This window comes from Natronocella acetinitrilica (genome assembly GCF_024170285.1).
In the GTDB taxonomy this organism is placed as follows: Bacteria; Pseudomonadota; Gammaproteobacteria; order Nitrococcales; family Aquisalimonadaceae; genus Natronocella; species Natronocella acetinitrilica.
Window position 1 is genome coordinate 1 of sequence record NZ_JALJXV010000009.1, and the last position, 57,671, is coordinate 57,671.

Sequence of the window (57,671 nt, forward strand, 5' to 3'; positions counted from 1 at the left end):
CTGAGGCACACTACTGGCGGCTGAAAGCCACCGAGGCCATCCCGATGGCCTCAACTTAAACCCAACAGCCTCCATCATACCCGGGGCGGTTCAAGATTCAGAAACCGACGCTTCCCCTCAAAGGTGTAGTGCTGGAAGAACGACACGGCACCAGCCTTAGAGACCTGCACACCAAACCCTGACCGGTCCGAGTCCCATTCCCGGTAAGGGCTTCCCTTAGGCTTCAGATTGTCCAGTTGTTTGACCGTCAGCATGGCGTTTCCCCGGCTGCTGTAGTGCACGCTGTAGTGCATAGAATTCTTGGCTAAGGATAAACTACGGGGAGACTGTGTGAAACAGAGGAACCAATAAGGTATTGAAATAAATAACTTTAAAAGTTAGAACGCACTGATTAGAAACTGCTAGAAACACTTTTGACACCTACTCTTAATCAGTAGGTTCGGGGTTCGAGTCCCTGACGGCCCACCATTCCCCCTTCTCTAGTCGTATGCCCAGTGGCGGCGAGAGCGTCGTCACTACTCCGACTTGCGAGCATCTAACTTTTACCGATAATTTATCAGCGTTAAGTCGACGAAACATGGAGGGTGTTCGTCATGCGCCACTACCGTCTCGCCTGTCATCACATAATTTTCCTGCTTCTGCTGATCATTTCGCCGCTCGCCGCCAGTTCCGCCACGGATGATGGTGTGGTCCGTATTCTGGTCATCACCGATCTCTCTGGTGTGTTCAGGGACATTGCCGGGCCGGGCAGCGCTACGGGAGCTCGACTCGCCGCGGAGGACTTTTCGGAGGTTACATCGGCGGGGCCGGTGGAGATCATCGTCAGGGATTCCCGTCTTGATCGGGACCACGCGGCGGCAGTCGCCCAGGAGATCCATGCCGAGACACCGCTCGATCTCATCGTCGGGCATGTGTCCTCCGGCGTGGCGCTCGGCCTGCAGCCGTTCGCCGAGGAGAAGGGCATTCTGATCATCCATGCCGGGCCGGCTTCCGATAGCCTGACCAATGGCGCTTGCAGCGCCCTGAGCGCCCACTGGGGTTTTGACACCTACGCGCTGGCCCACGCCATCGTGCAGGCGCGCTCGGCGCGCTATGGTGATGAAAGCTGGTTCATCATCACGTCCGACTATGCTTTCGGACACGATCTGGAGGCGCGCGCCATGGACGCCATTGACCGTTACGGCGGCGACTTGCTTGGCGTGAGCCGGGTGCCTTTTCCTGCACAGGACTTCTCGACGGCGCTGCGTGAGGCGCTGGACACCGATGCCGATCTGATCGCCCTTGCAATGGCCGGAGAGGATTTTCAGCTGGCGGTCCGGCAAGCCTATGAAGAAGGTGTTCGCGAGGCTGGCCGCGATCTCATCGGGCTCGATGTCTTCATTACTGATGTGCATCGACTGGGCCTCTACGCGACCGCTGGCCTCGGCTATGCCACCAGCTTCTACTGGGACGCGGACGAGGAGAGCCGGGCGTTCGCTGCCCGGTTCCGGGAACAGGAAGGCGTGAAACCGGCTGTTCCGCAAGCGGCCACCTATTCGGCGGTGCGGCATTATCTGAAGGCGGTCAACAATGCCGGTACTGATGCCCCACAGTTGGTTCTGGATCAGATGCGGAATTCTCCGGTGGACGATTTTTTCGGCAAGGGTGGCCACATCCGAGCCGACGGCGGAATGGTGCATGACATGTTGCAGGTTCGCGTGCGCAGCCCGCGCGCGGCAGATGCCAGCTGGGCCTACCTGGATGTAGAGAGCGTTATCGATGGTTCGAGGGCTTTTCGGCCGCTCGCCGAGAGCGACTGTCCACTGCTTCGCTGACGCATTGCCTTATAACGTCAGCGCAGCGCGGATGACCCGCAGCGGGGAATTGGGTAAACTCCCGTGCCACTGCGACCGGTGAGACTCCATGTTGAAGTCACGCTGCCGGTAGTCGGATAATGCGAGAGGTTTCGGGCTGCCCCTCGGGCAGCCCGGTTCGTTTTAATGCGAGTGTGGCGGAATTGGTAGACGCGGCGGCTTTAGGTGCCGTTGGGGAAACCCGTGCAGGTTCAAGTCCTGCCACTCGCACCATAGTCAGCGCGCGTGCCGAAGCCGCGCGGTTCGGCCGCAGGGCGGGCCGTCAGCCATGATTGTTGATCGAGAGGTTGTCAATGCAAGTTTCAGTGGAAACCACCAGCGGGCTTGAGCGCAAGATGCGCGTGCAGGTCCCGGCGGACCGGGTGGACGGTGAGGTCGAGTCTCGTCTGCGCAACCTTGCCCGACAGGTGCGTCTTGACGGCTTTCGACCCGGAAAAGTGCCCTTCAAGGTTGTGCGCCAGCGCTACGGTGGCCAGGTGCGTCAGGAAGTCCTCAACGAAGTGTTGCAGCAGACCTACGGCGAGGCGCTGGAACAGGAAAAACTCAACCCGGCGGGTGCGCCGGCGGTTGATCTCAAGCAGGGCATGGATGGCGGGGACCTGGAATACGAGGCCACGTTCGAAGTCATGCCCGAGGTCGAGGTGCAGGGCACCGACGCCCTCAAGCTTGAGCGTCCCGTGGCGGAGGTGACTGACGAAGACATCTCCCGCGTTCTTGAGGATTTGCGCAAGCAGCAGGCCAAGTACAACACCGTGGAACGGCCTGCTCAGGAGCGGGATCGGGTGCTCGTTGACTTCAAGGGCACGATTGACGGTGAAGACTTCCCTGGCAATGAGGGTGAGGATCAGCCTGTCACTATCGGTTCCAACACCATGCCGAGGGAGTTCGAGCAGGCCCTGGTCGGTGTGTCCGCCGGTGAGGAGAAGGACATCGACTACACCTTCGCCGACGACTTCCCCACGGAGTCCGTGCGGGGCAAGACCGCGATCTTCAAGACCCAGGTCAAGGCGGTGGAAGAGCCTGAACTGCCTGAGCTGGATGACGATCTGGCGGTGGCCGTCGGCATCGCGGAAGGCGGGTTGGAGGCGCTGCGTCAGCTGATCAGGCAGAACCTGGAGAACGAAGCGTCCAAGGCAACCCAGGCACAGCTCAAGGAGCAGGTGACGGAGCAACTCGGCACCGCGAATGCGGAGCTGACCCTGCCCAAGGCTCTTGTTGACGGTGAGATCAAGGCGCTGCAGCAGCAAATGAAGCAGCGCATTCAGCAGCAGACCGGCCAGGAAGACGACGATTTCGATCTACCGGGAGAGCTCTTCGAAGAGCAGGCGCGCCGCCGCGTGCGGCTGGGGCTGCTCATGAATCGCCTGATCAGCAAGAACGAGATCAAGCTGGATCAGGACAAGGCGCGTGCGCGCCTCCAGGAAATGGCGGCGAACTATCCCAATCCCCAGGAGGTCATCCAGTACTACACCCAGAACCGTCAGCTGATGCAGAGCCTCGAGGTCAGTGTGCTCGAAGATCAGGTGATCGACTGGTTGATCGAGCAGGCCGAGACCACCGACAAGTCGCTGTCCCTCGACGAGCTCCTCAAGCCCAGGCAGTCCAAGCAGGCTGATGACGCTGAAGACGAGTCGACGGCCGACACCCAGAAATCGGGAGACTGATTGCATGACGACGAGTCACGACAAATCCTTCGATGGAGTAACGGCGCAGCTCGTACCAATGGTGGTCGAACAGACCTCCCGCGGTGAGCGTGCCTATGACATCTACTCCCGCCTGCTCAAAGAGCGGGTCGTGTTCATGGTTGGCCCAGTGGAAGACCACATGGCCAACCTTCTGGTGGCGCAACTGCTGTTTCTGGAATCGGAGAACCCGGACAAGGACATCAACCTGTATATCAACTCCCCTGGTGGAGCGGTGACGGCCGGGATGGCGATCTACGACACCATGCAGTTCATCAAGCCGGATGTGAGTACGGTTTGTATCGGTCAGGCGGCCAGCATGGGCGCCCTGCTGCTTGCCGGAGGTGCCGCCGGTAAGCGTTACTGCCTGCCGAATTCCCGGGTGATGATTCATCAGCCCCTTGGCGGTTATCAGGGCCAGGCGAGCGATATCGATATTCACGCCAAGGAAATCCTCAGCATTCGTGATCGACTGAATCGCATCCTCGCGCATCACACGGGGCAGGAACTCGAGCGGGTGCAGCAGGACACCGATCGTGACAACTTCCTGTCGCCGGAGGCAGCGGTCGACTACGGCATGGTCGACTCTGTCATCCGCGATCGCGCCAGTCTGCGACCGAGTGAGTAGTTTTCTCGCGTCCAACATGGTCTAACCAGCAAAGGAACGCGCCGGGGAGGCATCTGTCCAATGCTGTGTCGGCATGTAGTGCAAAGCGTGTGCCGATGCGGTTTTGCCTCCTTGCGTGGGTTCCCAAAAGCAGGCAAGGTTATACCTGAACCTCTACAGGTCATTTGAGGATCGGCCATGAGCGACAGAGACAAGAACAGAGGTGACGACGGTGGGAAGCTTCTCTACTGCTCGTTCTGCGGCAAGAGCCAGCATGAAGTCCGGAAGCTCATCGCAGGTCCCTCGGTTTTTGTGTGCGATGAGTGTGTAGAACTTTGCAACGACATCATCCGTGAGGAAATGCAGGAGAAGAGCACCTCCGGTGATTCCAAGCTGCCGAAGCCTCACGAAATCAAAAAGGTCCTTGACGAGTACGTCATTGGTCAGGACCACGCGAAGAAGATTCTGTCGGTTGCGGTCTACAACCACTACAAGCGCCTTGAGGCTTCCCAGAGCAAGGGGAAGGACGATGTGGAACTGGCCAAGAGCAATATCCTGCTCATTGGTCCCACAGGGTCGGGCAAGACCCTCCTCGCCGAGACGCTCGCGCGGCTGCTTGATGTGCCCTTCACCATTGCCGATGCGACGACGCTGACTGAAGCAGGCTATGTCGGTGAAGATGTCGAGAACATCATCCAGAAGTTGCTGCAGAAGTGCGATTACGACGTCGAGAAGGCGCAAACCGGCATCGTCTACATTGACGAGATCGACAAGATCTCCCGCAAGTCGGACAACCCCTCCATCACCCGTGATGTCAGTGGCGAGGGGGTGCAGCAGGCACTCTTGAAGCTCATCGAGGGAACCGTTGCGTCGGTGCCCCCCCAGGGAGGGCGCAAGCACCCGCAGCAGGAGTTCCTGCAGGTCAATACCGGCGGCATCCTGTTCATCGTCGGCGGCGCCTTCGCCGGGCTCGACAAGGTGATTCAGGATCGCTCGCAGAAAGGCGGGATTGGTTTCTCGGCCGAAGTGAAGAGCAAGGAAGAGCAGAAGAGCGTCGGCGAGACCTTGCAGGGAGTCGAGCCCGAAGATCTCATCAAGTACGGCCTGATTCCCGAGTTTGTTGGCCGCCTTCCGGTCGTTGCCACGCTGAGTGAGCTGGATGAAGACGCCCTGGTGGAGATCCTGACCAAGCCCAAGAATGCCGTCACCAAGCAGTACGCGAAGCTGTTCGACATGGAGGGTGTCGAGCTGGAGTTCCGCGAGGACGCCCTGCGGGCGGTGGCTACCAAGGCGATGGAGCGAAAGACAGGCGCTCGTGGTCTGCGGACGATCATCGAAACGGTGCTGCTCGATACCATGTATGAGATCCCCTCGATGGAGCGGGTCAGCAAAGTGGTCATCGACGACGCAGTGATTCGAGGGGAGGCCAAGCCCTATCTGATCTATGACGGCGCAGAGCAGTCCAAGGCGGCTTCCGACTGAGGTGCGTGATCCGGCCCGAGGTCTACTTCGACGGGCGCCTTCAGGCGCCCGTCGCATTTCTGGCCCGCTGCCTGCGCGGCCCTTGCGCATCCTGTTATCATGAAGGCATTCGTTGCGCCGGCTCTGCGTCAAATGATCCTTGTCGCGAGTTGAAACCCGGCTTCGGCAACCACATATCCTTGGCATGCGGCGGCGCGCGTCGCCCTACAGTCACATTTACGTGAGGAACGTCTTCAATGGCTGGTAACGACCAGACGTCCGATGTTGTGCAGGAAACAATAAGCAACGCGCCAGTATTGCCGTTGCGCGATGTTGTGGTGTACCCGCACATGGTTATTCCATTGTTTGTGGGGCGGGAGAAATCCATCAAGGCCTTGGAGGCCGCGATGGAAGCCGACAAGAAAATTCTGCTCGTGGCGCAAAAGAGTGCCGATGTCGATGATCCGTCTGTCGACGACCTCTATGACCACGGCACCATGGCGACCATCCTGCAGATGCTCAAGTTGCCGGATGGCACCGTGAAGGTGCTGGTCGAGGGGCTACAGCGTGCTCGTGTGGTCAGCATTGAGGCGACTGGTGCTTTCTTCACCGCACGTCTGATCGTGCCCGCGCTGCCGACCTACGATGACGATCGCGAGGTGGAAGTGCTGGCGCGCTCGGTGCTGACGCAGTTTGATCAGTACGTGAAGCTGAACAAGAAGGTCCCGCCGGAGATTCTCTCTTCGCTGGCGGGCATCGATGAGCCGAGTCGGCTCGCCGATACCATTGCCGCGCATATGGCCCTGAAGGTCGAGGGCAAGCAGGCGGTACTCGAAATCGAGGATGTTCGTGAGCGCCTGGAGCACCTGCTCGGCCTGATCGAGGGCGAGATCGATATCCTGCAGATCGAAAAGCGCATCCGTGGCCGCGTCAAGCAGCAGATGGAGAAAAGCCAGCGCGAGTACTACCTGAATGAGCAGGCCAAGGCCATTCAGAAAGAACTTGGTGAGTTGGAGGATGTTCCCAACGAGACCGAGGATCTAGAGCAGAAGATCGAACAGGCCGGCATGCCGAAGACGGTCAAGGCCAAGGCGAAGGCCGAACTCAACAAACTTCGGATGATGCAGCCCATGTCCGCCGAGGCCACGGTGGTGCGCAATTACATCGATTGGCTGGTGGGCGTGCCCTGGAAGAAGCGCACGCGGGTAAGACATGACCTGGACAGGGCGCAAGAGGTGCTGGACACGGATCACTACGGGTTGGAGAAGGTCAAGGAACGCATCCTTGAATATCTCGCCGTGCAGAAGCGGGTCAAGAAGCTGAAAGGGCCGATTCTCTGTCTCGTGGGCCCTCCTGGCGTCGGCAAGACCTCGCTGGGCCAGTCCATCGCCCGGGCCACCAACCGCAAGTTCGTGCGAATGTCCCTTGGCGGCGTCCGTGACGAGGCCGAAATCCGGGGTCATCGGAGAACCTATATCGGCTCTCTGCCTGGCAAAATCGTGCAGAACCTGTCCAAGGCCGAGGCGAAGAATCCGCTGTTCCTGCTCGACGAAATCGACAAGATGGCCATGGATTTCCGTGGTGATCCTGCCTCGGCGTTGCTGGAGGTGCTGGACCCGGAGCAGAACAGCACGTTCAACGATCACTACCTCGAGGTTGACGTGGATCTCTCCGAGGTGCTGTTCGTCTGCACCGCGAACACACTCAACATTCCGGCGCCGCTGCTGGATCGCATGGAGGTCATTCGGCTGCCGGGTTACACCGAAGACGAAAAGATCAACATTGCCCAGCGCTACCTGGTGCCCAAGCAGTTCAAGGCGAATGGTTTGAAGGACGGCGAAGTGGACATCGCCGAGACCGCGCTGCGGGACATCGTGCGGCATTACACCCGCGAGGCCGGCGTGCGTAACCTGGAGCGGGAGGTCTCGAAGATCTGCCGCAAGGTCGTGAAGGAGCTGGTGTTGAAGCCGCGCAAGACGAAGTTGGTGGTGAATTCCAAGAATCTGGATCATTACCTGGGTGTCCGCAAGTTCCGTTACGGCATTGCCGAAGAAAAGGATCAGGTGGGTCACGTTACGGGGCTTGCGTGGACGGAGGTCGGCGGTGAGCTGCTGAACATCGAATCAGCCGTTGTGCCGGGCAAGGGTCGATTGACCCAGACCGGGCAGCTCGGCGATGTGATGAAGGAATCCATTCAGGCCGCCCTGACCGTGGTTCGCAGCCGCTCGCGGATGCTCGGTATCGAGGCTGAGTTCCATCAGAGCAATGACGTGCATATCCATGTGCCCGAGGGCGCCATCCCGAAAGATGGTCCCAGCGCCGGTATCGGCATGTGCACGGCGCTGGTCTCCGCCCTCACGGGCATTCCCGCGAAAGCGGCTGTCGCGATGACCGGGGAGATCACGTTGCGCGGTGAGGTGCTGCCCATCGGTGGTCTCAAGGAGAAGCTCCTGGCGGCCCAGCGGGGTGGCATACAGACCGTCATCATTCCCGAGGAAAATCGAAAGGATCTGGTGGAAATCCCGAAGAGTATCCTGGGCAAGATCGACGTTCGCCCCGTGCGTTGGATCGACCAAGTGCTTGAAATCGCTTTGACACAGGCGCCCACGCCGCTACCCGAGACGGAAGAGCCGGTAGAGGCTGAAGGCAAGAAGACCAAGCGTGGTCGCAAGCAGGGAGCAGTGCGGGCGCATTGACACCCGCGAGTGCACCTTGCTATAACGTCGACGGCGTGTAAAAACGCTCCGGGCGAGCCCAGAAATGGGCTCGCCCTAATCTTGCAAAAGCCGCGACAGCAGTGGGTTCCCGGTCATTTGTTCCATCGGCAGGAACAGGCGCGACAAGCCTTTCCGTGATTCCGGAAAGCCTGTAGAGTAAGGCGCACGGTGCCTACGGAAGCCGAGTTGTCCAGTTAGAACAACATCAAGGGGATTACAGGATGAACAAATCGGAACTCATCGAAGCGGTTGCCCAATCTGCCGATCTGTCCAAAGCGTCGGCCACGCGTGCTGTAGATGCGGTTGTAGAGGCCGTGACCAACGCGTTGAAAGAGAATGATTCCGTGAGCCTCGTCGGCTTCGGTACCTTTAGCGTGCGCGAGCGTGCTGCGCGCTCCGGCCGCAACCCGCGGACCGGTGAAACGATCAAGATCGGGGCTTCGAAAGTGCCGAGTTTCAAGGCTGGCAAAGCCCTGAAGGATGCCGTAAACTAGCGCCTCTTTTTTTGGGGTGGTTAGCTCAGCTGGTAGAGCGTCGCCCTTACAAGGCGAATGTCGGGGGTTCGATCCCCTCACCACCCACCAGAGGTTGAAAGATTCGGAGCGGTAGTTCAGTTGGTTAGAATACCGGCCTGTCACGCCGGGGGTCGCGGGTTCGAGTCCCGTCCGCTCCGCCAACTCTTCCAAAAGGCGCCCTGTTGGCGCCTTTTGTTTTTTGGGCCGCGGGAACCCGCTAGAATGGGTCCGATTTCCGGACTGGCGCGATCAGCAGTCAGTTCCACGAGACCGCAAACCGAGGCCCGCAAGGGCATCGCCTGGAGGACATAGCCTCACCATGTTGCTTGCAATCAGGGAAAAGGCCCGCGGCTGGATTGCGTGGGTCGTGATCGTTCTTATCGGCGCTGCTTTCGCCCTGTTCGGCTTGTCCAGCTACATGGGCCCGTCAGGCGATGGTCGTGTGTCCGCCTCGGTGAACGGTACGGACATACCGCGCCAGCAACTGGATCGTGAGTTCAGCAATCTGCGAGTTGAAATCGAGCGCAGCCGCGGTTCAACACTCACCCAGGAGGAGGAACTCCTGGTGCGCCGTGAAGCGCTGGATCGCATGATCAATCGAACGGTGATTCTGCAGTACGTGGAAGACCGCGGCATGCGCATCACTGATCAGGATCTGGCCGGTGTGCTGCGCTCCTTCGAGCAGTTTCAGCGTAATGGCCGCTTTGATCGCCAGCTCTACGAAGCCTTCGCGCGCCGCCAGGGAACGACACCGGGGGGGCTCGAGCAGCAGTTGCGGCGAGACGTGCTGTTGCAGACCCTGGTTGATGGCATTGGCGAAACAGCGCTTGTGACAGAGCGGGATATCGACGAGATCATCAGCCTGGAGCGGCAGCAACGGTATTTGCGCTATCTGCTGCTGGACGCCGAGGCCTTTGTTGACGATGTGTCGGTATCAGATGACGAGATTCAGGCCTACTACGATGACAACGAGGACGCATTTTTCACCGAAGAACGCGTTCGCCTTGAATATGTGTTGCTTGATCGTGATGCAGTTAGGGATCAGGTCGAGCTGAGCGAGGATGAAATCCGTTCGCGGTTTGAGCAGGTCCGCGATCGTTACACCAGCGAGGAAACCCGGGTAGCGGGCCACATCCTGGTGGCTGTGAGGGACGACGCCGATGATGACGCCGTCGAGGCGGCCCGGGCGCGTATCGATGAGGCCAGGGAGCGGCTTGAAGATGGTGAGAGCTTCGCTGAGGTCGCCGAAGACGTCTCTGACGACGGGAGTAGCGCTCGCCGTGGTGGTTCACTTGGCGAGATCGAGCGGGGCATCTATGGTGATGCCTTCGACGATGCACTGTTTGACCTTGAAGAGGGCGCGATTTCCGAACCGGTGCGCACGGAGTTCGGTTTTCATCTGATTCAGCTTGAGGAAATCCGCGGCGGTGGTGACGTGGAACTTGACGACGTTCGTGCCGAAATCGAGGCTGATCTGATCGAGGAGCGGATCGGCAGCGTGCTTTTTGACGAGCAGACACGACTCGATAACCTTGCCTACGATCTGCCGGATTCCCTTGAGCAGGTCGCCGAGGAGATGGGGCTAGAGCTGCGGCGGACGGACTGGTTCACGCGCAGTGGGGCCGAGGATGGCATCGCTGCGGAAGACGCGGTATTGGCCGAAGTATTTACCCGTCGACTGCTTGAAGAGCGTGAGAACAGTGATGCGCTGAATCTCGGTGATGATCGTTACGTGGTGGTCCGCGTCGCCGATTATGAAGAGCCCGAGCAGCGCTCCCTTGATGACGTTCGTGAGGACATCGAGCAGCGTCTGCGCACAGCCAAGGCGGCGGACGAGGCGAGATCAGTCGCTGATAGCCTCCTTGAACGACTGCGTGACGGTGAGTCTCTGAGTGATCTCGCGGAAGAGTATCCCATGGCGGAGTTGAACGAACCGGGTTTCGTCGGTCGTATCGGCGTGCAATCGCCCCTGTTGCTGCAGGAGGTGTTTCGACTGCCGCGACCGGAAGAGGGTAGTCAAAGCGTGGGGGTTGCCGGCATTGGTCGCGATCGCTATGCGTTGATGGAGGTGTCTGAAGTGGTCGACGGGGATCCGGAAGAGATCGACGCCGATACCCGCGCCCAGCTCCGTTCGCAATTACGCAACCAGGCCGCCGCTCAAGCCATTGATGCCTTTGTGCGGGATCTCAGGGCCCGAGCAGATGTCGAGATCCGTGAGGAGCGTCTGCAGTAGCCATTCCCCTCACGGTGGCAGTAATGAAAAGGGGCGGCCTTCACGGGCCGCCCCTTTTTCGTTATGCAGTCGCTGTTACTCTTCGATGGTATCAAGCCCGGGCAGGCCGACAATGTGAAAGCCGCTGTCCACGTGGACCACTTCGCCGGTTATGCCCCGAGCAAGGTCGGAACAGAGAAAGGCCGCCACGTTACCGACTTCGTCCGTTGTGACGTTACGGCGCAAGGGCGCCGAACGGGCATTGTAATCGAGCATCTTACGGAAGTTGCCGATACCGGCGGCTGCGAGAGTCTTGATCGGTCCAGCGGACAGACCGTTCACGCGGATGCCGCTCGGGCCCAGATCGTAGGCCATGTAGCGGACGCTTGCTTCCAGAGACGCCTTTGCCGGCCCCATGACGTTGTAGCTCGGCAGGGCCCGCTCGGCACCGAGATAGGTCATGGTGATCATGGATGAATCCTCACCCATCATGCTCCGCAGTGCCCGGGCCAACGCCACAAAACTGTAAGCGCTGATGTCCTGGGACAGGCGGAAGCCCTCGCGGGTGGTGTTATCCACATAGGAGCCCTTCAACTCGTCCTGCGGCCCGAAGGCGATAGAGTGCACGACAATGTCCACCCCGTCCCAATGCCTGGAAAGGGCAGGGGCCAGTGCATCAAAATCTGCGTCCTGTCCCACGTCCAGCGGCAGGACGATTTCGCTGCCAAGTTCTCCGGCGAGCTTCTCCACCCGGGGCTTGAGCTTGTCCCCGACGTAGGTGAAGGCGAGTTCCGCGCCTTCACGATGCATCGCCTGTGCTACACCCCAGGCGATGGAGCGGTTGCTGGCAACCCCGGTAATCAGTGCCTTCTTGTTTGCGAGAAAACCCATGTCTGCTACTCCCCAACTGGTCGGCCTTGCCGATCTGTCCGGTGTCCTGAAACCCTCGCGGCCTGAATCCGTCTAATCCGACGTTGCCCGACTGGCGTCGGAGCACAGGCCGCAGCGGGCCAGGCCATCGCCGCGGACTATAACGCATTGCAGTTTCCCTTGCCCACGTTGTGGTCGGGTGTGGCGGCGATGTTAGACTCGGGCGGTCTGCCCGGTCCGTCCCCCTGGCTCGTCGATCCATGGAACCTGAGGAGTTTTACCGCGCATGAGACATCGAATCGCTCGCTGGATGGTATCCGGGTTGCTTTGTGGAACCATGGGAGTCGCCCTTGCCGACGGGCATGGCCTGTCACTCTATGACTCGCCCAAGTACCCGGCCGACTTCGAGCACTTCGATTACGTCAACCCCGATGCACCGAAAGGCGGCCAGATCCGTCTCGCCGGCTTCGGTACCTTTGACAGTCTCAACCAGTTCATTCTGCGTGGGAATCCTGCGTCCGGTCTTGGGCGCGTGTATGACACGCTGACGGTGAACTCCGATGACGAGCCGTTCAGCATCTACGGTCTGGTAGCCGAGCGTATCGAACTGGCGGATGACCGGTCCTGGGTCCGCTTCCATCTGCGCGAGGAGGCGCGTTTCCACGACGGCGAACCGCTCACCGCCGATGACGTCGTCTTCAGCTTCGATCTGCTTCGAACGGAGGGGCACCCCAACTTCCGGCTCTACTACGCCGACGTGGAGAGCGTCGAGCGCGAAGGCGACCATCAGGTCCGCTTCAATCTGGGTAGCCCCGACAATCGTGAGCTTGCCTTGATTGTCGGACAGTTGCCGATCCTGCCGAAGCACTACTGGGAGGGGCGCGAGTTCAATCGCACGACCCTGGAGCCGCCGTTGGGCAGTGGGCCTTACCGCGTGACCCGTGTGGACCAGGGGCGCCAGATCACCTACGAGCGGGTCGATGACTACTGGGCCCGTGATCTACCGGTAAACCGGGGGCGGTTCAACTTCGACCGAATCAGGATTGACTACTACCGGGACATGGATGTGGCCGTGGAAGCGGTTAAGGCCGGTGCCTACGATCTGCGCTACGAGAACATCGCTCGCAACTGGGCCACGGCCTACGACGTTCCGGCAGTGCGCGATGGGCGCATGCGCATGGTGGAAATCCCCCATGAGCGGCCTACGGGTATGCAGGCGTTCATTATCAACAATCGCCAGGAGCGTTTCTCCGACCCGCGGGTGCGCAAGGCCCTGGGATATGCCTTCGACTTCGAAAGCACCAATGAAGCGATCTTCTACGGCGCCTACACCCGCACCGAGAGCTACTTCTCCAATTCCGACCTGGCCTCCACGGGCGTGCCGGAAGGCCAGGAACTGGAGATTCTTGAGCAGTTTCGCGATGAATTGCCGGAGAGCGTTTTCGATCAGGCATTCCAGGCACCGCGCACCGACGGCGGTGGCTCCATCCGCGATAACCTGCGGCGCGCCCTGGCGCTGTTCCGGGAGGCGGGCTGGGAGGTCCGTGATGGGCGTCTGGTGAATGCCGAATCCGGTGAGCGCATGAGCTTCACCTTCCTCATGCGTGATCAGTCGTTCAACCGCGTCATCGAGCGCTATCGCCCCAACCTGGAGCGGCTTGGTATTGAAGCCCGGGTGCGTATCGTCGACGACTCCCAGTACCAGAATCGGATGAACGAGTTTGATTTTGACGTCACGGTGCTGGTGTTGCCCCAGTCGCGGTCACCGGGTAACGAACAGCGCAGCTACTGGAGCTGTGAGGCCGCGGAGACGCCGGGCAGCCGCAACTACGCGGGAATCTGTGACCCGGTGATCGACGAGTTGGTGGACCAGCTAATCCGGGCACGGGACTGGGACACGCTGCAGGCCACGGCCCGCGCCCTGGATCGTGTGTTGTTGCACGGCCATCACGTGATCCCGCATTGGCACACTCGCTCCGATCGGGTGGTCTATTGGGACCGGTACGCCTATCCGGATACTCCTTCCGGTGACGGCTTCGACGTTGATCTATGGTGGCAGGTGCCCGACGCCGAAGCAGAACCCACCGACGACGATGCCTGATCTGCCGGCGCCGCAATGACGAATTATGTAATTCGCCGTCTGTTTCTCATGATCCCCACGTTGCTGGGGATCATGCTCATCAATTTTGCCATTGTGCAGGTTGCCCCGGGCGGGCCTGTCGAACGAGCCATTGCGCAGATTCAGGGGCAGGCCGGCGACGCCACCGAGCGTTTCGCCGGGACGGTGAGCAGCGAGGTGGCCGGGCGTCACATGGACAGCTCCCGGGGGGAGTATCGCGGTGCTCAAGGGTTACCCCCGGAGCTGATCGAAGAGCTGGAGCGCATGTACGGCTTCGACCGCCCCGCCCACGAGCGCTTCGTCATGATGCTCTGGAACTACATGCGGTTTGATTTCGGAGATAGCTTCTACCAGGACCGCTCCGTAATGCGGCTTATCGCCGACAAGATGCCGGTGTCCGTCTCGTTGGGGCTTTGGACCACATTACTGGTCTATACCATTTCCATACCTCTTGGCATCCGCAAGGCGGTGAAGGACGGCACCCGGTTCGACTTCTGGACCTCCGCCGTGGTGTTCGTCGGTTACGCCATACCGAGTTTCCTCTTTGCCATCCTGCTGATCGTGTTGTTCGCCGGAGGCAGCTTTTTCGACTGGTTCCCCTTGCGAGGACTGACCTCGGAGGACTGGGAGGAACTCTCCTGGCCCATGCGGATTATCGATTATTTCTGGCACCTGGCGTTGCCGGTGGCCGCCATGGTGATTGGTGGCTTCGCCGGGTTGACCATGCTCACCAAGAACTCGTTTCTGGAGGAGATCAACAAGCAATACGTCACCACGGCGCGATCCAAGGGGGTGACGGACCAGCGCGTACTCTATGGTCACGTATTCCGTAACGCCATGCTGGTGGTCATCGCCGGCTTCCCCGCCGCTTTCATGAGCATCCTGTTCACCGGGGCCTTGCTGATCGAAGTGATCTTCTCACTGGATGGTCTTGGCCTGCTGGGGTTCGAGGCAATCATCAACCGGGATTATCCGGTGGTGTTTGGCACGCTGTTCATCTTTACCCTGCTGGGCCTGGTACTGAACCTGATTGGCGACATCATGTACGTGATCATTGATCCGCGTATCGACTTCGAGAAGCGGGAGGGCTGATGATGGCGCTCAGTCCGATCAATGAGAGACGCTGGCAGCAGTTCCGCGCCAACCGCCGGGGCTGGTGGTCATTATGGATCTTCCTGGTGCTGTTCGTACTGACCCTGGGGGCGGAACTCATCGCCAATGACCGGCCCATCGTGGTTCACTTTGACGGCGGCTGGTACTTTCCCATCGTCAACGATTATCCGGAAACCACCTTTGGCGGCGATTTCCCCACCGCCACGGATTATCGTGACAACTTCGTGCGGGAGTTGATCGAGGCCGACGGCTGGATGCTCTGGCCCATCATTCCGTACTCCTATCGAACCATCAACCAGGACTTGAACCAGCCCGCGCCTTCCCCGCCATCAGCGGAGAACTGGCTTGGCACCGACGACCACGGCCGTGATGTCATGGCCAGGCTCATCTACGGTTTTCGCATCTCCGTGCTGTTCGGCCTGGCCCTGACCATCGCCAGCTCGATCATCGGGGTCATTGCCGGGGCGGTGCAGGGGTATTTCGGCGGCTGGCTGGATCTCATCTTCCAGCGCTTTATCGAGATCTGGAATGGCCTGCCGGTGCTCTACCTGCTGATTATCATGGCGAGCTTCGTCGAGCCCAGCTTCTGGTGGCTGTTATTGATCATGCTGCTGTTTGCCTGGACCCAGCTTGTCGCCGTGGTGCGCGCGGAATTCCTCAAGGTGCGCAACTTCGATTACGTACGCGCGGCCCGGGCCCTGGGCGTGCCGGACCGGACCATCATATTCCGTCATGTCCTACCCAACGCCATGGTGGCGACGCTGACCTTCCTGCCGTTCATTCTGAGCGGTTCCATCACCACACTGACGGCCCTGGACTTTCTCGGCTTCGGTCTGCCGCCCGGCTCGCCCTCCCTGGGGGAACTGCTGGCCCAGGCCAAGGCCAACCTGCATGCGCCCTGGCTGGGTATTACTGCCTTTGCGGTGCTGGCGGTCATGCTCACCTTGCTGATCTTCATTGGTGAAGCGGTGCGTGATGCCTTCGATCCGCGCAAGACCCTGGGGGGTGCAGGCGTATGACGCAGCCGTTATTGGACGTGCGTGATCTGCACGTCCACTTTCGTACCGGCAGTGGTGTGCTGGAGGCCGTGAAAGGCGTGTCCTGGTCGGTTCAGGCCGGTGAGACGCTGGCCCTGGTGGGGGAGAGCGGATCCGGCAAGTCGGTATCCGCCATGTCCGTGCTGCAGTTATTGCCCTATCCCCGGGCCTGGCATCCCGCCGGCAGCATCCGGTTCCGCGGCGAGGAACTCCTGGGTGCCCCGGAGCCGGTCATGCGCAAGTACCGTGGTGGGCGGATCGGCATGATCTTCCAGGAGCCCATGACCTCGCTGAACCCGCTGCATACGGTGGAGAAGCAGATAGGCGAGACCCTGCGCATCCATCGCGGCATGACGCCGGACAAGGCGCGCACGCGCATCCTCGAACTGCTGGACCTGGTGCGTCTGCCGGATCCGGTGCGGCGGCTGGGCAGCTTTCCCCACGAACTGTCCGGGGGTCAGCGACAGCGTGTGATGATCGCCATGGCGCTGGCCAACGAACCCGAGCTATTGATTGCCGATGAGCCAACCACTGCCCTGGATGTCACCGTGCAGGCACAGATCCTCGATCTGATTCGTGGCCTGCAGTCCCGTTTCAAGATGGGCCTTCTGCTGATCAGCCATGACCTCAATGTGGTTCGCCACATGGCGGATCGGGTTTGTGTGATGCGTTATGGCGAAGTCGTGGAAGACGGCAACAGCGAGGCCCTGTTCAGCCGACCGGCCCATGCCTACACGCGATTGCTGATTGACTCCGAGCCGTCTGGCGAGCCCTATCCGGCGGACGCCAATGCCGAGCCGGTGCTGAAGGCGGACGACGTGAAAGTCCACTTCCCGATTCGTGGTGGCCTGTTTCGTCGGGTGCGGGATTATGTGCGCGCCGTGGACGGTGTCAGTCTGCGTCTTGCCCCGGGCCGAACCCTGGGCATTGTCGGGGAGAGTGGCTCCGGCAAGACCACGCTGGCGCTGGCGCTATTGCGCCTGCAGCAGTGCGCCACCGGCCGTATCGTGTTCCTTGGCGAGGACATCACCCGCACCCGCCCGTCGGCGTTGCGGCCGATGCGCAAGCGCATGCAAGTGGTGTTTCAAGACCCCTTCGGCAGCCTTAGCCCGCGCATGTCCGTGGAGCAGATCATCGCCGAAGGGCTCGAAGTGCATGAGCCCGGAATGAGCCCCCAGGCACGGCAGGACGCCATCACCCAGGCGCTCAAGGACGTAGGGCTCGATCCGGAACTCATGCCACGCTTCCCCCATGAGCTCTCTGGTGGGCAGCGTCAGCGTGTGGCCGTGGCCCGCGCCCTGGTGTTGCGCCCGGCGCTGATCGTGCTTGACGAGCCCACCTCTGCCCTGGACCGCTCCGTGCAGGCGCAGCTGGTCTCACTGTTACGCGAGCTGCAACGCCGCTATGGCCTTGCCTATCTGTTCATTAGCCACGATCTCAAGGTCATCCGCGCCCTGTCCCACGACATCATTGTGATGAAGGATGGTGTCGTGGTGGAGCAGGGCGAAGCCACCCGTGTCTTCGAGAGCCCGCAACATCCCTATACCCGGCAACTGCTGGAAGCGGCCCTGACGCCGGTGCGGCGCAGCGCCTGAGGTTTCGCAGGCACTACGCCGCAGGGGGCCCTCGTTACTACTGCTGTGCCGCCGGGTTGGGCACCAGCTCGTCGCGGTAGTTGCCCTGGGAGTCACGGGTCCAGATCATGGGCGGTGGTTCGCCGGTGGACGGGCCACCCCGCTCCAGCCATTCCCGGTTGTCGGCGTTTAGGCGGAATTCATTGGCTCGCTGCACACCGGGTGGCACCGTATCCTGGTAGTTGCTGGAGAACACTGCCTCCTTCAGATTGGGGTCCAACCGGTCCAGCTCTTCGATCAGCCCGGTCCTCTGCAGTGAGCGGGCGACCTCATAACGGCTGTTCGGTGTCCCGTCGTGCAGGGGGGCAGCATCGTTCTGCGAGGTTGCGATGGTGTCGCTGCCCCAGATGAAGCGGTCGGGATTATCCCCGATGAGTTTTGCCCAGGCCGCCGCATCATCCTTGATATACGGATGGATCGCGTCCCAGGAAATGTCGATTTTCACATTGGGTGCTTCATCCAGAACCCGCTGCAGGGTATCGGTATAGTTCAGGGGCATCTGCACCGTATAGCCGAGCCCGGCATGGGCCCAGATGATATCCGTATCCGGATTCTCATTGGCAAACGTGATGAATTTATCCACGTTCGCCACATTGGACGGCGTTCGGAAGGCTGCGAGGCTGCCTCCCCAAAGGTTGAGATCAGCTTCCGCCGGCGTGCCGCTGTCCATGTGAATGATCACCGGCATGCCGGTCTGGCTCATGGCGCCGGCCCATTGGTTGAGATTGGCCAGTTCCTCGGGCGTGTTGTAGATCAGAGGGGTCTGGCCGCCAAGCGTGTGAACCATCTCCTTGGACAGATTGGTCTCGCCCCACATCATGCGCAGCGATCCGGGGGAGATACCTTCGGACTGTTCCGCCCGGTTCGCGGCGTTCAAGGCGTTAAAGACATTGTGGGCGCTGTCGTCTGCCCGCGGGTTGCCGGCGGTGAGGCCCATCACGTAGTGGGAGGCGATCACATCGGTGTCGTAAACATCCCGCTCGTGACGGATCATCTTGGCGTGGGCCCGGGCGATGCTCTCGTCGATTTCCGCCCCGTCATAATGCAGGCCGTGGTTACCGGAGGCCGTGACGAATTCCATGGCTGTCACGTCACTGGGCACTTGTCGCCCGATCAGCGATTCAAACTCCTCGATGGACAGGTTGAACGGCACAATGCGCGGGTTACCGGCGCGATCCGGTAATGACTGGGTGTTGATTGCGCGTCCGTCGCGAAACTCGACTGTGCCCAGAAGATTCTTGTTGCGGGCATCGCGGGCCAGGTAGTAATCGGGAATGGCATCGCCACCGAAGCGCTCGCCGGCGGTACCCTCAAGCGGCTGGGCGAACCGAGGGGCCACCGGGAAGAACACGGTATCGCCGGTGCTTGATTGATCGATGAAACGGTTGACCACGCGATCCAGCCACTCCTCGTCGCTGATGCCCTCGGGTCGGTTGCCAATGTAATTGGCGTCGTAGGAACCGAAGCCGCCGCTACGGACCTCGCGCATCGACAGTCGTGGGCCCTCATGAGAGTGAATATCGTCAATCCGCGATGGCAACTCACCGTAGTTCGTGTTCGCCAGCAACTCCACCATCACGTTGCCCGTGCGACGGCGTTCGGCCGGCGTCATCTGGTCGAGTAGCCGCGCCTTCTCCTGGAGATCCTCCTGGGTGGTCAGAGGTGGGAGTTCGCTGGCCGAGCGAATCAGTGTGTCGACCTCCTCACGGTCAACGGAGTAGTCGTCTTCGACGGCTGGCACCGGGGTCTGATCCATTTGTGCGGCAGCTCCGACCCGGCTGTCGAAGGAACCGTGGATGCCGGACATCTGCAGCACGTCATCGAACGAGACATCATCGGGAATCCGGCCCTGATCCCGCATGGCGTCGTAAAAACCCCGGGCGTTACCCGGATCGCCCACGTAGACCTGGTGCGACAGGCCCTGCCCGGAGACGTTCCCGGAGGAGACATCGACATTGATGGGGGCATAAATCGCTACGTCTCCACCCGGCTCCGTGCTGGCGTTGAACTCCATGGTGGCAGAGATAGCGCTTTGCGCATCCGGGTACGCGTAGGTTTCATTACCAAAGAGATTGATGGGATTCTCGGCGGCTACATGATAAGCGCGGGCGTCACGGGAGGCCTGCATGGATTCGCCCCAGTCCAGGCCGGTCTGGCGCGCGGCCCCCGGCAGATCGAAATCTGCAGGAACCTGGCCCTGCTGCTGCATGGCGTTGACCTGGTTTTCGATGGCCATTGGGTCACCACGCAGCATGCCGACTTCCCGTCGCTGTGCATCGCCACCATAGTTCCGATCCACCGGGACGCGAACCATCACGTCGGATGAAGGCGCATTCGCATTGTGTTCCGTGGCGGCCCTCCCCACGTCATCCCAGCTGAATCGACCCACGGATGACGATACTTCATCCGAGACCGTGGCAATGGGGTTGGCTGCGGAGCGCTGATCCAGGTCCCGGGTTCGCTGCGCCTCCAGGGCAGCCTGTTCAGCCGCCATGCGCTGCGCCATACCCGCGGAGTGGTCTCCCGTCGGGGCGGGCGGGGGCGTGCCGGGCTCACCCTGCGGCGGCGTCAGAGCCTGGTTGCCTGATGCCGGCGGTTGTCCCGGACTGGCCAGGTTGGGTGGAGCTGGCGTGGCGGCGTTCGGCACTGTCAGATTCGGCGAAACGGTGGGTGTCTGCTGCACCAGTGAGCTTGGGTTGTTGGCTGGTGGGCGTGCCAGTTGGCCGCTCGGGCTGGGAGTGACCGCACCGCCTGCGCCGGTGTCCGGGAATGCGAATGGCCGATAGGTGCCGGAAGCGTCACGACCCATCTGAATAGAGCCGGCGGGATCAATGCGGCGAGGGCCTGGTGCCTGCCCTGGCGGAAGCTGGGACTGGGAGGGCGCAGAGCCCGCGCTGGAGGCTGCCGCCATGCCGGTAATCAGGGTCTGCAAGGCGGCAATGCCCTGGCCTGTGAGAATCTGGCGCTGGGTGTCTTCGTAGCCGCGCACGAAATCCGGTGATAGCGGCAGGTCCTGCTTCATGGCCTCGAAATCCAACTGCCCGTTGAAAGAGCCGGACACCCCCACCTCGGCCCAGTTCATCATTGCGAGGAGCGTCCCGCCTTCCTCGGTATTGGGTATGGACACATTGCCCTGCTGATCCATGGGCAGCCCCGCCTTCTCCAGGTAGTAAGCGGGATGTTGGTACATGGGCGCGGTGATCAGCCCTTCCGGATCGCCGGAGGGGTCGCCCGTCCCGAGCAGATCGGGCAGCACGTTGACGCGATTCCAGAAGCGGTTCCAGGCGTTATCGTCGGGGATGGTGCGGTTATAGCGCTGGTCGAAGAGATTGAACTCCACCGGGTTGTTTGCGTCAGCCTCCCGCAGATTCTGCTGCATATGCTCCGCGAACTCGCGATTTGATGCGACCTGCTCGGGGCGACCCGCCGACTCGGCCTCGGCTGCCCGAACAGCCTCGTTGCGCCGCGCGGCTTCGTCACCCTGGTACTGATTGACTGCTCCGCTGCTCACCTTGCTAGCCTCCGAAGATAACGTTGTCATGACGATCCGCCCACCATTGGACGGAATGCATGACAAAGCTTTGCAAGCATGTTGCCGTGCGGCAATCCAGCATCCGGCATAGGGCCTTTCCAAGGCATAGGCCATTGGTTTAGTGGCAATCTCTGGCTTGTGCTCGCTGGCTGCCTCGGTGGACGGGGATCTGTTATCCTCCACGCCTTAATCGCAGTCTTCCCGAGTGGGTTTCATGCATCCTGTCATCGCCCTGGTGGGCCGACCCAATGTCGGCAAGTCCACGCTGTTCAACTACCTCACCCGGACTCGGGATGCGCTGGTGGCCGATTACCCCGGGCTGACACGGGATCGGCAATATGGTCGTGGTCGGATTGGCGAGCGGAACTACATCGTCGTGGACACTGGTGGCCTGGGTGACGACCCCAATGGCATTGAGCTGGGCATGCAGCAGCAGGCCATGATTGCCGTAGGCGAAGCCGATCTGGTGGTCCTGCTGGTGGATGCCCGTGCCGGGCTGACGGCGGCAGACGAGGATATCGCCACGCAGTTGCGGCGGCTTGGCAAGCCGGTGGTGCTGGCGGTGAACAAGGTCGATGGCGTGGATTCCCGCCTGGCCACCACGGATTTTCATTCCCTGGGCCTGGGCGAACCTTACGGTATCTCGGCCGCGCACGGGCGCGGCGTTCCCGGTCTGCTTGAACAGGTCTTTGCTGGGCTGCCGGAGACTGCCGCTGACAACGAATCGGCACTGGCCCGCCTGCAGTCGGATCCGGATTCCGTGCGTGTCGCAGTGGTGGGGCGGCCCAACGTGGGCAAGTCGACCCTGGTCAATCGTCTGCTCGGCGAGGAGCGGGTGGTGGTCTTTGATCTGCCCGGCACGACGCGGGACAGCGTATTCATTCCGTTTGAAAAGGACGGCCGGCGCTACACCCTGATTGACACCGCCGGTGTCCGTCGCCGCTCCCGAATCAGTGAAGCCGTCGAGAAGTTCAGCATCATCAAGACCATGCAGGCTATTGACGCTGCGCAGGTGGTGGTTCTGGTACTCGACGCACATGAGGGCGTCGCCGAGCAGGACGCCCATCTGGTCGGCCATGTGCTGGAGGCGGGGCGGGGTCTGGTAATCGCAGTGAACAAGTGGGATGGCCTTGGCCAGAGCGACAGGGACGAGGTGCGGCGCCTGCTGTCAGTGAAACTCGGCTTCGTTGATTTCGCCAACATCCACTACATTTCCGCGCTGCACGGAAGTGGAGTCGGCTTGCTCTACGATTCAATTCAGCAGGCACATGCGTCGGCCTTGCGGGACATGTCCACCACACGGCTCACCCAGATTCTGGAGGATGCGGTGGCCAGTCATCCACCACCGCTGGTTCGTGGCAGGCGCATCAAGTTGCGCTACGCCCACCAGGGCGGCCGCAACCCGCCGCTGATCATCATTCACGGCAATCAGGCAGAGCAGGTGCCACGGACTTACCGGCGTTACCTGGTCAATACCTTTCGCCGGGTACTGCAACTCGAGGGAACCCCCGTCCGGCTGGAGTTCCGTACCACAGAGAACCCCTATGCGGGCAAGAAGAATACGCTGAGCCCGCGGCAGTTGGCGAGACGGCAGCGGCTGATGCGGTTTGTGAAAAAGAAAAAATAGTTGTGCGACGTGGTGTCAGCGGGGTTTTGCCTTGACCCCGTAGAGATCGTCCAGGGGTGCGGGCCGGCCAAGGAAGTATCCCTGGGCATAGTCGAGCCCGGTGGCCCTCACCCAATCCAGATCCAGCTGCGTCTCCACGCCTTCGATCAGCGAATGGATGCCAATCCCCCGGGCCAGGCGGACAGACGCCAGGATGACTGCTGCATAACCGGGTTTCTCGTTGCGTCGCCCCAGGAAGCTGCGATCGATCTTCAGCCGGCTCACAGGCAGTTCGGGCAGGAGATGCAATGAGGAGTAGCCGGTGCCGAAATCGTCAATGGCAATATGCACCCCGAGCTCCACGAGTTTCTGCAAAACCGGTCGAATCCGTGCCGTATCGGCAAAGACTCGTTCGGTAATCTCAAGGGTCAGCGCCCGCGCCGGCCGACGATGCTTTTGCAGGACGCGGCGGACAAATCCGCAGTAATCCTCATCTAGGAGCGTCTGCGCAGACACATTGACCGACACATTGACGCCGCTGGCTGCTGTTTCCTGCAAGGCCTGATCGAGGACATGACGATCCAGTGCCTGAATCACCCCGGTGTTTTCAGCCACTGGGATGAAACGCGCCGGTGGCACCTGGCCGAGGACCGGGTCATCCCAGCGAACCAGCACTTCGAGGTCGGTGACCTCATCGGTGTCCAGTCGGCGGATCGGTTGATAGTGCAAATACAGGCTGCCGGTATCCAGCGCGGCATGCAGACGATGCTCGATACGCACATCTTCCCGGGTAAAACCGGGTCCGCGTCGTCGGCTGGCAATCGTGGGCTGCCTCAGGCGTTTCGCCTCCAGCCGCGCCGAGTTGGCTGAAAGCAATAGATCGTCAGCCTGACGGCCATCAGATGGAAATGTTGCTATGCCAATGGAAACACGCAAGTGCAGGGTATCAAGCCCGATAGTGATGGGCGCATTGATGTACTCATGAATGCGTGCAGCCAGGGTATCCGCCGCATCGGCCCGGCTGAACGGCAAAAGGACGCCGAACTCATCAGCGCCGACCCTGGCGACCACTGCACTGTCGGGAATGCTTTGCCGCAAACGGGTGCCCACCATGCGAAGCAGTTCGTCACCCACCTCATGGCCAAAACTGTCGTTAATCTGCCGGAAGCGATTCAGATCGAGTACCAGCAGGGCCAGCTCCGCCTGTTGCTCCGCAGCGACCTCCACCATGAATTGGAGCTGGTCGAGAAAACTTCGACGGTTGGGCAGATTGGTCAGCGGGTCGTTGTGGATGAGATGTTCGGTTCGTCCCCGTTGAGTCTCTGCGTGCAGCGCGCTGTCGACGATGTCTGCCACGGCTCTGTGATACATCAGGTCGGCGTCCACGAACTGGCGTTCCGGTTCCGTGGACAGCAGCAACGCGCCATAGGCACGGCCGCGGATACCGATCGGGGCGACAACCAGACAACTGGGCAGGTCTCCGCCCTCCGGGTCGCCGCCCACAAGGCAGACCGCGAAGGCCTTGCGATCCTGCGGTTGACGGATCAGCTCCACGAGTTGCTCCTCCGGTGCCGGCAACTCAGAGCCGCTCAGCTCGCCCAGGGCGGCGCTGGCCATGGTCTCCAGTCGCCCATCTGGCTGCAACAAGACCAGGCTGGCGCGATGTCCCATCATGTTGGCGCGAATTCGCTCGGTGGCCTCCAGCGCCAGCTCACTGGATCGGGCATCCGTGCGTGCCAGGTCTTGCAGTGCCACCAGAGAGATAAGCCGCCGATTGCGCAATTCGAGAAGACGGGTGTAATCCCGCCTTGCCGTGATGTTCTGCCCGGTGAAGAGATAGACAGTCTCTGCGCGGCTTCTGGCGGGTCGCAGCGGTGTCAGCGCATGCTCGTATAGCGCCGTGCCACCGTTGTCCGGCAGGTACCAGCTGACTTCTCCGTGCCAATCCGAGCGTTCTGCGATTGCTGACTGCAGTGTATGCCTGGCGGCGGTCGCGCTGTGCGGCATCAGGCCCGGCAGGTAGTCACCGGTATGCTGGATATGGCTGCCGAAGAGCCGCTCCATAGTCTGATTCAACCAGATGATGTAGCCCTGATTGTCGGTGAGGGCCATGGCGCTGGGGGTGGTTTCCATGGCCATGGCCTGAAGCTCGAGCTGATGGCGAGCGGTGCTGAAGTCGGTAATGTCGCGGATTGTTACCGCCACGGCGTGAGGCTCGCATCGGCGTGGCGGTAGCGGTGTCAGCCTCGCCCAGAGCAGCCGGCCTTCCCGCATGCCAACCAGTTCAAGCTCCTGGGCCGTCTGCTCGGTGCGGGCCCGTTGCAGTGCCGCCTGCAATGGGAGCCCGTCACCCGGTTCGGCCAGTTGCTCGGAGAGCAAACGGCCCATGCCGTCGGCGCGACTTAGCAGAAAGGTCTGCCCGCTGCCATTGAACCAGGAGATTCTGTCCAGATGATCGCACAGAATCACGCCATCGCCCACATGCTGCAGCGCCAACTCCAGTTCCGTGTGACTCCGCTCGGTAAGGCGGCGGACGGTGACATCCCGCTGGGTGGCCACATACTGACGGCGATTGGATAGCGGGTCGACACTCTCCCGCGCCTCGATCTCAACGCGGTATTCGGCCCCTTCCCGGGTGTAGTTGATCGCCTCGGTTCTCGCCTGGCGGTGTTTTCGCAGGCGCTGGATGAAACGAGCCATGTTCTCCCGATCGGTATTTTCACCCTGGACCATGTGTGGACTGCGGCCTAACACGCTCTCCGGCGGGAAACCCGTCATGCGGCTGAATGCCGGGTTGGCGTAGAGAATCCGCGGTCCGGGGAAGTGTAGATCCTCGCCGTCCGTGATCAGCACAGCGTCGCGGCCGCTGGTAAGGAGCTCATGGAGTTTGCCGGTCACTGGCGGGGTGACGCAGGTATCCTCCGCGCGACAGCAGGCAATAATCAGAAGCTGTGGTTGCCCCCGGTCGCGGAACAGTCTCGTCGTGCAGCTGTATTCCAGCAGATTACCGTCCCGGGCCTGCAATTCCAGAAAGTGCAGCCAGGGGTCGTCGCTGGTGAGTTGTCGTCGAATCCGTTGTTCCTGGCCATGGTTGCCTTCGTCGGGCAACAGCGTGAACAGGGGGCGGCCCAGCAGGTTGACAACATTGTCGCCGATGGTCTTCGCAAGCGCATTGTTCATGGCGAGCACGTCGCCATTGGCATCAATGGCCAGTACCGACAGGCCGGTGGCTGTGGTGACGGCCTCCAGGATCGCTGACCGGCCCTGGCTCCAGGGCAGCGCCCCCTCTAGCCAGATTCCCAGGCGCTCCCGGAGGATGATCTGCTCCAGGGCATTCCAGAGTTGGTCAAGCCCACCGAGCCGGGCGGCCTCCCGGGTCGCGACCTGATCGCAGTCATTGAGTACAAGCAGGAAGGTGCCAGCAACCTGGCTCGCCTCGCGTCGCACCATGAAGGCGTTCGCTGCAAGCTGTCGAATGGGTTCGGGAGTGTCGGCCTCCCAGGTACGCAGAGGCGTTGACGCGGTCTGCACAAGGAGGCGGATAAGCTCGTCCCGATCAGTGTCGGGGCAGTCGCCACTTCGCGCGAGCCTAAGCCATCTAACCTGATCGGGTTCCGCCAGAGCCAGGAAGCCGTTGTCTGCGTCGAACAACAGAAGCAGGGCGTCCAGCAAAGGCCCCAGGGTATCCAGCTCTGCGAGCCTGGAATGGCCGAGTTCCGGCAAAATGCCCGCCACGGCGCTGCCCCGGACCAGTTCGCTCACGCGCCGTTGCCCATGCTGGTGTGCTCCCCATCCCCATGTATCTGCGCTAGCCGCGTTCGCAGTCCGGCAGATTGCTTGTGTATCACTGCGTCAACGCAACAAGTCACGAGAAGGTTCCCCACAAATGGGCACCCATATGCGGATGTTAGCACCCGAACGCCGCCATGTATCGGATAAAACGTGGTTTTCTGTTGTATTGGATGTCGCAGGTTGACGTCGCATTGGCCCAATAATGGGTTGAAACGCCCACTGGAGCTGTGATGGATGTCCCGGGTCATGGATGAACATGCCTGGGACCATGTGCCCGGTACGGACACAATGAGGACTGGTGCCCTGGGCAGGATTCGAACCTGCGACCTACCGCTTAGGAGGCGGTTGCTCTATCCGACTGAGCTACCAGGGCGCGCGGCGGCAGTATAACGAAGGGCTGGGCTTCGGAGAAACGTATGGCAGGTTTCGAAATCAAAAACGGAGGCGTTGCGCCTCCGTTTTCGAGTAAAGTGGTGGAGCCGGGGGGAATCGAACCCCCGACCTCGTCATTGCGAACGACGCGCTCTCCCAACTGAGCTACGGCCCCGATTTCGGCGAGAGTGTAGCACCAACCTTTCAGAGGACAAAGCCCCTGCCATGCAGGTGTCGGTGATCATTCCCACCCTCAACGAAGCCACTGCTTTGCCGGATCTGCTGAACCGTCTGGCCAGCCTTCGGGGTGCCGCTAACGAGATCATTGTGGTCGACGGTGGCAGCAGTGACGGAACGCCGCAGCTGGCCCACGGCCTGGCGGACAAGGTGCTGGAGACCGCACCAGGTCGTGCCATGCAAATGAATGCCGGCGCGGCCGTTGCCGGCGGAGACATGCTCTGGTTTGTCCACGCCGATACCCTGCCAACCGGGCAGGCTCTGGATGTGATGCAGTCGCTGCAAGCGCAGGCTGAGTTCTGGGGGCGTTTCGATGTCTCTATCAGCGGTCGGTCGGGTTGGTTGCCCATTGTCGCCTTTTTCATGAACCAACGATCCAGACTGAGCGGCATCGCAACTGGCGATCAGGGCATGTTCGTCCACCGTCGCCTGTTCGAGGCAGTCGGTGGTTTTCCGGCTCAGCCCCTGATGGAGGACATTGCATTAAGCAAGATTCTCCGTCGCCGAGCGGCTCCGCATTGCCGCCGCGAGCGGCTGGAAACCTCCGGTCGGCGCTGGGAGCAGCGAGGCGTCTGGCGCACGATACTGCTCATGTGGCGTCTCCGGCTGGCCTACTTTCTGGGGGCTGATCCGGCACAGCTGGCGGCGCGATATCGCTAGCCTCCAATCCTCGCAGCGCTCGAGGCCGCGATTTGACTCGAGGGCGAACGTGCGACTATTTCAGTGTCTCCTTCAAGGTGCGTATCATTCCCGCATCCATTCACATCACGAGCATGAGGCAGATTGATGAGTAAAACCGGTGAGCCGTTGACCCCTGAAGAAGCGCGGGAGTATGAAGCGCCGATGCGCCGGCAGTTGTGGTTGGGCCTTGCCGGCTTTGTTGCACTGGTGGTTATTCTGATCATTATCACCATGGAGGCGCGCATTCGCGCTTCGCTGGCAGAGCCGCAACCGAGCGCAACCATGGATGCAGGCCTGAGTCAGGTGGTACAGGACATGATGCCCCTGCCGGACCGGCTGCGCCGTATCGAGGTGAATACCGGCGATGGTGACGGCGGCCAGGTTTTCTACAATGTGTTACTGCGTGACCGGGAAGGCCGGGCCTTCTACCACGTCGGTTTCCAGGCAGACACCATTGAAGTGGTGCGCGGAGGCGCGCGGGATGGGTCGGCCGTGAACTTCGAGGTGCGTCTCGATGTGGAACGCGACGGCACGATCAGTGGCGTCTACCGGCAGGATCGGGGCATGCATGCCGAGCGCTATCAGGCCCTGCTCGGTAGTCTCGTCCGTCAGACGCTGGTTGCCAACCAGACCCACAACGTCATGTCGATTCCACCGGTGCCGGAAGGAGAGTGGAGCACCGAGGAACTCCGCGACTCCTGGCGGCACATTATGGATTAGCGTCAGTGCTTCTCGCGGGCGTCTGGGGAATCCAGCGCCCGCGTCGCCATTCCAGCCAGAAGACTCCACCCAGCAGCGTCGAACGCACGACAATGAACCCCGTGAAGGCAAGCCACAGACCGTGGTTGCCCATTTCCTGTGTCACAAACCACAGTGGTAGATAAGCGCCGATCACCGCGAGCAGCATGGTGTCCCGCATCTCCTTCGTGCGCGTCGCGCCGATGAAGATACCGTCCAGCAGGTAGCTCCAGACCGCCAGTAACGGCATCACCACCATCCAGGGCAGAAAGATCGCGGCCATGTCGCGCACTTCGCCGATGTCGGTGAGCATGGCAACGAGTAAATTGCCGCCCAGGGCGAAAACCAGGGCAAAGGCACCGGCAACCCCCAGGGACCACTCCGCAGCGGCTCTGACGTGGGCTCGGAACAGCCTGATGTCACGGCGTCCGACGGCGCGCCCCACCAGAGATTCCGCTGCGTGGGCGAATCCATCCAGCCCGAACGAGGTGAGCATGATGAATTGCATCAGCACCGCGTTCGCCGCAAGGATCACATCGCCCTGTCTCGCACCCTGGCTGGTGAAGAAGGCCATGGCGAAGAGCAACAGCAGGGTGCGGATGAACAGCGCACTATTGACGGAGAAGAGTTCCCGATAGGCGGCGAGGCGGGATAACTCGGGTACGGGCAGTCGACCGCCAAGACGCCGCAGGGTGCGCAGGCAAAGCCACAGCCCCAGGGCCAGGGCGGAGTAATCGGCGATGACGCTCGCCAGCGCCACACCGTCGACAGTCATGCCCAGGCCAAGCACGAACACCAGATCGAGAACGATGTTTACCAGATTGTTGACCAGCATGAGCCAGAGCGTGAAGCGGCTGTTACCGAGGCCCAGGAACCAGCCGATCAGCACATAGTTGGCCAGCACGGCTGGCGCACTCCACATGCGTATGGTTGCGTATTCCCGGGCGAGATCGGTGACTTCGGGGCTGCCGTCCAGCAACCACAGGCCGAGCGTGACCAGCGGAATCTGCAGGGCAATGAGCAGGATGCCGAGGGCGAATGCGACCAGCAGCGCCTGTGCCAGAACAAGCCGCTGCCCTGAAGTGTCTTCGGCACCGGTGCGCTGCGCGGCGAGGCCGGTTGTGCCCATGCGCAGAAAACCGAAACCCCAGTACAGAAAGCTGAACAGCATTGCGCCCAGCGTGACTCCACCCAGATAGCGGCTATCCGGCAGGTGGCCCATCACGGCGGTGTCCACAAGGCCGAGCAGGGGAACGGTCAGGTTGGAGAGAATCAGGGGCCAGGCAAGCAACCACACGGTGCGCCGATGACTGCTCGGCGTATCCGGATTATTGCTGTTCATGGGCAGGAGGGGTTGTTGCAGGCCATTTGGTGCCGGGAGTGGGACTCGAACCCACACTCTGTCGCCAGAACCGGATTTTGAGTCCGGCGCGTCTACCAGTTCCGCCATCCCGGCAGTCGGAGGCGAGAGTATACTCGCGATCCGCGGATCAATGCCATGGTCCGCCAGAAATTGGCGACTACGGCGTCGTCGGGGCCTCTGCTACCATACCGCGCCATGCGCCTGACCGACTTCCACTACGAACTGCCGGACGATCTTATCGCCCGCTATCCTGCCGCGGAGCGCAGCGCAAGCCGCCTGCTCTGCCTGGACGGGGAGAGCGGCGCATTGCTGGATCGTCGCTTTTCCGATCTGCCGCAACTGCTGCGTGCCGGAGACCTGCTGGTGCTCAATGACACCCGTGTCGTGCCGGCCCGCCTTTTCGGTCGGAAGGCCAGCGGCGGTCTGATCGAGGTCATGATCGAGCGGGTCATGGATAGCCGACATGCCAGTGCCCGCGTGCGTGCCAGCAAATCGCCCAGGCCCGGTGCCGAGTTGTTGCTGGATGGCGGCGCCCGCGTACTGGTGACCGGCCGTGACGATGATCTGTTTCTGCTGGAAATGTCCGAAGGGCCCGGCTTTCCTGCGCTGATGGAGGCGAGCGGTCATATGCCGCTGCCGCCATATATCCGGCGTGCCGACGAAGCCATTGATCGGGAGCGCTACCAGACTGTTTACGCCCGTGAGCCCGGAGCAGTCGCAGCGCCGACGGCTGGCCTCCATTTTGATGAGGCCTTGCTGGCGGCGGTGGAACGGGTGGGGGTGTCGCTTGCCAGGATTACCCTGCACGTGGGAGCGGGCACCTTTGCGCCGGTGCGCGTCGATGACGTCACCACCCACCGCATGCATAGCGAGACACTGACCGTCAGCGCCGCGACCTGCGAGCAGATTGCCGAAACCCGGGCCGGTGGTGGGCGTGTCATCGCGGTGGGGACGACCGTGGTGCGGGCACTGGAATCTGCCGCAGCCACCGGTACGCTCGAGGCCTACAGCGGCGAAACCGATATCTTCATCTACCCCGGTTACCGCTTCCGGGTGATTGACGGGCTGTTGACCAATTTCCACCTGCCGGAGTCCACACTGCTGATGCTGGTCTCGGCTTTCTCCGGTCGTGACAACATCCTGGCTGCCTATCGGCACGCGGTGGCCGAACGGTATCGGTTTTTCAGTTATGGCGATGCCATGTTCCTCCACCCCCCACACCCGAGTGCCGGTCGATGACGGTATCCAGTCCATTCATGACGTTTCAGGTTTCCGCCACCGACGGTTCCGCCCGGCGCGGACAACTGCGTTTCGCCCGGGGGACCATTGAAACACCGGCCTTCATGCCTGTGGGTACCTACGGCACCGTCAAGGCCATGACGCCGGAAGAGCTCGAATCCCTGGGCGCGGAGATCATTCTCGGCAATACCTTTCATCTCTGGCTCCGGCCGGGGACTGAAGTCATCGCCAGTCACGGTGACCTGCATGGCTTCATGCACTGGGAGCGCCCGATCCTTACGGATTCCGGCGGATTTCAGGTCTTCAGTCTGGGAAAGCTGCGCAAGATCGAAGAGGCGGGCGTGACCTTTCGCTCTCCAGTGGACGGATCCCGCGTCTTCATGGGGCCGGAGGAGTCCATGGCAGTGCAGCGGGCCCTGGGCTCCGACATTGTCATGATCTTCGATGAGTGCACGCCCTATCCGGCCACCGAGGCCGAGGCGCGCCAGTCCATGGAGCTTTCCCTGCGCTGGGCCGAGCGCAGTCGGCGTGCTCACGGTGACAATCCGTCTGCATTGTTCGGCATCGTCCAGGGTGGTGTTTACCCGCAGCTGCGCACCGCGTCGCTGAATGGGCTCACGGACATCGGCTTTGACGGATACGCTATTGGCGGGCTTGCCGTTGGCGAGCCGGAGCATGAGCGAAACGCCATGCTGGAGCACCTGTCCGGCCGCCTGCCGGCCGAGCGCCCACGTTACCTGATGGGGGTGGGGCGCCCGCAGGACCTGGTGGAGGGAGTATTGCGAGGTGTCGACATGTTTGACTGTGTCATGCCGACGCGCAATGCACGCAACAGCTTTCTATTCACACGGCAGGGAACGTTACGGCTGCGAAACAGTCGATTCCGGAATGACACCCGGCCCATCGAGGAAGATTGCGCCTGTTACACCTGCAGGCACTACTCGCGGGCCTATCTCAAGCATCTGGACAAGTGCAACGAGATTCTGGGTGCACGGTTGGCAACCATACATAATCTGTTTTTCTATCAGCGCCTGATGCGTGAGCTCAGAGAGGCCATTGCCGGTGGCCGGCTGCGTGGCTACGCCGAGGATTTCTATGCGCGATTGGCACTCGGCGTCGATTGAGCGTCCAATCCGACCGTGGGCCGTGGCATAATGCGCCGCTGATTTGACGACCGACGCAGCCGCAGGCATTGTCTGTGACCGTCGAATGGAGCCCGTACGCCCGATGGTGTCGAGTCGGACGGGTATCCTGCTACAACTAGAGACGAGGCAAGTTCATGGATTTCTTTATTTCTCCGGCAATGGCCCAGTCCGGCGACGGCGGCGGCAGCATGATTGGCCTGCTGTTCCCGATCCTTCTCATCGTGATCTTCTACTTTTTGTTGATCCGGCCGCAAACCAAGCGCGCCAAGGAACACCGCAACATGGTGGCCAGCCTGGACAAGGGCGACGAGATCATCACTCAGGGTGGCCTGCTCGGGCGCATCAAGGATGTCGGCGATACCTTCCTCACCCTCGAACTCGCCGATGGCGTGCAGGTTCGGGTCCACAAGGAATTCACGGCCAAGGTCATGCCCAAAGGCACCATGAAGGGTAAGGACGTGCCGGCGGAAGAAGCGAAAAAAGCCTGATCAGGGCATTGCGAGGCTGAGGCGAGATGAACCGGTACCCCCTCTGGAAGTTCGCGGTGCTGATCGTGGCCATCGTGTTGGGCACGTTGTACGCACTGCCCAACCTGTTCGGCGAGGATCCCGCCGTCCAGGTCACCATCGAGCGCGCGGAGGATACGCCGGATAACGTTCAGCAACGGGCGTTGGCGCTGCTTGAGGAATCGGGGGTCGCGGTCGTCACCTCGCAGATCGAGGGCGACAGCGTGCTGTTTCGTCTGGAGAGCGATGACGACCAGCTCTCTGCCGCAGACACCCTGCGGGGTGAATTCGGCACTGGCTATACGGTGGCGCTCAATCTTGCACCGGCGACTCCGGCCTGGTTGACGGCGCTGCATGCACAGCCCATGTATCTGGGACTCGATTTGCGCGGTGGCGTGCACTTCCTGATGCAGGTCGACATGGATGAAGCGGTCACCCAGCATATGGATGGCCTCGCCACTGACTTCCGCAATCAGCTCCGTCAGGAGCGCATTCGCTTCAGCAGTATCGAACAGGATGCCGATGACCGTCAGGTCGTGATTCGCTTCCGCAACGCGCCGGAGCGCGAGCAGGCGCTGGGCATCTTCCGGGAGAATGTGCGTACCATCGAGCCGGCCATGCGGCCGAGTTTTTCCCAGGAAGAGCGCGATGGTGACTTCTGGTTGATTGCCGAGGTCTCGGATGACGCAGTCAGCGATATTCGCAGCACTGCGCTGCAGCAGAACATGGCGACCCTGCGTAACCGGGTAAACCAGTTGGGTGTCGCCGAACCGGTGATCCAGCGGCAGGGTTCCGATCGAATCGTCGTGCAGTTGCCGGGTGTTCAGGATACGGCCCGTGCCAAGGCCATCATCGGCGCTACTGCCACCCTCGAGTTCCGCATGGTGCACGAGGATAACGACACCTGGCAGGGGTCCGGGGGGAGCGTCCCGTCCGACGCCCTGCGCTACGAAACGCGTGATGGTCAGCCGATCATCCTCGAGCGTGACGTCATGCTCACCGGGGATACCATCCGCCGCGCCCAGAGCGGCCTGGATTCGGAAACCAATCGCCCGCAGGTGAACATCACGCTGCGCAGTGATGCGGGTAACCGCTTCAACGAGGCCACCCGGCAGAACGTTGGCCGCCCCATGGCCACGGTCTTCATCGAGACGCGTAACGAGCCGCAGGAAGTCAATGGTGAGATCGAGAACGTGCGGGTGCGTACCGAGGAGGTGATCAACGTCGCCAACATCCTCGAACCGCTGCATACGCAGTTCCGTATTACCGGGTTGTCCAGTACCTCCGAGGCCCGGGATCTCTCGCTGCTGCTGAGTGCCGGCTCCCTGCGTGCGCCGATGGATATCATCGAAGAGCGCACCGTCGGCCCAAGCCTTGGGCAGGAGAATATCGATCAGGGCTTGATGGCCGTCACCCTGGGCTTCCTGCTGGTGGTTGCCTTCATGGCGTTCTACTACAAGGTGTTCGGGCTCATCGCGAACATGGCTCTGTTCCTGAACCTGGTCTTTATCGTGGCGGTACTGTCGCTGCTACAGGCGACACTGACGCTGCCCGGCATCGCCGGTATTGTTTTGACAGTGGGTATGGCGGTTGACGCCAACGTGCTGATATTCCAGCGCATTCGTGAAGAACTGTTTGCAGGAATGAAGCCGCGTGAGGCAATACACGCCGGCTATGCCAAGGCCCTGTCGACCATCGCCGACGCCAACATCACCACCTTGCTGGCGGCACTGGTATTGTTCATCTTCGGCACCGGCCCCATTCGTGGTTTCGCGGTGACGCTGTCCATTGGTATTGCCAGTTCGATGTTCACCGCGATAGTCGGCACGCGTGCGGTGGTCTATCTGCTCTATGAGCGCAAGAGCCGCCTCAAGCACTTGCCCATCTGACCGGGACACAGACTCATGTGGTTGTTCAAGAAGGACCCAAACTTCGATTTCATGGGCAAGCGCAAGCTCGCGTTGGCGGTGTCCATCGTGCTGCTCTCGGTGGCTGTGGCGGCACTGCTGATCCGTGGCCTGAATCTGGGGATCGAGTTCACCGGCGGCACTGTCGTCGAGGTGGGTTATCCGGAGCCGGCCAATCTCAGCGAGGTTCGGGTTGCCCTGGAGTCGGCCGGGTTCGAGGGTGCCGTGGTCCAGCACTTTGGTTCGGCCCGCGAAGTCATGGTGCGTTTGCCCACCGCCGAGGACGCCGCAGAACTGAGTAACCAGGTCTTGCGGGCCTTGCAGGCCGAGGAGTCCTCCGCGGAGTTGCGCCGCGTGGAATTCATCGGGCCCCAAATCGGGGAAGAACTGGCCCAGGACGGCATTCTGGCGATGCTCTACGCGTTGGGCGGCATACTCATTTACGTCTGGATCCGGTTTGAACAGCGGTTTGCCGCAGGTTCGGTGGCGGCGCTGATCCATGACATCACACTGGTCATGGGTGTGGTTGCACTGTTCCAGATCAGTTTTGATCTGAGTGTCTTGGCCGCATTGCTTGCGGTGGTGGGCTATTCGCTGAACGATACCATCGTCGTGTTCGATCGCATCCGGGAGAACTTCATCAAGATGCGCAAGGGCACCACCGAGGAGGTGATGAATACCTCCATCAACCAGACCTTGTCCCGCACGATCATCACTTCATTCACCACCTTGCTGGTGGTGGTTGTGCTCTATCTATTCGGCGGCGAGATGATCGCCGGCTTTGCCTTCACCCTGATGATCGGCGTGCTGGTGGGAACCTACTCTTCCATATTCGTTGCCAGTGGCTCGGCACTAGCCCTGGGTGTCAGCAAGTACGACTTGCAGCCCCCGGAGAAGGAAGGGGCCGAGGTCGATCAGAGTCAAGTGTGATCAGCCCCGGCGCCTGGGTCGATCGTACTCAGAAGCGCCAGCGGGCACCCAGGCTGAGGGCGGAGTAGTCATAGTCGGTTTCGTTGATATAACGAATCCAGTCGATATTCAGGGATGTGTTGTTGCTGACCTGGAAATCACCGCCAAAGCCGAATGACACGCTGGAGTCACGGTCGGAATCGTTCGCCAGCGTGTACTTCAGTTCGCTGAATCCGACCAGGCCGTAGAGTGACGTATAGCGAGTGATGGGGATGTCACCGCGTACGAAGAGGCCCATCAGATAGTCGAGTTCCAGCGTCGCGCCGTTGGAGCGGTCCGAACCCCCCGTCGCCGCATGCGCCTCTATCGCGAAATTCTCTGCAATGCGGCCGCCGAACTTGCCCCGAACGCCGAAATCCCGCCAGTTGCTTCCCCGATCCGGTGAAAAACTCCAGCCGTGCAGGTCAACGCCCAGGTAAAGATTCCCCTGGGATTGCGCCTGGGCCGGGCCGGCCAGGCTGACAGCCAGAAGGCCGGTGGCCATTGCGGTGTGCTTCAGGTGACGATGCAGACTGCCCATCGGGCCTCCTTGGATGAGTTACATGTGTCCCGTAGTAGACAGGACCGCGTCGAAGATGATCCATAGTACACACAGCATGATGATCAGTTGGGTGATGCCCATTGATACGTCCCGCATCGTGGCGCGGGGTGGCGGGTCCACGGCAAAGCGGCTGTTCTTGAGCTGGCCGCGTTCATGGAGGTCCAGCACCTCCAGGGCCAGCCGGTGTGCCCAGAACGGCGGTGGATCGCCGAACATGTACGGCCGGAAGTAACCCTCAAGCGCCTGACGCGTTGCACTGCTGCCGAACCACTCGCGGTAGGCGATGGCCATGAAATCGTATTCCGAGATCTCCAGCATTCCGGCCGCCTGAATCACATCCCGCGATTGCGGATCCAGGGGGGCCGGCGTCAGGCGAGGTAAGGGGTACATGCTGTCAGGCTTCCGCTGTGGTGCTCACCCTGTGCCATAGTTAACAGGGCCTGCGCGGCGAGCGATTGCGCCCGCGTCATGAAGAAGTTTAGCAGGGATCGCCCAGCAACCTGCCAATGACTGGAGGGAGCAGCTTCAAGAACAAGATCAGGTCGACCGCGTGCCGGGCCTGGCAGACGTCGGATCGTCCGTGGAGGAGAGTGGATGGACAATCAGACCATGAGCCGCCGTGATCAACTGCTCGAAACGGCGACCGAACTGTTCTACCGCAATGGCTGCCATACCACCGGCATTGACCGGGTGCTGGCAGAGGCTGGCGTCGCCAAGATGACGCTCTACAAGCACTTCAAGTCGAAAGAGAATCTCGTCCTCGCTGCAGCAGACCGCATCAATCAGCGGCTGCGCGAGGAGTTCGAAGCCGCGGTGGAGCGGGAAGGGCTGACGGCCCGGGAGCGCCTCCTGCGAATCTTCGAATTCATGGAAGAGTGGGGGCGACGCGAGGACTTCTGTGGTTGTCCCTCCATCAACCTGGCGGTGCAGTACCCGGAGGCTGACCACCCGGTTCATTGCGCCGCTGCCGATCACAAGCGCGCCCGCATTGCCTCCATCACGGAACTGGCCCGACAGGCAGGGGCACCCCGGCCGGAGTCCCTGGGCGAGCAACTGGTGCTTTTGATCGAGGGGGCGACGGTGATGGTGCAAGTGACAGGTGACCGGTCCCTGATCCGTCGTGCGGGGGAGGCTGCACGCACCCTCATCGAAGCGCAGCTCGGCGTTGAGCCTTAAACCAGGCTGACCAGCAGGATCACAAAGATGACGACCAGCAGCAGGGGTATCAGTGCACCGCGCCAGTCCTTCTCCTTCTGCTCGCTGGAGCGTTTCATGGATTCGCGCAGCCGCGGCAGAAAGAACATAACGAGCAGGGCGGCAACGGCGCCGGCCAGGACGACTTCCCAGGTTGCCATGTTGGGGTTCAAGATTTGCTCTCCAGGATTGTGTCGGACCATGCGCAGTCTGCCTGCTGGCCGCGTCTATCTCAATAATCGCGGCAGCGACAACTTGACGGCGGGGTGATCGTGGTCCATGCCTTTCAGACGGGAACAGGATGTTTCGGTGACCTGGCCCGGGAGGCCTCCTGTAGCGGCTCTTGGCATCTTGCCTGATCCCTCAATGAGTAAGCCTCCATCGATGGGAATGGTGGTCACGATGCGGTTGTGGACCGTCGCGTGTCCACCGATCAATGGAGTATGCAGCTGTGGTCAAGACGATTTACGTTGGCAACCTGCCTTATACGTCCACGGACGACGATCTACGCGCGCTCTTCGGAGAATACGGCGAGGTCAAGGCCGTCAAGCTGATTACCGATCGGGACACGGGGCGCCCCCGCGGCTTCGGTTTCGTCGAAATGGAGCCGGCTGAGGCAGATGCCGCAGTTGCCGCGCTGAACGGCCAGGATTACGGCGGCAGAACGCTGCGTATCAACGAGGCGCGGGCCCGGCACGGAGGGCCGCGAATGCGAAGAACGGGCTGAGTATTGCGTCTGGCCCGCCCGCCTGCGGAGTGACACCGTCATTCCGCAGGTCTCCGTTTGCCAGTGATAACCAGCGACTGCCCCAGGGCGCCGATACCTTGTAGACTGCGGGCCGAGACGCTGGAGACCCATGCATGATTCGCCCCGCTGCCCTTGATGACCTGTCGGGTCTGCTCGAACTCGAATCCCGAACGTTTGTCACCGACCGACTCAGCCGTCGGAGCTTCCGGCACCTGCTGACGCGTGCCCATGGTGTCACCCTGGTGGCGATGGACGGTGCGCGGCTACTCGGCTATGTGGTCGTGCTGTTCCGCCGCGGTGTTTCCCTGGCGAGACTGTATTCCATCGCCGTCGATCCCGACGCCAGGGGGCGGGGCATCGGTCAGGCGCTGGTGCAGGCCGCAGAGGAGGCCGCCATCGAAGAAGGTTGCGCCGAGATGCGTCTTGAAATCCGCCGCGATAACCCGGCTTCCATCGCATTGTTCGAGGGGCATGGCTACCGTTATTTCGGCGCCTATTCGGCGTATTACGAGGATGCCATGGACGCCGTTCGCTACCATCGCTTCCTCCTCCCCGCCACCGCCCCCGACCTGGTTCGCGTGCCTTACTATCGGCAGACCCTGGATTTCACCTGTGGCCCCGCGACCCTGATGATGGCGATGCATGCGCATGACGCCGCCATGGAACTCGACCGCATGCTCGAACTACGGCTCTGGCGTGAGTCCACCACCATTTTCATGACCTCCGGTCATGGCGGCTGTGGCCCCCATGGTCTTGCGTTGGCGGCCCGCCACCGCGGCTTCCCCGTTCGTGTTTACACGCCACAAGCCGGGCCCATGTTTCTCGATTCGGTACGCAGTGAGGAAAAGCGGGACGTGATGCGGCTGGTCCAGGAGGACTTCATCCGGGAACTTGGCGATGGCGGCGTGCCGATCGTGCCGCGGGCGGCCACGGTTGCTGAACTGGAGCGGGAGATCGGTCTGGGCGGTATTCCGCTGGTGCTGATCAGTTCCTATCGTTTGTACCGCGAGAAGGTGCCCCACTGGGTGGTGGTTTCGGGCGTCGATGAACGGTACGTTTACATCATGGATCCCTTCGTGGAAGACGACCTGGGCCGCAGTGAGACAGATAGCATCAACCTGCCAATCGGTCGCGAGGAATTCGAACGCATGTCCCGCTACGGTCGCTCCGCGGAGCGTGCCGTGGTGATCGTCTACCCGTTGGAGTCAAAGGCCCGAGATGGCGCAACTGCTGATCGTCGTTGAGAACGAAAAGGACTGGAAACCCTATTATCCGAGCGAGCGCCTCGTGTCCGCCAAGGATTACCTGTTCGGCGAGCACCGTGATGGGCCGGCGGGCACGCGGGTGATCAATCTCTGCCGCAGCTATCGCTACCTGAGTGTCGGTTACTATTGCTCCCTGCTGGCCGAGGCCCGTGGCCACAAGGTCATTCCCACGGTTCGCACCATCAATGATCTCAGCAAGCGGGCCATCTACAGCCTTGAAACCGAAGACCTGGACGCCTTGTTGCAGCGCGAACTCGGCCGTGCCGGGGCCAAGAGCGAGGCGTCGCTGACCCTGGATATCTATTTTGGCCGCACCAGTCACGCCGCCCTGGCCGACTTCGCCCGACAGATCTTCGAGACGTTCACCGCGCCGCTGTTGCGTGTGGAACTGCGACATCAGGGCAAATGGCGGATCAGCGGCATCAAGGCGGGGTCTCTGCATCGGCTTGAGGACAATCAGGAGGACGCCTTTGCCAATGCGCTGGATGCCTTCAGCAGCCAGGTCTGGCGCAAGGCCAGGGCGCGGAAACGCTATCGCTACGATCTCGCCGTGCTGGTCGACCCGGAGGAAAAGCTGCCGCCATCCAATCGCAAGGCGCTGAAATCATTCGAGAAGGCTGGACGTGATCTGGGTATCGATGTGGAGCTGATCGGCCGTGCCCAGTACGCCGAACTTGCCGAGTACGACGCGCTATTCATTCGTGAGACAACGGCCATATCGAACCACACCTACCGTTTTGCCAAGAAAGCCGAGTCGGAAGGTCTGGTGGTCATGGATGACCCCAGCTCCATCCTCCGTTGCACGAACAAGGTGTATCTGGCGGATCTTCTGAGAACCAACGATCTTGCGACACCGCAAACGCGCATCCTGCATGTGGATCAGCGGCGGATGCTCGACACACTGGGTGAGGAACTCGGCCTGCCGCTGGTGCTCAAGATCCCCGACGGCTCCTTTTCCCGTGGCGTCATCAAGGTCGAGGAGGCGGGCAAGTTGCGCGGCGCCGCCGAGGAGCTCTTCCGGCGCTCAGATCTCATCCTGGCCCAGGAGTATCTGTACACCGACTACGACTGGCGTATCGGTGTGTTGAACAACAAGGCCATCTACGCCTGTCAGTACTTCATGTCCAAGGGGCACTGGCAGATCTTCGAGCATCAGGCCGGTGGACGTGTGAAAGAGGGCGATGCCCGTGCCTTCCCGACAACCGAGGTGCCGCGTAGCGTGATCCGACTGGCCACTCGGGCAGCCTCATTGATCGGTGACGGGCTCTATGGGGTGGATATCAAGCAATCCGGCGACCGAGCTGTGGTGATCGAGGTCAATGACAACCCGAACCTCGACGCAGGCGTGGAAGACGGCTATCTGGGCGACGATCTTTATCGCATCGTGATGGAAGAATTCCTTCGGCGTATGGAGCTACGCCGTCATTGATTCACCAATTTCCCAGGGGGAAGATTGACGAGCAAGAATCGCGTGTTGCGTAGGATATGGCCGGGCAACCGTCTGTTGGCCCTGGCCTCGGGCCTTGCCCTGTTGGTTCTGCCGGTCGCCGACTCGTTTGCCGCCGAAGATCTTGACGAGCGTCTGCGCCATCGCATCGAGGTGGCGGCGCTCCACGATCAGGACGTGCCCATTGGTAATGGCACTTTGCCCGGTCAGGAAGCGGTCAAGGGCTTCTATGAGCGGCGCTTTTTCCAACCCGCCTGGGTCCGCGAGGATGGCAGCGTACCCCATGGGCGGGCACTGCTGGACGCCATTCGTGACGGCCGCGCCCACGGAATGGAGCCCGACGATTATCCGCTGGCCGCTCTTGAGGGCATGCTCGAAGATGCGGAGTCCGGCGACGCGACAACGCTGATGCTGCTTGATCTGGAGCTGCTACTCACGGGCACGTACCTGCTGTATGGCTCCCACAGCCTTTCCGGCCGCCTCAATCCGGATGATATCGACCCGGACTGGCGTATACGGCGGCGCGTGGGTGATCTCATGGCCTCGCTGGAATCCGCCGTGGCAAGCGGCGAAATCGCCGACAACCTGCAGGCGCTGTTGCCGCAAAGTGATCGTTATCAGGGACTGCGGAATGCCCTTGCCCACTATCGGGCTATTGATGAGGCTGGCGGCTTCATCGAGGTTGACGCGGGGCCGACGCTGCGCCCCGGTGATCGCGCCGAGCGGGTGGCGGCACTGCGTGGGCGACTGCAGCAGAGCAATGATCTCCCCGGCGATCTGGAGCCGCCGGACGATCCCACACTCTACGACGAGCGACTGGCGCAGGGCGTGCGCGCCTTCCAGCGTCGACATGGCCTCGATGTGGACGCCGTGGTCGGTCCTCGCACCCGGGAGGCCCTCAATGTGTCGGCTGAAGACCGCGTGCGGCAGATGCTGGTGAACATGGAGCGCTGGCGCTGGCTGCCCGAGGACCTGGGGGAGCGCTACATCCTGGTCAATATCGCGGGTTTCTCCATGGAGGTTGTGCGAGAAGGGGAAGTCGTCACCACCCAGCGCGTGATCGTCGGGCGGGACTACCGCCAGACCCCGGTGTTTGCGGGTCGGATGACCTATCTGGTGCTCAACCCGTCCTGGGAGGTCCCGAACAGCATTGCCACCCGGGATATCCTTCCCCAGGTGCGAAATGATCCCGCCTATCTCGAGCGCATGGGTTTTCAGGTGCTCCAGGGCTGGGGTGCCGCCCAGCGGGAAATAGATGCGCAAAGCGTGGACTGGCAGACAGTCTCGGCCCGCGGATTCCCGTATCGTTTCCGACAGAGGCCAGGGCCACTGAACGCGCTTGGACAGGTCAAGTTCATGTTCCCCAATCAGTACGCGGTCTACCTGCATGATACGCCGGCAAGGGATCTGTTCGATCGCACCGAACGGGCCTTCAGTTCCGGCTGTATCCGGGTGGAACGGCCGATGGAACTGACACGCCTGGTGCTGGATGACGCCCGTTGGGACAACGCTGCCATCAGTCGGGTGCTGGATGAGCGCCGCGAGCGCACGGTCACGCTGGCGCGGCCCTGGTCTGTCTACTTGCAGTACATGACGGCCTGGGTAGATGAAGATGGCGTCGTCAACTTGCGTCGCGACTTGTATGATCGCGACACGCGGGTTGCCAACGCTCTGGAGTCGGCGCCACCACAGTTCGCCGCCGCAGACTGAAGTTCTATTCCGAGGGCATACGGTTGAATAGCAAGACGGCTGGTCGATGCTCTCGCAGGGGGCAGGGCGGGTTGTTGTTGTCCGTGCTACTGGTCCTCTTCATGGCGCCCTGGTCCACAGCCCTGGCCAACCATGATTCGGCACGTCTTGATTTTTCAGTACGCTTTGGCGAGGACATCAATCCCTATCGGGTGATTGGTGTCTACCTGATGCCCGGCGAGAGCCTGGAGTTCGCAATCAGTCGCGGACACAGCAGCCGCTACCACATCGAAGATCCCAGTGGCCTGACGCGGGCAACCGGGCAGAACCGCTGGACCTTGCAGGCACCCCGGTCTCACGGTCTCCACCCCATACAGATCGTTCGCCTGGACAGCGGCGAGACCATGAATCTGAACGTCTTCGTCAAGATGCCGCGTCGGGACAAGCGCAACGGGAGGCTGAACGGCTACCGGGTGGGGAACTATCCGCGTGAGCCGCTCAGGGGCATGGACATCTATCAGCCGCCGCCGGGCTTCATCGAAGTCACGCCGGAAACTGCAGATGCCCTGGTGTCCCCACACTTCCGACTGGGTCAGTTCGTGTCCAAGCAGGGAGGGGAGTATCCCCGTTACGTGGTGCTCCGGCCCCGACTTCTGCTCCTGCTTGAGGCCATCCTCGAGGAGTTGCGTGCCGAGGGGCTGCCCGTGGCGACGCTAGAGGTCATGAGCGGTTTCCGGACGCCCTGGTACAACGGTCATATCGGCAATAGCCAGTACAGTCGACACGTCTGGGGCGGCGCCGCGGATATCTATATCGATCAGCGTGCACCCCATGGACGGATGGACGATCTCAATGGCGATGGCCGCAGTGACGTCAACGACGCCCGCTGGCTGGCAGCGGTAGTTGACAGATTGCAGCGTCGCTCCGGCCCGCAGAACTTCATGGGTGGCATCGGCATCTATGGCCCCCGACCGCATCGGGGACCGTTCGTCCATGTCGACGTCCGTGGCTTCGAGGCGCGATGGGAGTTCGAATAGGGCTGCCGCGCCTCAGTCTGCCGCCGGAGGCAACACCCACTGCTGGCTCAGCCAGTAGAAGCGCCCAGCCTCGGGTGAAGGTGCCGTGCAGTTGTAGCGGGTTCGCCCGGTAGGCAACTCTTCCGGCGCTTGCACCGCAAAGATTCGTGCCTCGCGGTCAATCCACTCGACATCAACCTGTCCCTGGCGGCTGACGAAGCAGGCCAACTGATCAAGGCGTGCCTCACTCTCGCCCAGTTGCACCGTCATGCGCGGCGGGGTGCCGTCGGCCAACTCAGGATCCCAGGGCTCCATCTCGGCCACAGGCAGGCCCTTTGACCGGGCCTTCTCCGAGAATTCATCAATGGCGGCATAATTCTCCGCCATCGGGAAGCGGGGTAACGCCCGGGCATCACTGTACGGGCCGATTGCTCCGGACTGCTGGCCCAGAGATACATAGCCCAGGTCCGCTGCCACTGCAGCGACCACTGCGTTGTACTCGCCATAGGGGTAGGCAAAGAGATCCACGATGCGCTCTGCGTCCAGTTCCTCGTCCAGCCTGGCCCGGGCGCGCAGCAAGTCTTCACGAACCCGTGTGCGGTAATCCTCGTCGGATTCACCGTTCTCCCGCCGCACCAGGTAATCATGGGTCGCGGAGTGATTGGCAAAGGTCGCGCCGTGCTCCTGCATTTCCCGCATCTGCTCCCAGGTCATGTACCCGGAGAGCCCCTCATCAATCGGATCCGTCGCAACGAAAACGGAGAACGGCAGTTCACGCTCCTTGAGGATCGGGTAGGCGTTGTCGTACACCGAGCGGTAGGCGTCATCAATAGTGATGGCCACGGTACGGTCCGGGACATTCCCGCCGGACTGCATGTGGTCAACGATACGCTCGATGGGCCAGACGGTGTAGCCCTCTTCTCCGAGATAGTCCAGGTGCGCCTCGAACTGCTCGAGCGTCACGTTGGTGGCCGGATACTGGTCCTCGCCAAAGCGGTGATACATGAAGGCCACCGCATGCCAGCCCCCGGCATGGGCGACTGCACTTTCCAGGGTGAGAACCAGGGTGCCCGCCAACAGGGCAATGAGTCGCTGCATGGATGTCCTCCTGTGGTTTTCCGGGTTGTCCTTCACACCAGAACTGGAGTCTAGTCCAAACTGTTGCCGTGACGAATCGCGTGGCTCGTCGCGGCGTGCTCAGTTGCGCTTGATCAGGTCCGGTGTGCAGTGGGGGCGGATCTCGCTCAGCAGGTCATGGAAGAGCTTGGGGCTTCCTGCCACCAGGTTACCGCTGACCATATAGGCTTCGTCACCGTTGAAGTCCCCAACCACGCCGCCTGCCTCGCGGACCAGCAGAGCGCCGGCGGCGATGTCCCAGGGTTGCAGGCCGATTTCCCAGAAGCCATCCAGGCGGCCACAGGCCACATAGGCCAGGTCCAGCGCCGCAGACCCTGCCCGGCGGACGTCGCCTGCGCGGGAACAGACAGCGCGGAACATTCCCATGTAGGCGTCCATGCGATCGGGATACTTGAAGGGAAATCCGGTGCCGATCAACCGCCCCTGGATGCTCTTGCTGTTGCGCACGCGGATCTTGCGCCCGTCCAGCGTGGCGCCTCCGCCCCGATGCGCAGTGAACAGCTCCTGGCGCAGCGGATCGTAGACCACGCCGACTTCAAGCTGCCCGCGTACCTGCAGTGCGATGGATACGGCGAAATGCGGAAACCCGTGGAGGAAGTTGGTTGTGCCGTCCAGCGGGTCGATGATCCAGACGTATTCCGCATCGCCCGTGTTGCCGGTTTCCTCGGCCATGATGGCGTGGTCCGGATAGGCCTTGCGCAGTACGTCGATGATCTCCCGCTCGGCCATGCGATCCACGTCACTCACGTAGTCGTTCAAACCCTTGGACTCGACCTGGACGCGATCAAGCCGATCCACATATCGCGTAATGAGATTGCCGGCACTGCGCGCGGCGCGCACGCCAATATTCACCATTGGATGCATGGAAAACGGCTCGATTTCGGCTTCGGGGAAACGGCGCGGAGCATAACAGGAAAGTGGGGCGGATTGAACGGGTATTCCGCCGCTCGGCAGGGGCCTGTAGACTAACGCGCCTTCGCCGAATGCGATATTCGAGACATCTTCATGCTGCCGGACAACGTCAGAATCGTGCTGGTCGAACCACAGCTCGCCGCCAACATCGGTTCCGCTGCCCGTGCCATGAAGACCATGGGGCTATCGGAACTGCACCTGGTGGCGCCGCGCCAGTGGCCGCATCCGGACGCTGCTGCCAGGGCTTCGGGCGCTGACGATCTGCTGGCTGGTGCGGTTGTCCATGAAAGCCTGATCGACGCCATCGCCGGGGCAGGGCTGGTGGTCGGGCTGACGGCGCGTAGTCGGACGCTATCCGCGCCACAGCATGCACCACGGCCCGGCGCCGCCGTCATCGCCCGGGAGAGCCTGCAGCACCCCGTGGCGGTGCTCTTTGGCCGCGAGCGTACCGGTTTGACCAATGAAGAGGTCGATCTCTGCCACCGTCTGATCCACATACCCTCCGTGCAGGGCTTCTCTTCCCTGAATCTCGCTGCCGCAGTGCAGGTCATGGCTTACGAACTGCGCCTGACCATGGTTGACGAGGACTCCGTGCCGCAACCGGCTTGCGAATGGCCACCGGCCACCGCTGATGACATGGAACGCCTGTATGACCACCTGGAGCGGGCCTTGATCAGGCTGGAGTTTCTGAACCCGGACAACCCGCGCGCCCTGATGCGTCGCCTGCGACTGCTGCTGGGGCGGGCCCGGCCCGATCACAACGAGTATCAGATTCTCCGCGGCATCCTTGCGCATGTGGAACTGGCCCTGGACGGAGAGCTTCCGCACCAGAAACGGGCGAAATGATTGGCCTGTCGGAATGGCCGCGCTACTATGAAGACATGAACATCTCCAACCTGCCAGCTTCGCTATCCACGCACTGTCGTTGTCGTCGCAACGCCTGACGTCGGCCGTTCGGCCCTTCGTACCTCTCACCACACCCGAATCAGGGACTAGCGATGTTCAAGCAGCTCAAAGAAGATATCCGTTGTGTTCTCGATCGGGATCCGGCGGCCCGCAACGCCTTCGAGATCATCACCTGCTATCCGGGTGTGCATGCCCTGATCTGGTACCGGCTCTGTCACCGGCTCTGGCATTGGCGTTTCCGTTGGTTGGCCCGTTTTCTGTCGACCTTGGCGAGAACGTTGACCGGTATCGAGATCCATCCGGGAGCGAGGATCGGGCGGCGCTTCTTCATTGATCACGGTATGGGCGTTGTTATCGGGGAAACGGCGGCAATCGGCGACGACGTCACGCTCTACCACGGCGTGACCCTGGGTGGCATCAGCACGGAGAAGGGCAAGCGGCATCCCACCCTGGGTAACGATGTGGTTGTCGGTGCCGGTGCCAAGGTGCTCGGTCCCGTCATTGTCGCCGATGGAGCGCGCATCGGTTCCAATGCCGTGGTGCTGAAAGATGTGCCCGAGGGCGCAACCATGGTGGGGATTCCGGCGCGTATTGCCGGGCGCAGTGGTGGCGAGCAGCGCCAGCGGGAAGAGACGGCGCGCAAGATCGGCTTTGCGGCATATGGTCAGACCGATATGCCGGATCCGGTAAGCCAGGCCATCAATTCCATCCTCGATCACATTCATGTCACCGATCAGCGCATGGTGGAAATGTGCCGGGCCATGCAGAAGTTGGGTGCGGGTATCAGTGACGTCGATCTGCCGCGGATCGAGGGTTGCGAGATGGAAAACGGCCACGGGCCGAAAACTGCTCAGGAATCCCCTGTGGCGGCGGAGCAGGATGACCATGAGCGCTCCCGCTGAGGTCGCCGTCTACCTGGATCATGCAGCTACCACACCGGTGGATCCTGCCGTTGCCGAGGCGATGGCCGCCTGTCTGCGGGACGACGGTGTCTTCGGAAATCCGGCATCGTCCGGTCACGCGTGGGGGCGTGCCGCCGCCGGGCGGGTGGAGCGGGCACGGGCTGCCGTTGCCGCGCTGATCAACGCCCCTGTGGAGGGCGTGCATTTCACCAGTGGCGCGACAGAATCGATCAACACCGCGATTCTCGGTGTTACCCGATTCGCCATGGCGCGGGATCGCGGCGGGCATGTGATCACCGGTGCAACGGAGCACAGCGCAACGCTGGCCGCTTGCCGACGCCTGGAGCAGGAAGGTGCCCAGGTGACGTATCTGGCGCCAGATACCGATGGCCGTGTGACGGCAGAGGCAGTGGCTGCCGCACTGCGAGACGACACGGTTCTGGTCTCGCTGATGCACGTCAACAACGAGACCGGGGTCATACAGCCCATCGAGGCGGTGGGGCGACATCTGCGCGATCATGCCGCAGTCTTCCATGTCGACGCCGCCCAGAGTGCGGGGTTGCTGCCGCTTGATGTTGCGATGGGTATCGACCTGCTGTCCCTGTCCGCCCACAAGTTCTATGGGCCCAAGGGTGCCGGGGTGCTGTACGTGCGCCAGCAGCCCCGGTTGCGGCTCGATCCGCTGTTCTACGGTGGAGAGCAGGAGGGAGGGCTGCGACCGGGCACGGTTCCCGTCCATCAGGTGGTGGGTATGGGCGAGGCGGCAGAGTTGGTCGTTCGTCGGCAGGAAGCGGATCATGCGCATCTGCAGGCGCTTACGATCCGGTTGCTTGACGGATTGCAGGCGCTGGATGGCGTGATCGTCAATGGCACCGGACCTCGTTGCCCCCACATCCTCAACGTGAGCTTCGTCGGTGTACACGGTGAATCCCTGGCCCTGGCATTGCGCGGACCGGGTGTTTCGGTGGGGTCGGCTTGTACCTCGGCACTGGCAACCCCATCTCATGTCCTGCGGGCCATGGGAGTGCCTGATGCGCTGGCGTTGGCAAGTTTCCGCTTCAGCCCCGGACGCGGCACGACTGGCGACGATGTGGATGCGGTGCTTAATATGGCGGCCGATGCTCTTGAGCAGCAACGCCGTCGTTCTACAATCTGGGCGGCTTTCCGGGCGGGTGCGACGATTGACTCCCTGTATCGGGGTGGTACCCGGGTGGCATGAACGGCGCGGATAACGAATGGAGTGAGCAGGGGCTGCACTATTTTGCGGCCGGTCATGGGGCCGGGGTCCCTGGTGCCGGCACCGCGATGGTCGGCAGAGGCCGGGCTGGTGCGGTATCATGGGGAACCGAAGTCGAGATCGACATTGGTCTCGCTGACGATGGCACAGTTGCCGAGCTGCGGTGGCGCTGCCATGGTTGTCCTGCCGTGCAGGCAGCCTGTAGCTGGATTGCCGAGCAGGCGCCCGGTATGCAACCGCGGGCTCTGCTTGAGTACAGCGCCGTCTGCGTCGCCGATGCATTGGCATTGCCCCCGGCGCGACTCGGCGTGCTGCTTGTGGTTGAAGATGCGTTGCGGGCTGCGGTGGCGTCTGTTGCCGAGTGAACTTGATCGATGTGAGGTGAAAACATGGCTATCGTCCTGACCGAAAGCGCGGCCAAGCACGTCAAGGCCCACGTCGCCAAGCATGAGCTTGGTGAAGGTGGTCTGCGCCTTGGTGTCCGCACCAGTGGCTGTTCCGGCCTGGCCTACACGGTCGATTATTCCAGCGACGTGCGCGACGGTGACCAGGTTTTCGAGCAGCACGGTGTACGCGTTCTGGTAGACCGCAAGAGTCTGCCGTTCCTCGAGGGCATGGAAGTCGATTACGTCCGAGAAGGGCTCAATCAACGGTTCGACTTCCGTAACCCCAATGTGAAGGACGCCTGTGGCTGTGGCGAGAGCTTCAGTGTGTGAGCACGGCGCAACGATCGGGTTGATTGCCGGGGGTGAGGTCAGGCGTTAAACTACGCGCCCTCAAAAGCGGTGCGAAGTACCCATTGGTGCGGCGCACAGGCATTCCCATCAACCAGCAATCGACCACAACGGAGAGCCCGGATGGCTGTTGAACGCACCCTGTCCATTATCAAGCCCGACGCTGTCGCCAAGAACGTCATCGGCGAAATCTATGCCCGCTTTGAAAAGGCCGGTCTCAAGATCATCGCCGCACGCATGGCACACCTGAGCCGTGAGCAGGCCGAAGGCTTTTACGCGGTTCACAAGGAGCGTCCGTTCTTCAACGATCTGGTCGGGTTCATGACGTCCGGGCCGGTCATGATCCAGGTGCTGGAAGGCGAAGACGCCATCCGCAAGAACCGTGAAATCATGGGGGCGACCAACCCCAAGGAAGCGGCGGCCGGCACCCTGCGCCATGACTACGCCGAATCCATTGACGCCAACGCCTGTCACGGCTCCGATGCCCCGGAGACGGCCGCGCAGGAAGTTGCGTACTTTTTCGCTGACGATGAAATCTGTCCCCGTTAAAGTCGTTGCGGAGGGCGCTGGCGACGGCGCCGACCGCAAGCTGAACCTGCTCGGTCTTGACCGGGCTGCGCTGGAAGGGTTTTTCGCCGAGCTCGGTGAAAAACCCTTTCGTGCGTCTCAACTCCTGAAATGGATCCATGCGCGGCGGGTAACGGACTTCGCCGCCATGACGGATCTCAGCAAGAGCCTGCGCAACAAGCTGGAGGCTGTCGCTGAAGTGCGGGTCCCGGAAGCTGTAGTTGACCAGCGCTCGGTGGACGGCACGCGTAAATGGCTGCTGCGGCTGGACGGTGCCAACGCCGTCGAGACAGTGCTCATACCGGAGAAAGGCCGGGATACGCTTTGCGTGTCTTCCCAGGTCGGCTGCGCGCTGGAGTGCAGCTTCTGCTCCACCGGCGTTCAGGGCTTCAATCGGAACCTCACCACCGCCGAAATCGTCGGGCAATTGTGGTATGTGGACCGCATGCTGGCGGAGGAAGAACCTGGTCGACAGGTGACCAATGTGGTCTTCATGGGGATGGGCGAACCCCTGCTCAACTTCAAGAGTGTGATGCCTGCGGCGGAATTGATGAAGGACGATCACGCCTATGGCTTGTCCAAAAGGCGGGTGACGCTCAGTACCTCGGGTGTGATTCCTTATCTGTACAAGATGGCGGAAACCACGGACATCAGCCTCGCGGTCTCGCTGCATGCACCCAACGATGCGCTGCGAGATGAACTGGTTCCCATTAATCGCAAGCATCCCATTGCAGAATTGCTCAAGGCCTGCCGACACTATATTGCGGACAAGCCACATCGACGGATAACGTGGGAATACGTGATGCTCGACGGAGTCAATGACAGCGACGAGCACGCGAGGGAGCTGGCGGCCTTGCTGGGGGATATCCCGTCCAAGGTCAATCTGATCCCGTTCAACCCGTTTCCGGGGACGCAGTATCAGCGTTCATCGGATGAGCGAATAGGCAAGTTCAGCGCCATACTGTCGCGGGCGGGCCTGGTTTCGACAACGCGCAAGACGCGAGGGGATGATATCGACGGGGCCTGCGGTCAACTCGTCGGCAAGGTTCAGGATCGCACGCGGCGAAGGCTGCGCCGCGAGGCGCAGGCGCAAGCCTGAGGGAGTAGAGATGGCGGTAGTGATGACACGTGTGATGGCCGCCCTGATTGTCGCCATACTCGTCGCAGGGTGCGCCAGTTCGGGACAGCAACGCGGTGGGGGGGATCGTGAGCGAGCCTCGCAGATCAACACCGAGTTGGGCATGACTTATCTGCAGCAAGGCAACAATTCCCAGGCAATGGAGTCGCTGAAGAAGGCCCTGGATCAGGACCGTAACAACTACAGCGCCCACGCCACTATTGCTGTGCTCTATGAGCGGCTGGACCAGCACGACCAGGCGCGCGAGCACTTTCGCCGTGCCGTCCGCCTGAACGGAGAAGACTCGTCGGTCCGCAACAACTACGGACGGTTTCTCTGCAATCGCGGTGAGTACGACGCCGCCCAGGACCAGTTCGCTCGTGCGCTGCGGGATCCGCTCTATGAACGACGCGAGCTTCCGCTAGCCAATGCCGGGCTGTGCGCACTGCAGGCCGGCGAACCGGAGAAGGCGGAAGATTTCCTTCGTCGCGCCCTGGAGTATTCGCCGACATTTCCGCCGGCTTTGCGGCGGATGGCCGAGCTGCGGCACGACTCGGGTGACAACATCTCCGCCCGGGGCTATATGCAACGTTACCGTGACGTGGCCAACCTGGGAGCCTCCGATCTCTGGTTGGCAGTGCGCATCGAGAACGCGCTTGGCAATCGTGATGATGCAGCGAGCTACGGCCTGAGGTTGCGCGCGGACTTCCCGGATTCCGAGGAAACACGCATGTACAACCAGATGCGACGCGATGGTCGATCGTAAGGGCAACCAGGAGCATGAGCCGGCGCTGGAGGACAAAGGGCCTCGCGCCGGAGAAATGCTGCGAGCCGCAAGAATGGATCGCGGCATGTCCTGTGCGGATGTGGCTGCTGCCCTGCATCTGGATGTCCGCACCGTCGAGGCGCTGGAGAAGGAGGACGCCGCCGATCTGCCGCCGGCGACCTTTACCCGTGGCTACTACCGCTCCTATGCCCGGCTCATGGAACTTGACGGCGATGCCGTCGTGCAGGCCCACTCGCGGCGCAGTCGGGGCTCGGTGGAGCCACCGGTTCTCAAGGTGCGTCGGCCTGTCCAGACATCACCCGAGCTGAGCCGGGGGTTGGTCGTTGCCTTCGTCGCGCTGTTTGTTCTGGCTGGCGCCGGTGGTGGGGGCTACTGGTACTACGAAAACGTCTACCTGGTCGATCGTGTGGTCCCGCCGGCAGCGAGCGTCCCGGACACCGAGACCCCGACGGCGGAAGGGGATTCGTCGCCGGGGCTCGAAGAGCCGGCTGCGATGCCCGAAGCGGACGCCGAAGCAGCCTGGGAAGCCCTTGAGGACGAGACCTCTGTTGCATCCCCGAACGACGACAGTGCCGTCATGGAGCCTCCCGCCGAGCCTCCGCTGGCCGGTGAACCCGGGATCGAGGATGAGCCCGCACCGGATCCCGAAACTGCCTTTACCGATGAGCTCGCCGGCCCCGCAATTGGCGATCAGCCATCGGAGCCCGCACCGGACGAGTCCATGGCCATGGAAGAGGACAGCGTTGAAGGCGACACAATGGACAGCGAGACGGACGTGGCGGCCGACGGCACTGTGGATACCGACTCGTCGACTGCTGCCGATGAGACAGGCGCTTCGCCTGCGCTCAACGGTGACGCTCTGGTGCTCGACTTTACGGGTTCGTCATGGATCGAAGTCTACGACGATGCCGGCGAGCGCCTGCTGTACGGATTGATTCAGGAGGAAGGTCGGCAGACTGTCCAGGGCCTGCCGCCGTTTACCGTGGTGATCGGCGATGCCGACAACGTGTCACTGGAGTATCGGGGTGAGCCCGTTGACCTGGGACAGAGACGCCCCGGTCGCGTTGCCCGAGTGCAGGTCCCGCGCTGAAAGTTAGTTGCTGCCCCGGCTAGTGTCCCTCTCCCATTAAGCATGTTTCTGTAGGAGACCGTCTTGTCGAATGTGATCCAGTCCGTACGCGGGTTCAGTGACGTATTACCGGAGCAAACCGGCGTATGGCGTCATGTGGAGGGCGTGCTGCGCGGCGTGCTCGACCGCTACGGTTACAGTGAAATCCGCCTTCCCGTCCTGGAGAAAACGGAGCTTTTTGCAAGATCCATCGGCGAAGTCACCGATATCGTCGAAAAGGAGATGTACAGCTTTGACGACCGCAACGGTGACAGCCTCAGCCTCCGACCGGAGGGAACGGCTGGCTGTGTGCGAGCCTGTATCGAGCATGGTCTGTTGCACAACCAGCAGCCCCGGTTGTGGTATCAGGGCGCCATGTTCCGGCACGAGCGACCGCAAAAAGGGCGATTGCGTCAATTTCACCAGATCGGTGCCGAGGTGTTCGGCCTGACGGGTGCCGACATCGACGCCGAGATTATCCTGATGACGCGGCGCATGCTCCATGAACTGGGTCTGCAGGACGTGCGTCTCGAACTGAACACGCTGGGCACCGCCGAGGCCAGGGCGAACTACCGGGAGGCCCTGGTGGCGTATCTGTCGGCCCGGCGTGATCAGCTTGACGACGACAGCCAACGCCGGCTCGAGGGCAATCCGCTGCGTATTCTCGATAGCAAGAATCCGGAGACTCAGCGCCTACTTGACGGTGCTCCGCGACTGGACGATTACATTGACGCCAACTCACGGGAACATTTTGATGACCTCCGACGTCTGCTGGATGCGGCGGACGTGGAATACACAGTGAATCCCCGCCTGGTTCGCGGGCTCGACTACTACGGTCGTACCGTCTTCGAGTGGATCACTGACCGGCTCGGCGCCCAGGGGACAGTCTGCGCCGGTGGTCGCTATGATGCCCTGGTGGAGCAGATCGGCGGCAAAGCAACTCCGGCCATTGGTTTCGCCCTTGGCCTGGAACGACTCGTGGCGCTGGTGGAAGAGGCTGCCGATGCGCCGCCCGCCCTGGCACCGGATGTCTACATGGTGGTGATGGGCGAGGCGCAGCGATCTGCCGCACTGGTGCTCGCGGAACGACTCCGGGCGGCCTTGCCAGGTGTCGGGGTCTTCATGCATTGTGGCGGCGGAAGTTTCAAGAGCCAGTTCCGGCGCGCGGATCGCAGCGGGGCGCAGCTTGCTCTGGTCCTCGGTGAAACAGAACTCGCCAGTGACACGATCGGACTCAAGCCTCTGCGGTCTGGTTCCGAGCAGGTAAACATTGCCCAGGGCGATCTGGTCAAGACATTGAAAGAACATTTTGGAGGTTGAAGGTGGCCGGCACCGATGACGAGCAGTTGGAAGCGCTGTCCCAGTGGTTTCGGGACAATGGCAAGGCCCTGATCGCCGGCATCGTCATCGCGATTGGTGGCGTGTTCGGCTGGCAGCAATGGGGCGCTTACCAGGACCGCCAGATGGAAGCGGCATCCTCCGCCTACATGCACTTGCTGGATGCACGGCAGAGTGGCGCGGACGTCGATACCCTGCGTCGCCGTGCCCAATTGTTGAAAGACGATTACGCGCGGACCCCTTACGCCGCAATGGCTGCATTCCAGCTGGCCACGCATCTGGCTGAAGCCGGGGCATTGGACGAGGCGGTTGTTCCCTTGTCCTGGGCACTTGAGAACGCGCAGGACGACAGTTTCCGTCACATTGCGCGGCTGCGGCTGGCAACGGCGCACATCGGGCTTGGCGAGTTCGAGGATGCGCTGGCCGTACTGGATGTCTCCGATACAGCGAGTTTCAGTGCCGACTACGCCGAGCGGCGTGGCGACGCGTACCGCGGCCTGGGGGATGCGGCGGCGGCGGTTGATGCCTACGACGCGGCCATGGCTGCCACCAACAGCGGTGAACGACGTCGACTTATCGAACGCAAGCGCGATGATATCGCGCGGGGGAACGCATAGGTGCGACGCGCTACACCGATTGTTATCGTCGCACTGGCATTGTTGCTTGCCGCGTGCAGCGGCTCACCCACCCGCGAGTTTCCCGCTGACCAGTTAACCGACTATCAGCAGGAGTATGCGGTCTTCTCAGAGTGGCAGCGCAACACCGGCAGGGGGCTGTCGGCTGTCGGCGATGCCCTGGTCCCGGCCATCGAAGAAGACAAAGTCGTGGTCGTCGACCGGCGGGGGAGGCTGTCGGCCTATCGCCTCGATAACGGACGACGCCTGTGGCGGCATCGCCTCGATCTGCCAGTCTCCGCCGGGCCGGTTCTGACCGATGAGTTGATCATTGTCGGCACGCGCGACGGCCGTCTGGTGGCGGTGGATCGCGAAACCCTCGAGCGGCGCTGGGAGTCGGGTGTCACCAGCGAGGTCCTGGCCCTTCCTGCGGTGGACGGTGACACGGTCGTCGTGGTGGCGAATGACGGGCGGGTTTTTGCACTGAGAACCAGCACGGGGGCGCGGCGCTGGCTATACGATCGGACCATGCCACCCCTGACCCTGCGCGGCAGCAGCGCGCCGTTGCTTACTTCCGGCCGGGTCTACGTAGGTCTGCCCAACGGGCGTGTCGTGGCTCTGAATCGCAGCGACGGCGCCCTGGTGTGGGAGGCACGGGCCGGTATTGCCCGTGGCGCATCGGATATCGAGCGGATGCGGGATATTCTTGGTGATCTGGTTTTGCAACAGGGGGCACTTTTTGCGGTGTCGTATCAGGGTGAGGTCGTGTCCCTGGACCCGACACGGGGTTCCAGCAGCTGGAATCGCGAACTGTCATCCAGTGCCGGCCTGGCCGCAGATCGCGAACGTGTCTACGTGACCGAGTCCAATGGCCGCATCTGGGCACTGGATCGTAGTAGCGGTGCCGCCATCTGGCGTCAGGATGAAACCGAGGGTCTGCGTGCGACCCGCCCGGTCGTGCATGGCGCCTATGTGGTCATCGCTGATCAGCGTGGCGCCCTGACGTGGCTGGATGCGTCCACCGGAGAGATTCGTGCTCGCCGGGTGTTGCGTGACCAACCCATCAGTCGTCCACCGATCGTCGTGGACGATGACGTGATCGTACTCAGCGATGAGGGCCGACTGCACAAGGTCAGCCTCCGGCCCCAGGAACGGTAGGTAGCAAAGCGCATGTGTCTGGTCGGGCTTGCCGTCGACATGCACCCCGATTTCCCGGTGGTGCTGCTGGGTAACCGTGACGAGTTTCACCAGCGTCCGACCCGGGCCATGCATTGGTGGCGCGCACCGAGGATACTGGCAGGCCGTGATCTGCAGGCAGGGGGCAGTTGGCTGGCGTTCGCGCCCGACGGTCGTTTCGCCACCGTGACTAATTACCGTGATCCGGACCAGGGTCCGGCGGCTCGTTCTCGTGGCGCGCTGGTGACTCAGGCGTTGTCCATGGACTCACAGGCTTTCCATCGGCATCTGATCGAACAGGGGGGTGCCTACGGCGGCTACAACCTGCTCTGGTCCGATGGTGAGGGCTGCTGGTATCACTCCAACCGTCTTGATGATGTGCCCCGCCGCTTGAGCCGAGGTGTCTATGGCCTCAGTAACGGCGTCCTGGACACGCCCTGGCCCAAGGTCGCGGCACTAAAGGAAGCGCTGGCCGAAGCCCTGGAGACAGACACGCTTTCGTCCAGTGGTTGCTTCGGCTTGTTGCGCGACCCCCGGCGCCCGCCGGATGGAAGCCTGCCGGACACCGGTGTCAGCCTCGAGTGGGAACGGCTGCTTTCCTCCGCCTTCATTGTCAGCCAGGCCTACGGTACGCGTTCAAGCAGTGCGATGATCCAACGTCGAAATGGTCGGATCACTGTGGAAGAGCGCGGCTTCGACCCCGAAGGCCGGGAAACGGGGCGAAGGCTGTTCCGTTTCGGTGCCGCTTGAGCACCCGGTTATTCGCAGGTCCCCACTGAACCCCGACGGCAGGTGCGACGGTCAATCCACACGGTCCGGTCGAGTATCGCGTCGTCGTAAACGGTCGCCGTGAGGTTCGCGCCGGCAAGGCGCGCCTGGGTCAAGTCGGCCTCCGTGAGATTGGCGCCTGTCAGGTTGGCGTTGCTCAGGTTGGCACCCCGCAGGTTGGCACCCTCAAGGCGCGCGTCTTCCAGGTCGGCACTGGTGAAGTCAGCGCCACTGAGATCGGCGCCGCGGAGGTCTGCACCCCTGAGTGTTGCCCGGCCGAGCGTGGCGCCCGACAGATTTGCGTCCAGCAGTGATGCCCCGGACAGGTCGGCACGATCCAACCGTGCATCCTGGAGCTGCGCGCGATCGAACTTCGCATCAACCAGGCTCGCCCCGTTCAGCCTGAGTCCGCGGGCATCGCTACCGACAAAACTTGCCCGATCCACGTTCGCCGACGTCAATCGCGCCCCCTGGAGTTCCGTTCCGTCGAATATGGCATCCACGGCACTGCTGCTACCCATGTCCGTGCGTCGCATCCGGGCATTACTGAAATCCGCGCCG

48 protein-coding genes and 6 tRNA genes (1 of these 54 running past the window's edge) are annotated in these 57,671 nt (G+C 61.7%); 41 read left to right on the top strand and 13 right to left on the bottom strand.

What is annotated here, in order from left to right:
* Positions 1-593 precede the first annotated feature (593 nt).
* The 10 genes from J2T57_RS17125 (at position 594) to J2T57_RS17170 (ending at position 11,068) form a co-directional block, all read left to right on the top strand.
* Positions 594-1,814: an ABC transporter substrate-binding protein gene (locus J2T57_RS17125; RefSeq protein WP_253482013.1), complete on the top strand. Its 1,221-nt coding sequence runs from the start codon at positions 594-596 to the stop codon at positions 1,812-1,814.
* A 167-nt stretch (positions 1,815-1,981) separates the two neighbouring features.
* Positions 1,982-2,066 (top strand) — tRNA-Leu (locus tag J2T57_RS17130).
* An 80-nt stretch (positions 2,067-2,146) separates the two neighbouring features.
* Entirely contained in the window at positions 2,147-3,517 is a 1,371-nt protein-coding gene (gene tig / locus J2T57_RS17135) for a trigger factor (RefSeq protein ID WP_253482032.1), read from the top strand.
* 4 nt (positions 3,518-3,521) lie between these two features.
* The gene (gene clpP, locus J2T57_RS17140; protein WP_301289513.1) at positions 3,522-4,163 is read left to right on the top strand and encodes an ATP-dependent Clp endopeptidase proteolytic subunit ClpP; all 642 of its coding nucleotides are present in this window, start codon (positions 3,522-3,524) and stop codon (positions 4,161-4,163) included.
* 177 nt (positions 4,164-4,340) lie between these two features.
* Positions 4,341-5,624: an ATP-dependent Clp protease ATP-binding subunit ClpX gene (clpX, locus tag J2T57_RS17145; protein ID WP_253482035.1), complete on the top strand. Its 1,284-nt coding sequence runs from the start codon at positions 4,341-4,343 to the stop codon at positions 5,622-5,624.
* 236 nt (positions 5,625-5,860) lie between these two features.
* A complete protein-coding gene (gene lon, locus J2T57_RS17150) occupies positions 5,861-8,299 on the top strand; it encodes an endopeptidase La (protein WP_253482038.1) in 2,439 nt (812 codons plus the stop codon).
* A gap of 242 nt (positions 8,300-8,541) precedes the next feature.
* Positions 8,542-8,814: an HU family DNA-binding protein gene (locus J2T57_RS17155; RefSeq protein WP_253482042.1), complete on the top strand. Its 273-nt coding sequence runs from the start codon at positions 8,542-8,544 to the stop codon at positions 8,812-8,814.
* A 14-nt stretch (positions 8,815-8,828) separates the two neighbouring features.
* Positions 8,829-8,904, top strand: a tRNA-Val gene (locus J2T57_RS17160).
* A gap of 15 nt (positions 8,905-8,919) precedes the next feature.
* Positions 8,920-8,996: transfer RNA gene (locus J2T57_RS17165), tRNA-Asp, on the top strand.
* Between the two features lie 158 nt (positions 8,997-9,154).
* The gene (locus J2T57_RS17170; protein WP_253482045.1) at positions 9,155-11,068 is read left to right on the top strand and encodes a SurA N-terminal domain-containing protein; all 1,914 of its coding nucleotides are present in this window, start codon (positions 9,155-9,157) and stop codon (positions 11,066-11,068) included.
* 75 nt (positions 11,069-11,143) lie between these two features.
* On the opposite strand, the gene J2T57_RS17175 is transcribed toward J2T57_RS17170, so the two are convergent.
* The gene (locus tag J2T57_RS17175; RefSeq protein ID WP_253482062.1) at positions 11,144-11,938 is read right to left on the bottom strand and encodes an enoyl-ACP reductase FabI; all 795 of its coding nucleotides are present in this window, start codon (positions 11,936-11,938) and stop codon (positions 11,144-11,146) included.
* Between the two features lie 265 nt (positions 11,939-12,203).
* Here J2T57_RS17175 and J2T57_RS17180 point away from each other — a divergent pair, with 265 nt between their 5' ends.
* Genes J2T57_RS17180 through J2T57_RS17195 form a run of 4 tightly spaced genes read left to right on the top strand, consistent with a single transcriptional unit; the run spans position 12,204 to position 17,781 of the window.
* On the top strand, positions 12,204-14,018 hold the full coding sequence (locus J2T57_RS17180) for an extracellular solute-binding protein (RefSeq protein ID WP_253482065.1): 1,815 nt from the start codon (positions 12,204-12,206) through the stop codon (positions 14,016-14,018).
* 15 nt (positions 14,019-14,033) lie between these two features.
* Complete coding sequence (locus J2T57_RS17185; protein WP_253482068.1) at positions 14,034-15,128, top strand: microcin C ABC transporter permease YejB; 1,095 nt, start codon at positions 14,034-14,036, stop codon at positions 15,126-15,128.
* Positions 15,128-16,168: an ABC transporter permease gene (locus tag J2T57_RS17190; protein WP_253482071.1), complete on the top strand. Its 1,041-nt coding sequence runs from the start codon at positions 15,128-15,130 to the stop codon at positions 16,166-16,168. Before J2T57_RS17185 ends, J2T57_RS17190 begins: the two co-directional genes overlap by 1 nt.
* Positions 16,165-17,781 (top strand): ABC transporter ATP-binding protein, encoded by a 1,617-nt coding sequence (locus tag J2T57_RS17195; protein WP_253482074.1) that lies wholly within the window; start codon positions 16,165-16,167, stop codon positions 17,779-17,781. Before J2T57_RS17190 ends, J2T57_RS17195 begins: the two co-directional genes overlap by 4 nt.
* Positions 17,782-17,818: 37 nt before the next feature.
* On the opposite strand, the gene J2T57_RS17200 is transcribed toward J2T57_RS17195, so the two are convergent.
* Entirely contained in the window at positions 17,819-21,331 is a 3,513-nt protein-coding gene (locus tag J2T57_RS17200) for an amidohydrolase family protein (protein ID WP_253482077.1), read from the bottom strand.
* A gap of 235 nt (positions 21,332-21,566) precedes the next feature.
* On the opposite strand from J2T57_RS17200, the gene der reads away from it, so the two are divergent.
* On the top strand, positions 21,567-22,979 hold the full coding sequence (der, locus tag J2T57_RS17205; RefSeq protein WP_253482100.1) for a ribosome biogenesis GTPase Der: 1,413 nt from the start codon (positions 21,567-21,569) through the stop codon (positions 22,977-22,979).
* A gap of 15 nt (positions 22,980-22,994) precedes the next feature.
* On the opposite strand, the gene J2T57_RS17210 is transcribed toward der, so the two are convergent.
* From J2T57_RS17210 to J2T57_RS17220, 3 genes are all read right to left on the bottom strand, one after another.
* Positions 22,995-26,720 carry an EAL domain-containing protein gene (locus J2T57_RS17210; protein WP_253482103.1) on the bottom strand — a complete coding sequence of 1,242 codons (3,726 nt, stop codon included), beginning with the start codon at positions 26,718-26,720 and terminating at the stop codon, positions 22,995-22,997.
* A gap of 326 nt (positions 26,721-27,046) precedes the next feature.
* A tRNA-Arg gene (locus J2T57_RS17215) sits at positions 27,047-27,123 on the bottom strand.
* 98 nt (positions 27,124-27,221) lie between these two features.
* Positions 27,222-27,297: transfer RNA gene (locus J2T57_RS17220), tRNA-Ala, on the bottom strand.
* Positions 27,298-27,347: 50 nt separating this feature from the next.
* Between J2T57_RS17220 and J2T57_RS17225 the strand changes: the two genes are divergently transcribed.
* Positions 27,348-28,019: a TIGR04283 family arsenosugar biosynthesis glycosyltransferase gene (locus J2T57_RS17225; protein WP_253482119.1), complete on the top strand. Its 672-nt coding sequence runs from the start codon at positions 27,348-27,350 to the stop codon at positions 28,017-28,019.
* Between the two features lie 126 nt (positions 28,020-28,145).
* The gene (locus tag J2T57_RS17230; RefSeq protein WP_253482121.1) at positions 28,146-28,760 is read left to right on the top strand and encodes a hypothetical protein; all 615 of its coding nucleotides are present in this window, start codon (positions 28,146-28,148) and stop codon (positions 28,758-28,760) included.
* Here the strand turns inward: J2T57_RS17230 and J2T57_RS17235 are convergent.
* Together J2T57_RS17235 and J2T57_RS17240 are read right to left on the bottom strand one after the other, a co-directional pair.
* Positions 28,750-30,120, bottom strand: coding sequence for an MATE family efflux transporter (locus tag J2T57_RS17235; protein ID WP_253482123.1), 1,371 nt, complete (start codon positions 30,118-30,120; stop codon positions 28,750-28,752). The two genes, J2T57_RS17230 and J2T57_RS17235, sit on opposite strands and share 11 nt — an antisense overlap.
* A gap of 27 nt (positions 30,121-30,147) precedes the next feature.
* Positions 30,148-30,234, bottom strand: a tRNA-Leu gene (locus J2T57_RS17240).
* 102 nt (positions 30,235-30,336) lie between these two features.
* Here J2T57_RS17240 and queA point away from each other — a divergent pair.
* The 5 genes from queA to secF all read left to right on the top strand — a co-directional run bounded on the left by queA (position 30,337) and on the right by secF (position 35,868).
* Positions 30,337-31,380 carry a tRNA preQ1(34) S-adenosylmethionine ribosyltransferase-isomerase QueA gene (gene queA / locus J2T57_RS17245; protein WP_253482125.1) on the top strand — a complete coding sequence of 348 codons (1,044 nt, stop codon included), beginning with the start codon at positions 30,337-30,339 and terminating at the stop codon, positions 31,378-31,380.
* Positions 31,381-31,397: 17 nt separating this feature from the next.
* Positions 31,398-32,504, top strand: a complete 1,107-nt coding sequence (gene tgt / locus J2T57_RS17250; RefSeq protein ID WP_253482142.1) for a tRNA guanosine(34) transglycosylase Tgt — start codon at positions 31,398-31,400, stop codon at positions 32,502-32,504.
* Positions 32,505-32,659: 155 nt separating this feature from the next.
* Positions 32,660-33,013, top strand: a complete 354-nt coding sequence (gene yajC, locus J2T57_RS17255; RefSeq protein WP_253482158.1) for a preprotein translocase subunit YajC — start codon at positions 32,660-32,662, stop codon at positions 33,011-33,013.
* A gap of 26 nt (positions 33,014-33,039) precedes the next feature.
* On the top strand, positions 33,040-34,920 hold the full coding sequence (gene secD / locus J2T57_RS17260) for a protein translocase subunit SecD (RefSeq protein ID WP_253482161.1): 1,881 nt from the start codon (positions 33,040-33,042) through the stop codon (positions 34,918-34,920).
* A gap of 15 nt (positions 34,921-34,935) precedes the next feature.
* Complete coding sequence (secF, locus tag J2T57_RS17265) at positions 34,936-35,868, top strand: protein translocase subunit SecF (RefSeq protein ID WP_253482164.1); 933 nt, start codon at positions 34,936-34,938, stop codon at positions 35,866-35,868.
* Positions 35,869-35,896: 28 nt separating this feature from the next.
* Here secF and J2T57_RS17270 read toward each other — a convergent pair whose 3' ends face one another.
* Positions 35,897-36,427, bottom strand: a complete 531-nt coding sequence (locus tag J2T57_RS17270; protein WP_253482167.1) for a porin family protein — start codon at positions 36,425-36,427, stop codon at positions 35,897-35,899.
* Between the two features lie 18 nt (positions 36,428-36,445).
* Positions 36,446-36,838 carry a hypothetical protein gene (locus tag J2T57_RS17275; RefSeq protein ID WP_253482170.1) on the bottom strand — a complete coding sequence of 131 codons (393 nt, stop codon included), beginning with the start codon at positions 36,836-36,838 and terminating at the stop codon, positions 36,446-36,448.
* Between the two features lie 204 nt (positions 36,839-37,042).
* Here J2T57_RS17275 and J2T57_RS17280 point away from each other — a divergent pair, with 204 nt between their 5' ends.
* Positions 37,043-37,624 carry a TetR/AcrR family transcriptional regulator gene (locus J2T57_RS17280; RefSeq protein WP_253482173.1) on the top strand — a complete coding sequence of 194 codons (582 nt, stop codon included), beginning with the start codon at positions 37,043-37,045 and terminating at the stop codon, positions 37,622-37,624.
* Here the strand turns inward: J2T57_RS17280 and J2T57_RS17285 are convergent.
* Entirely contained in the window at positions 37,621-37,803 is a 183-nt protein-coding gene (locus J2T57_RS17285; protein WP_253482176.1) for a hypothetical protein, read from the bottom strand. The two genes, J2T57_RS17280 and J2T57_RS17285, sit on opposite strands and share 4 nt — an antisense overlap.
* Before the next feature lie 290 nt (positions 37,804-38,093).
* On the opposite strand from J2T57_RS17285, the gene rbp reads away from it, so the two are divergent.
* From rbp to J2T57_RS17310, 5 genes are all read left to right on the top strand, one after another.
* Positions 38,094-38,369 carry an RNA-binding regulator gene (gene rbp, locus J2T57_RS17290; RefSeq protein ID WP_253482179.1) on the top strand — a complete coding sequence of 92 codons (276 nt, stop codon included), beginning with the start codon at positions 38,094-38,096 and terminating at the stop codon, positions 38,367-38,369.
* 134 nt (positions 38,370-38,503) lie between these two features.
* A complete protein-coding gene (locus tag J2T57_RS17295) occupies positions 38,504-39,634 on the top strand; it encodes a peptidase C39 family protein (RefSeq protein ID WP_253482182.1) in 1,131 nt (376 codons plus the stop codon).
* Positions 39,609-41,084 carry a RimK family ATP-grasp domain-containing protein gene (locus J2T57_RS17300; protein ID WP_253482185.1) on the top strand — a complete coding sequence of 492 codons (1,476 nt, stop codon included), beginning with the start codon at positions 39,609-39,611 and terminating at the stop codon, positions 41,082-41,084. Before J2T57_RS17295 ends, J2T57_RS17300 begins: the two co-directional genes overlap by 26 nt.
* A gap of 24 nt (positions 41,085-41,108) precedes the next feature.
* Complete coding sequence (locus J2T57_RS17305; protein WP_253482188.1) at positions 41,109-42,812, top strand: L,D-transpeptidase family protein; 1,704 nt, start codon at positions 41,109-41,111, stop codon at positions 42,810-42,812.
* Between the two features lie 83 nt (positions 42,813-42,895).
* Entirely contained in the window at positions 42,896-43,828 is a 933-nt protein-coding gene (locus tag J2T57_RS17310; protein WP_253482191.1) for a D-Ala-D-Ala carboxypeptidase family metallohydrolase, read from the top strand.
* Between the two features lie 12 nt (positions 43,829-43,840).
* Here the strand turns inward: J2T57_RS17310 and J2T57_RS17315 are convergent, their stop codons facing one another.
* Positions 43,841-44,905 carry a polysaccharide deacetylase family protein gene (locus J2T57_RS17315; RefSeq protein WP_253482194.1) on the bottom strand — a complete coding sequence of 355 codons (1,065 nt, stop codon included), beginning with the start codon at positions 44,903-44,905 and terminating at the stop codon, positions 43,841-43,843.
* A 99-nt stretch (positions 44,906-45,004) separates the two neighbouring features.
* A complete protein-coding gene (gene suhB / locus J2T57_RS17320) occupies positions 45,005-45,808 on the bottom strand; it encodes an inositol-1-monophosphatase (RefSeq protein ID WP_253482197.1) in 804 nt (267 codons plus the stop codon).
* A gap of 141 nt (positions 45,809-45,949) precedes the next feature.
* On the opposite strand from suhB, the gene J2T57_RS17325 reads away from it, so the two are divergent.
* The 13 genes from J2T57_RS17325 to J2T57_RS17385 all read left to right on the top strand — a co-directional run bounded on the left by J2T57_RS17325 (position 45,950) and on the right by J2T57_RS17385 (position 57,092).
* A complete protein-coding gene (locus J2T57_RS17325; RefSeq protein WP_253482200.1) occupies positions 45,950-46,702 on the top strand; it encodes an RNA methyltransferase in 753 nt (250 codons plus the stop codon).
* Between the two features lie 152 nt (positions 46,703-46,854).
* A complete protein-coding gene (gene cysE, locus J2T57_RS17330; RefSeq protein ID WP_253482203.1) occupies positions 46,855-47,664 on the top strand; it encodes a serine O-acetyltransferase in 810 nt (269 codons plus the stop codon).
* A complete protein-coding gene (locus J2T57_RS17335) occupies positions 47,648-48,883 on the top strand; it encodes a cysteine desulfurase family protein (RefSeq protein WP_253482207.1) in 1,236 nt (411 codons plus the stop codon). The genes cysE and J2T57_RS17335 overlap by 17 nt, the downstream gene beginning before the upstream one ends.
* Complete coding sequence (locus J2T57_RS17340) at positions 48,880-49,266, top strand: iron-sulfur cluster assembly scaffold protein (RefSeq protein WP_253482224.1); 387 nt, start codon at positions 48,880-48,882, stop codon at positions 49,264-49,266. The genes J2T57_RS17335 and J2T57_RS17340 overlap by 4 nt, the downstream gene beginning before the upstream one ends.
* Positions 49,267-49,290: 24 nt before the next feature.
* Positions 49,291-49,617 carry a HesB/IscA family protein gene (locus J2T57_RS17345; RefSeq protein WP_253482226.1) on the top strand — a complete coding sequence of 109 codons (327 nt, stop codon included), beginning with the start codon at positions 49,291-49,293 and terminating at the stop codon, positions 49,615-49,617.
* A gap of 141 nt (positions 49,618-49,758) precedes the next feature.
* Complete coding sequence (ndk, locus tag J2T57_RS17350) at positions 49,759-50,184, top strand: nucleoside-diphosphate kinase (protein ID WP_253482229.1); 426 nt, start codon at positions 49,759-49,761, stop codon at positions 50,182-50,184.
* Positions 50,165-51,301 carry a dual-specificity RNA methyltransferase RlmN gene (rlmN, locus tag J2T57_RS17355; protein ID WP_253482240.1) on the top strand — a complete coding sequence of 379 codons (1,137 nt, stop codon included), beginning with the start codon at positions 50,165-50,167 and terminating at the stop codon, positions 51,299-51,301. Before ndk ends, rlmN begins: the two co-directional genes overlap by 20 nt.
* A gap of 10 nt (positions 51,302-51,311) precedes the next feature.
* Positions 51,312-52,085 carry a type IV pilus biogenesis/stability protein PilW gene (pilW, locus tag J2T57_RS17360; RefSeq protein WP_253482255.1) on the top strand — a complete coding sequence of 258 codons (774 nt, stop codon included), beginning with the start codon at positions 51,312-51,314 and terminating at the stop codon, positions 52,083-52,085.
* Positions 52,072-53,196: a RodZ domain-containing protein gene (locus J2T57_RS17365; protein ID WP_253482259.1), complete on the top strand. Its 1,125-nt coding sequence runs from the start codon at positions 52,072-52,074 to the stop codon at positions 53,194-53,196. The genes pilW and J2T57_RS17365 overlap by 14 nt, the downstream gene beginning before the upstream one ends.
* Positions 53,197-53,259: 63 nt before the next feature.
* The gene (gene hisS, locus J2T57_RS17370) at positions 53,260-54,534 is read left to right on the top strand and encodes a histidine--tRNA ligase (RefSeq protein ID WP_253482262.1); all 1,275 of its coding nucleotides are present in this window, start codon (positions 53,260-53,262) and stop codon (positions 54,532-54,534) included.
* 2 nt (positions 54,535-54,536) lie between these two features.
* Complete coding sequence (locus J2T57_RS17375; RefSeq protein WP_253482265.1) at positions 54,537-55,169, top strand: YfgM family protein; 633 nt, start codon at positions 54,537-54,539, stop codon at positions 55,167-55,169.
* Complete coding sequence (gene bamB / locus J2T57_RS17380; RefSeq protein ID WP_253482268.1) at positions 55,170-56,324, top strand: outer membrane protein assembly factor BamB; 1,155 nt, start codon at positions 55,170-55,172, stop codon at positions 56,322-56,324.
* 12 nt (positions 56,325-56,336) lie between these two features.
* Positions 56,337-57,092 carry an NRDE family protein gene (locus tag J2T57_RS17385; RefSeq protein ID WP_253482271.1) on the top strand — a complete coding sequence of 252 codons (756 nt, stop codon included), beginning with the start codon at positions 56,337-56,339 and terminating at the stop codon, positions 57,090-57,092.
* A gap of 8 nt (positions 57,093-57,100) precedes the next feature.
* Here the strand turns inward: J2T57_RS17385 and J2T57_RS17390 are convergent, their stop codons facing one another.
* Positions 57,101-57,671, bottom strand: the 3' portion of a protein-coding gene (locus tag J2T57_RS17390) for a pentapeptide repeat-containing protein (protein ID WP_253482274.1). Its footprint extends 200 nt past the window's final position; only the last 571 of its 771 coding nucleotides appear in the window; its start codon lies off the right edge, out of view; its stop codon occupies positions 57,101-57,103.

What these genes read in the sequence shown, in the direction of transcription:
- J2T57_RS17125 (WP_253482013.1), top strand. Translation starts at nt 594, where the DNA reads ATGCGCCACTACCGTCTCGCCTGTCATCACATAATTTTCCTGCTTCTG.
- tig (WP_253482032.1), top strand. Translation starts at nt 2,147, where the DNA reads ATGCAAGTTTCAGTGGAAACCACCAGCGGGCTTGAGCGCAAGATGCGC.
- clpP (WP_301289513.1), top strand. Translation starts at nt 3,522, where the DNA reads ATGACGACGAGTCACGACAAATCCTTCGATGGAGTAACGGCGCAGCTC.
- clpX (WP_253482035.1), top strand. Translation starts at nt 4,341, where the DNA reads ATGAGCGACAGAGACAAGAACAGAGGTGACGACGGTGGGAAGCTTCTC.
- lon (WP_253482038.1), top strand. Translation starts at nt 5,861, where the DNA reads ATGGCTGGTAACGACCAGACGTCCGATGTTGTGCAGGAAACAATAAGC.
- J2T57_RS17155 (WP_253482042.1), top strand. Translation starts at nt 8,542, where the DNA reads ATGAACAAATCGGAACTCATCGAAGCGGTTGCCCAATCTGCCGATCTG.
- J2T57_RS17170 (WP_253482045.1), top strand. Translation starts at nt 9,155, where the DNA reads ATGTTGCTTGCAATCAGGGAAAAGGCCCGCGGCTGGATTGCGTGGGTC.
- J2T57_RS17175 (WP_253482062.1), bottom strand. Translation starts at nt 11,938, where the DNA reads ATGGGTTTTCTCGCAAACAAGAAGGCACTGATTACCGGGGTTGCCAGC.
- J2T57_RS17180 (WP_253482065.1), top strand. Translation starts at nt 12,204, where the DNA reads ATGAGACATCGAATCGCTCGCTGGATGGTATCCGGGTTGCTTTGTGGA.
- J2T57_RS17185 (WP_253482068.1), top strand. Translation starts at nt 14,034, where the DNA reads ATGACGAATTATGTAATTCGCCGTCTGTTTCTCATGATCCCCACGTTG.
- J2T57_RS17190 (WP_253482071.1), top strand. Translation starts at nt 15,128, where the DNA reads ATGATGGCGCTCAGTCCGATCAATGAGAGACGCTGGCAGCAGTTCCGC.
- J2T57_RS17195 (WP_253482074.1), top strand. Translation starts at nt 16,165, where the DNA reads ATGACGCAGCCGTTATTGGACGTGCGTGATCTGCACGTCCACTTTCGT.
- der (WP_253482100.1), top strand. Translation starts at nt 21,567, where the DNA reads ATGCATCCTGTCATCGCCCTGGTGGGCCGACCCAATGTCGGCAAGTCC.
- J2T57_RS17225 (WP_253482119.1), top strand. Translation starts at nt 27,348, where the DNA reads ATGCAGGTGTCGGTGATCATTCCCACCCTCAACGAAGCCACTGCTTTG.
- J2T57_RS17230 (WP_253482121.1), top strand. Translation starts at nt 28,146, where the DNA reads ATGAGTAAAACCGGTGAGCCGTTGACCCCTGAAGAAGCGCGGGAGTAT.
- J2T57_RS17235 (WP_253482123.1), bottom strand. Translation starts at nt 30,120, where the DNA reads ATGAACAGCAATAATCCGGATACGCCGAGCAGTCATCGGCGCACCGTG.
- queA (WP_253482125.1), top strand. Translation starts at nt 30,337, where the DNA reads ATGCGCCTGACCGACTTCCACTACGAACTGCCGGACGATCTTATCGCC.
- tgt (WP_253482142.1), top strand. Translation starts at nt 31,398, where the DNA reads ATGACGTTTCAGGTTTCCGCCACCGACGGTTCCGCCCGGCGCGGACAA.
- yajC (WP_253482158.1), top strand. Translation starts at nt 32,660, where the DNA reads ATGGATTTCTTTATTTCTCCGGCAATGGCCCAGTCCGGCGACGGCGGC.
- secD (WP_253482161.1), top strand. Translation starts at nt 33,040, where the DNA reads ATGAACCGGTACCCCCTCTGGAAGTTCGCGGTGCTGATCGTGGCCATC.
- secF (WP_253482164.1), top strand. Translation starts at nt 34,936, where the DNA reads ATGTGGTTGTTCAAGAAGGACCCAAACTTCGATTTCATGGGCAAGCGC.
- J2T57_RS17270 (WP_253482167.1), bottom strand. Translation starts at nt 36,427, where the DNA reads ATGGGCAGTCTGCATCGTCACCTGAAGCACACCGCAATGGCCACCGGC.
- J2T57_RS17275 (WP_253482170.1), bottom strand. Translation starts at nt 36,838, where the DNA reads ATGTACCCCTTACCTCGCCTGACGCCGGCCCCCCTGGATCCGCAATCG.
- J2T57_RS17280 (WP_253482173.1), top strand. Translation starts at nt 37,043, where the DNA reads ATGGACAATCAGACCATGAGCCGCCGTGATCAACTGCTCGAAACGGCG.
- J2T57_RS17285 (WP_253482176.1), bottom strand. Translation starts at nt 37,803, where the DNA reads ATGGCAACCTGGGAAGTCGTCCTGGCCGGCGCCGTTGCCGCCCTGCTC.
- J2T57_RS17295 (WP_253482182.1), top strand. Translation starts at nt 38,504, where the DNA reads ATGATTCGCCCCGCTGCCCTTGATGACCTGTCGGGTCTGCTCGAACTC.
- J2T57_RS17300 (WP_253482185.1), top strand. Translation starts at nt 39,609, where the DNA reads ATGGCGCAACTGCTGATCGTCGTTGAGAACGAAAAGGACTGGAAACCC.
- J2T57_RS17315 (WP_253482194.1), bottom strand. Translation starts at nt 44,905, where the DNA reads ATGCAGCGACTCATTGCCCTGTTGGCGGGCACCCTGGTTCTCACCCTG.
- suhB (WP_253482197.1), bottom strand. Translation starts at nt 45,808, where the DNA reads ATGCATCCAATGGTGAATATTGGCGTGCGCGCCGCGCGCAGTGCCGGC.
- J2T57_RS17325 (WP_253482200.1), top strand. Translation starts at nt 45,950, where the DNA reads ATGCTGCCGGACAACGTCAGAATCGTGCTGGTCGAACCACAGCTCGCC.
- cysE (WP_253482203.1), top strand. Translation starts at nt 46,855, where the DNA reads ATGTTCAAGCAGCTCAAAGAAGATATCCGTTGTGTTCTCGATCGGGAT.
- J2T57_RS17335 (WP_253482207.1), top strand. Translation starts at nt 47,648, where the DNA reads ATGAGCGCTCCCGCTGAGGTCGCCGTCTACCTGGATCATGCAGCTACC.
- J2T57_RS17340 (WP_253482224.1), top strand. Translation starts at nt 48,880, where the DNA reads ATGAACGGCGCGGATAACGAATGGAGTGAGCAGGGGCTGCACTATTTT.
- J2T57_RS17345 (WP_253482226.1), top strand. Translation starts at nt 49,291, where the DNA reads ATGGCTATCGTCCTGACCGAAAGCGCGGCCAAGCACGTCAAGGCCCAC.
- ndk (WP_253482229.1), top strand. Translation starts at nt 49,759, where the DNA reads ATGGCTGTTGAACGCACCCTGTCCATTATCAAGCCCGACGCTGTCGCC.
- rlmN (WP_253482240.1), top strand. Translation starts at nt 50,165, where the DNA reads ATGAAATCTGTCCCCGTTAAAGTCGTTGCGGAGGGCGCTGGCGACGGC.
- pilW (WP_253482255.1), top strand. Translation starts at nt 51,312, where the DNA reads ATGGCGGTAGTGATGACACGTGTGATGGCCGCCCTGATTGTCGCCATA.
- J2T57_RS17365 (WP_253482259.1), top strand. Translation starts at nt 52,072, where the DNA reads ATGGTCGATCGTAAGGGCAACCAGGAGCATGAGCCGGCGCTGGAGGAC.
- J2T57_RS17385 (WP_253482271.1), top strand. Translation starts at nt 56,337, where the DNA reads ATGTGTCTGGTCGGGCTTGCCGTCGACATGCACCCCGATTTCCCGGTG.